This window comes from Butyricimonas sp. Marseille-P2440, assembly GCF_900091675.1.
Taxonomy (GTDB): Bacteria; Bacteroidota; Bacteroidia; order Bacteroidales; family Marinifilaceae; genus Butyricimonas; species Butyricimonas synergistica.
In genome coordinates, this window is record NZ_LT594610.1 from 1804823 (window position 1) to 1862493 (window position 57671).

The window sequence follows — 57671 nt, forward strand, 5'->3', positions numbered from 1 at the left end:
ACATCCAAAAACTTATCGCCACACTAGTCGCCACGGGGTATATTTGTGATAAACAGCCGTCAAAACCGGCTCCCCACCTCATGTTCATGAAAGGATACACGCCGCAAGGGTTCCGGGGGCAAGTCATCCACCTGCACGTGCGCTACCCGGGCGACTGGGACGAACTCTATTTCAGGGATTACCTGCTAACCCACCCGGCGGCAGCAAAAACCTACGGTGAATTGAAACAGCAACTCGCCGTCAAGTACAAACACGACCGAGATGCCTACACGAATGCCAAGACGGACTTTATCCGCCGCACCACCTCTTTGGCTCGCGACGAAATGGGGTAAAAGTACGGGAACAGGCTTTAAACGTGAAAAGAAAGAAAAGCCTTTATAGTTTTAATAAATTATATTACTTTTGGGACTGAAAATTACATCGTAATGAAAAGGCTGTTTTTGCTATACATACCTATCTTTCTCTTTTCTTTATTCTTCATTGTCACCGGACTGCGAGAGGCAATGACCGAGGGAGAAACTACCATGTACAGCCCGAACGAACAACTTTCCATCCCGGAAAACCACGCGGACCTTCACTCCCATCCCGGATTTTTTCATCAATTGGGAGCAGACGAGGGGATCACTACAACCCACGGGCGGCGTTTCGGGTTGAACAAAACTACGAAAACGAACGTGTATTTCCGGAACCACGCCAGCGAATTGAAAAACAAACCGCCCAAGTTGGCATCCCTTGCAAACACAAAACATTTTATTCAATATTTGACCATTCGTCATAGCCAAGGTTTCTATATCTACTCGCTAAAGGAACTCTTGTTATGACGGGAATTATACTTGCTGCAACGTATAATTAATTGAATATAAGATATTGTAAACTGAAATAATAATATGGTCGATTGGCTTCAATCCATTCTCGATTGGTATATGCATAACGTGAACTACTGGAGCGTTCTCGTCTGTATGACCATTGAGAGTTCCATCATCCCTTTTCCCGCGGAACTAATCGTGCCCCCGGCAGCCTGGAAAGCTGCAAACGGGGAGCTCAGTTTCATTCTGGTTGTTGTATTCAGCACCATCGGCTCGGTGCTCGGCGCACTAGCTAATTATGTGTTAGCCTACACGCTCGGGCGGAAATTTATTTACACTCTGGCGGAATCACGCTGGGGGAAGATATGCGGGCTAAGCAAAGAAAAAATAGAGAAATCCGAACAATATTTCTTGAAATACGGCAAAAGTTCCACCTTCATCGGGCGATTGACTCCCGGGGTAAGGAGTTTTATCTCCCTCCCGGCAGGGATTGTAAAAATGCCGTTAAACAGTTTTATATTTTACACGGCAGCGGGAAGTGGCATATGGAACTTGGTTCTCGCTACTGCCGGCTATTTTTTATACACCCGAAAAGAGCTACTGGAAAGGTATTTCACGGAAATATCTGTCGCAATGTTAATCGTAGGTTTTTGCTTTTTCGGGTATCTTATTTTGAAGAATATTCGTAAAAAAAACAAATCAAACACAAAATCATAAAATGGAATCACGCAAACACTACACGGGACTCTCCGATAAACAAGTACAGGAAAGTCGTGAAAAGCACGGGGCAAACGTGCTGACTCCCCCGAAAAGGGACTCCTTGTGGCAGGTATTTATCGGGAATTTCGAAGACCCGGTTATTCGTATATTAATGGTAGCGGTATTTCTCTCCGGGGGAATTGCCGCGGCAATGTATTTCTCGGAAGGCATTGTCGAGATAGCCGAAACCATCGGTATCGCCATAGCCATCCTGCTGGCAACGGGCGTTGCCACGTGGTTCGTGTGGGACGCCAACAAGAAATTCGACGTGCTGAACCAAGTCAATGACGACACGCTGATAAAAGTCATCCGCAACAGCAACGTGCACGAGGTGCCCAAGAAGGACATTGTGGTCGACGACATCGTGATCCTCGAGCAAGGCGAAGAGATTCCCGCTGACGGGGTACTGCTGGAAGCGCTCTCGTTGCAGGTCAACGAATCGAGCCTCACGGGAGAACCGATCGCCAACAAGACCACGATCGAATCGGAATTCAGCATGGAAGCCACCTACCCCTCCAACCACGTGATGCGGGGTACCACCGTGGCTGACGGTCACGGGGTGATGCAAGTGCTCGCCGTCGGTGACGCTACCGAATTCGGGCGGGTGGCGGAGAAATCGTCCGAGAAGAGCGAGGAACCTACCCCGCTTGACACGCAACTCGAATCACTTGCCAAGTTTATCGGGATCATCGGCTTCTGCGGAGCCGCCTTGATGTTCACGATACTGTTTATAAAAGGATTGTTCTTCAACCCGGTTTACCCCACCCCCGGGTTGGGGCAACTAGGGTTGATCGGTGCCGTTATCATTGCGGCTGTCATCATGCTGACCAAAGTATGGATGCCCGTGGTATATGACGTTTACGCGCTACAAGGGAAAGACAAACCTCTCCCCCGTGCTGTCGGGGAAGGAAACTGGGGACGCTGGATTCTCTACGGGTTGGTGGCGTTAGCCGTTATGCTCGCCATCGGTCTGGCATTCGGTGTAAAACCCTGGGACCCGCACGCGTGGATACCCCTCGGGTTGGGGAAAAAGATACTTTCAGCCTTTATGGCTTCCGTCACGCTGATCGTGGTGACCGTGCCGGAAGGTCTGCCCATGAGCGTTACCCTAAGCCTCGCGCTGAGTATGCGGAAGATGTTGAAATCGCACAACCTCGTGCGAAAAATGCACGCTTGCGAAACGATGGGCGCCACAACCGTGATCTGCACGGACAAAACAGGCACGCTGACTCAGAATCAAATGACCGTCTACCAGACCAATTTCTACGGGTTGCAGGACGGGCAATTATCCGATAATGAATATTCTAAGATTCTGGCGGAAGGTATCGCGATGAACACGACCGCCTTCTTGGACTTCAGTGACCCGGAAAGGGTGAAGACGCTCGGCAATCCTACCGAGGCGGCATTGTTACTGTGGCTGAACGACCAAGGGATCAGCTACGCGGAAGCGCGGGAAAGCGTCACGGTGGTAGAGCAACTGACCTTCTCCACCGAACGCAAATACATGGCGACCCTCGTGCAATCGCCCGCGCTGGGGAAAAAGGTACTATACGTCAAGGGTGCCTCTGAAATCCTGTTTGGTCACTGCAAGGATGTGATCGTGGACGGCACCCCCGTGCCCCTCGCCTCCCAGCAACCAACAATCGAAAAACAATTGCTGGAATACCAGAATCAAGCCATGCGTACCCTCGGGTTTGCTTACCAGATCATAGAGGACAACGAATCGCACTTCAAGGACGGGCGCTTGTATAACACGGAATTGACCTTCCTCGGCATCGTTGCCATATCCGACCCCATCCGCCCGGACGTGCCGGACGCCGTGCACCGCTGTTTCGACGCAGGTATCCAAGTCAAGATGGTAACGGGCGACACGCCCGGAACGGCTAAAGAGATCGGGCGGCAAATCGGGCTGTGGACGGAAAAAGACACGGAACGCAATTTGATTACCGGGGTGGAATTTGCCGCTCTGACTGACGAGGAAGCCCTCGACAGGGTGCTCGACCTGAAAATCATGTCACGAGCTCGCCCGCTAGACAAACAACGGTTAGTACAACTATTACAACAGAAGAAACAAATCGTGGCAGTCACCGGCGACGGGACAAACGACGCCCCCGCCCTTAACCACGCCCACGTGGGATTGTCCATGGGTAGCGGTACATCGGTAGCCAAGGAGGCGAGTGACATTACCCTGCTCGACGATTCGTTCAGCAGCATCACCTCTGCCGTCATGTGGGGACGTTCCGTGTACCAGAACATACAACGGTTCGTGCTGTTCCAGCTGACCATCAACGTGGCAGCCCTAATCATCGTGCTGGTAGGTTCCCTGTTCGGCTCCGAATTGCCGATCACGGTGACGCAAATGTTGTGGGTCAACCTGATCATGGATACCTTTGCCGCCGGGGCTCTCGCTTCCCTTCCGCCCAGCCCGGACGTGATGAAACGGAAACCAAGAGATTCGAACGCGTTTATCATCGTGCCCCAAATGAGGACGCTGATTCTCGCCACGGGTATCCTCTTCGTCGGCATCTTGCTGGGATTGCTCTACGTGCTTTCACACTACGCGGGAGGCATCGACGCTTCCACGCCGGAAGGGCTGGACAACCTGACGATATTCTTCACGGTGTTCGTGATGTTGCAGTTCTGGAATATGTTTAACGCTAAAACCTTCGGCACGAACGAATCTGCCTTCAAGAACCTCTTCAAGAGCGAAGGATTCCTCGCCGTCGGGCTTGCCATTGTCGTGGGACAAATCCTCGTGGTAAACTTCGGGGGCAGCGTGTTCCGGACAGTTCCCCTCTCGTGGACGGAATGGATATGGATCACGGCATCCACTTCACTCGTGCTCTGGGTAGGCGAAATATTCAGGGCAATAAAAAGGAGGAAAGATGGGAAATGAGGAAATATAAACTAATTAACCATGAAAAGAAACAGGACAAACTACTGGATATATCTCGGGATGATTACCGTGTTCGGGGTGTTGATCTACCTTGCCCTCTGTTCGGGCGAGCGGTTTGACCACCAGACAAGAAACGGCACGATGAACCCGAATATCGGGGCATTCGAGCTATTTGCCAACATCGTCGCCGACAACATGACAAATTCACTGACTATTTTGTTGCTACAAATTATCGTGATTTTGCTCACGGTCCGGTTATTTTCCTTTCTTTTCAAATACCTCGGGCAACCGGGCGTTATGGGTGAGATCGTGGCGGGTATAGTCCTCGGTCCTTCCCTGTTGGGATACTTCTTCCCGGAATTCTCGGCAAACCTGTTTCCCGCCGAGTCGTTGGACAACCTCAACCTGCTCAGCCAGATCGGGTTGATACTATTCATGTTCGTGATCGGTTTGGAACTGGACTTCAGTGTATTAAAGAACAAATTGAACGAAACGCTCGTCATCAGCCATGCCGGCATCGTCGTGCCCTTTTTCTTGGGTGTGGTGGCGGCTATCTGGGTATACGAGGATTACGCTTCCGGACAAACAGAATTCCTGCCCTTCGCCCTTTTCATCGGGATATGCATGAGTATCACTGCATTCCCCGTGCTGGCACGCATCGTGCAGGAACGCAACATGACGAAAACTTCCGTGGGGATGCTTTCCATCGCCTCGGCAGCCAACGACGACGTGACGGCATGGTGCCTGCTGGCTATTGTCATCGCCCTCGCCAAAGCCGGGTCTTTCATCAGCGCCCTCTACACCATCGGTTTAACGCTGGTCTATATCACCTTCATGTTCCTCGTGATGCGTCCTTTCCTGCGAAAGATCGGGGAAACCTACGCATATTCGGAAGTCATCAACAAAGCTTTCGTGGGGTTCATTTTCATCATCCTTGTTTTGTCGTCGGTAACGACAGAGATTATAGGCATTCACGCTCTTTTCGGTGCTTTTATCGCCGGGGTGGTGATGCCCACGAATATTGGGTTTCGCAAAGTGATGATGGAAAAAGTAGAAGACATCGCACTCGTGTTCTTCCTTCCGCTGTTCTTTGCCTTCTCGGGCTTGCACACGGAGATCGGTTTGATTAACACGCCCGAATTGTGGTACGTCTGCGGGCTGTTCATTGTAGTAGCCATAGCCGGGAAGTTCGGGGGATGTACACTTGCCGCCCGTGCCGTCGGTGAAAGTTGGAAAGACAGCCTTATCGTGGGAACGCTGATGAATACGCGGGGACTGATGCAACTCGTGGCACTCAACATCGGGTTCGAGATGGGTATCCTCACCTCGGAGATGTTTGTCGTGTTGCTGCTGATGTCGCTGCTAACCACGTTCATGGCAACCCCGATGCTATCGCTCGTCGAACGGGTATTCGCGAAAAAGAAGGAAAGCCGGGGACACCGGGAGAAAGTGTTGCTCTCTTTCGGTCGACCGGAAACGGGAAGAACCTTGTTGAATATAGCCGACTTGATGTTGGGACACCGCTTGCAATCCAGCGAGATCATCGGAAACCACTTCACGCTGGGCACAGACCTCAACCCGGCAAAAGCGGACGAGTACGAACAGGAGAGTTTCATTCCCTTGCGGGAAGAAGCGCAACAATTGCAACTACAAGTGCAGGAACGCTATCAGGTAACAGACCACCTTATCCCCGAAATGGTGAAAATAGCCCGGAAGGAAAATGTGGATTACCTTTTCCTGGGTGCCGGGCAACAATTTATGATGGGGAACGACGTTCCGGCGGGAACATTCGGGAAGAAGTTCACGACGGTTTCCCGCTGGCTGAAACAACTAAAAAACCACCCGCTGCATTTGCCGGGCACGCTGCTAAGACAGAAACTGGAATCTATCATGGAGCATGTGGATTGCTCCGTGGGTATCTTTGTCAACCGGGGATTCACGCATGCATCCTACATCCTGTTGCTGGTGGACAATGAAGCAGATCTTTTCCTCTTCACTTACGCACAAACCCGGCTAGGTGAAGAAAGTATGACTATCCGGATCTGCTTTATCAACGAGCACCCGAATGAATCTGTACTCACCCGGATTACAAAAGATTTTGTGCAACGGGATCCCGCTAAATTTATTCTGGACGAACCTTTGGCAACCAATCCCCTCGTCGGGGAAAAAGAAAGCCTGCTGGTTTTAAGCTACGCCACTTGCCAAAAATTATCGAAAGATCAGAACACGTTTGCCAAACTGCCTTCGCTTCTGATTATACGACCTCAAATTAATGTAGAAAACACAAACAATTAAATATGGAATTTTTCATTATCATAGGGCTTATCTTATTAAACGGAGTACTTGCCATGTCGGAAATCGCCATGGTATCGGCACGTAAATCCCGTCTGGAAACGGAAGCCAGAACGGGCAATAAATCCGCCCGGCGAGCATTGAAACTCGCCAATGAACCGGATCGTTTCTTGTCGACGATCCAGATCGGTATCACTCTGATCGGTATACTGACTGGTCTTTACTCGGGGCAGGCTCTCGCTGGCGACCTTGCCGTGTGGGTAGAAAAAATAGAGCCATTGCAACCCCACGCCCTGCTTATTTCCAAAACGATCATCGTGATCGTGGTGACTTATCTCACCCTTATTTTCGGGGAACTGGTGCCCAAGCGCATCGGTATGGTGGCAGCCGAGCGCATGGCAAAGATCATCGCCGCCCCCATGGATATACTCTCCCGGATAGCTTCTCCCTTCGTGTGGTTGCTTTCAGCAAGTACCTCGCTCATGATGCGGATTTTGGGTTTAAATAAAATGAATGACAACAAGATCACCGAGGAAGAAATCAAGGCTATCATTCAGGAGAGTACCGCGGAAGGTGAGATTCAAGAAGTAGAACAGGATATCGTGGAACGCGTCTTCAACCTCGGTGACAGGGATATTGCTTCTATCATGACCCACCGCAGCGATCTCGTGTGGCTTGACATCACGGACTCCAATGATAAAATTCGTGAAACCGTTCACACGCACTTGCACACAATTTACCCCGTGTCGGACACCAAACTGGATAACATTGTCGGGGTTGTCTTTTTGAAAGACCTTTTCGGCAAGATCGACGCCCCGAACTTCAACCTGAAAGCACTTGTACGTCCCCCGCAATACTTCCCACAGAACCAAAGCGTGTACAATGCCCTGGAACACTTGAAACAAGGACATCTCAAGTACGGGCTAGTGACGGATGAATTCGGGAGCATCGAGGGAATCGTCACGTTGAAAGACATCGTGAAAGCCTTGATTGGCGACGTACCCGAGATTGGCGAGGAGCCAGACATCATACGACGTGACAACGGCACTTATCTTGTTGACGGTCAATGCCCGTTCTACGATTTTCTTGCTTATTTCGACATGGAATTCCTCTACACGAACCATTATTACAACACGCTCAGCGGGTTGATCTTAAAAATTCTGGAACACATCCCTCGCACGGGAGAAAAACTGGTATGGTACAATTTTGAGCTGGAAATCGTCGATATGGACGGTGCCCGAATCGACAAGGTACTCGTTAAAATAAATAAAGAGTAAGGACTTGAATCAAGTTCCTTACTCTCACACCATCAACACCTTGCAACATTATTGGTCTTTATGGTATCTTTTGTATAAAAACGACTTGCTATTTAAAACTTTTCAAATATAGAATAATCTATAAATACTACAAAACGTTTTAACACTTAAATTTATTCCTTGTGCTCCCCGCACTCGTGATGGCAAGCAACCCCCGAATCGAGCAAGAATCCTTTGAGGTATCCTTCTGTGACTTTCCGCACGTCGCCTTTGCAGCCGCGAAGGACTTTTATGCCTTGCTCGCTCAATTTATTCAAAGCGCCGTCGCCCATGCTCCCGGCAAGCATAACGGAAACCCCTTTTTCACGCAACACGGCTGCAATATCTGATTTACAGCCACAACCTTGCGGGGATGGCAAAGTTTCTACCCCCGTGATGTTCTTCGCATCGTCGGTAGTAAATAAAGTATAATACTCGCAATGTCCGAAATGGTCGTCTACCATATTATCTCTCGTTGGTACAGCAATCTTCATGGTTTAATTCCTCTCTTTTTATAATTGTTCTACTGAAAAAAATCACCTTTTATCATATATGGAGCAAAGGTAGTGCTTTTTTATTTAAAACAAGGAAAAAGCATTTTCTTCCCTCCTAACCCGGAATTGTATCAATAATCGAAACTGTATATTTATTCTATTCGAATCAAGATACATTTTTTTATAAAAATAACACTGTATTCGCAACTATCTGATTACCAATTTTCTCATTCCATACAATGTATTGCGATATTCATTATTATTTATAACTTTGTATTGGGAAGATAATTACACCGCATAAATGCTTTCAAAAAGGCAGCTTCACGGGATGAATTTAAAAGAGAAAGAAATTAAAAAACGTGATGTTTTTACTTCGGAAAGGAGGGACAAAATGGAAGTAAAATACACACCAAAACATTAAAATGCAGTAGAGGTAAATTAATATTCAAATATAGCAAATTCATTTGAGAATAATTTAACGTACAGGATGGCTAAAAGACAAACAAGTAACAATTAACAGTTTTTGGAAATTACGCTTGTAGGATTTTAACAACAAATGTTCGTGAACAGGGATTGTTGTGCCAAAATTTTAAAGAAACAACAGATAATTATGACTGGTATGAACAAGGGAATAATAGAATATCCGAGTTGTCATACAATGAACAACTCGAATTCGCCACAGGTAGAGATGGTTCGTATTCCGAAAGGAGCGACAGGATGTCTTGAACTTCATCACAATGAAGTGGCATTCTTCATGGAAGGACGCCTGAAATTCATTTTTGGGGATTTCCACGAACACGAGAGCAAGAAAGGATACATCCTATTCCTGCCTGTCGGCGGACGTTACTTCTATCGGGCACCCGTGAATGCTATTGTTATGGTGTTCAGGTTACATGGTCCTTTGAAGTTATGTGACAATTATCCCGTGGAAAAACTATTTGATTTAAAAACTATCGCTTCAGGTAAAAATTGCAAATCCCGGATGAAGAAGCTAAATATGTTACAGATCAACTCGCACTTGTGGCATTTCCTGGATGGGATCAACAATTGCCTCAGGGACGGGATCGACGGTAATTACTATTTTGAGTTAAAGATCAAGGAATTCTTTTTACTCTTGCGTACCTACTACTCGAAAGAGGAAATTCACGATTTCTTTCAACAAATACTGACAAAAGACACGATATTCTCGGAATACGTGCGACTTAACAGTCAACGTTTCCGGACAGTAAAGGAAATAGCAGATGCCATGAACCTATCGACAAAACAATTTGCCAAAAAGTTCGTGGACATCTTCGGTGAAACGCCCTACCAGTGGATGAAAGCGGGAAGAGCCAAGATAATTCATGCCGAAATAACCTCTACTAGAAAGCCTTTCAAGCAGATCGCTTTCGAAAACGAGTTCAGCACCATTGCACAATTCACGAAATTTTGCAAAAAAGAATTAGGCAAAACCCCTAGTAACATTAGGGCTAGCATTATATAAATGGAGAAAATTGCAAACAAAAAGGGAAATATTGATAATCGTTAATTAATACTCATAGCGTATTTTTGACAAATTATTAAGGGTAAGGTTCCTTCCGGGAGTTTCCCGAAACCGGAAGCAAAAAGTCGAAGTACAACAAATAGCATGAAGCATTCGACAAAAAAGATCGGGAATTTGAAGTATTATGGAGGGACATTTTAGTAAAATGGGAAAGAATATATTAATAGGGATAACTGTATTCCTTGGAATCATTTGTTTTGCCTGTATCGACGAAACGGTAGCTCCCGAAAAAGAGCCCATCGTTGTCGATGATAAAGTGCAACTCGAATTGTTCACGAGGATCGACCCGTATAAGATTCCGGAGTCCCGCTCTTCTGCAAACGAAGACGGCGTGGATATGACCCCATGGGTGCTAGTGTTCAAGGGTAACGACATGAAATTCGTGGAAGCCGCTCAAGCGTTGACAATCAACAGTACCAACAAACGATATGTTATACTGACCAAACAGGCTGAAGCCTGCAAATTACTGATACTGGCTAATCCCCAGACAAGATTCTACATGAACGCAACACAGAGCTACACGTTTTCGTCCGGTACATTCGCAACAGCATTGCAGAATATGTCCCTGGATGCCGCCTGCCAAGCGTTGTGTACCGAACCGCTGAGTAACCCGCAAACCTCAATCCCGTTTGCTAATTTACAATTACTACCGATGAGTCACGTGGTTGACCTTCCCGGTGGAATAAATAAAAACACCAAAATCGGAAGTGATGCCCAACAACTGGAAATGCTTCGGGTTGTGGCTCGGGTGGAAGTGATAGACCAGGAAACCGGCTTTGACTTTAAAGGAATAACGATGGTGGCAAATGCAGCCAAACAAGGTTTACTACACAAGCAAAACGGAAATGCGATTACCCCGGCTAGCAATCGGGTGGAATACAGGTACAATAACTCATATTCGGACGATATTGCAAAAGCTGTCGTGAACGGCACGGAACAAACCACAACGGAAAATCCCGTATACCTTTACGAGGCAAGTACAACATACGATATGTACATCATTATCCGCGGGATATATGATGGTAAAGAATATTTTTATAAACTGGCGTTTATCGGCGAGAACGAGAATCATTTGGACATCGAGAGAAACCACCGATACATATTCACGATCACGAAGGTCAAGGGTCCGGGGTATTCCACGGTAGGTGACGCGAAAGTATCTCTGCCGTCGAACACGCAAGTGGATTACACGATCACCGTGCGGGACGAAGCCTCCTATGAAATCATCTCCAACAACGATTATTATATGGGAGTCAGCAATTCACACTACATCGTGTACGCCGATGCAGGTACGACCAAAGAATTTCACGCATTTACGTTAGCGACGGACTGCATACGCCCATTCCCGGATAAAAGAACCATCACGGCATCAACCGGGTTGCAAATCAGCAGTCCCGCGGCAGGCACCAGCGTGGCACTACCTATCGTGACGAACACCAGTCCGCTAAAGACAGAGGTCAAGATACAACTGGGAGCCGGGTTTTCCGCCGGTACCGTTCAACTGGAACTGGGTAACCTGGAAAAGACAGTGAGTGTCGAGCGACGGGATAGAATAAGCCGGTTAGAGAACACGCTCACCTTCCCGGAATTCTATTGCCTCTCCGCCTACGTGGAAGAAGATGATGCCAAAACTTGGTTGAAACTGATGTCTTCCTCGGGTATGCGGGATGTTACTGACGAAATTATCGTGGAAGACGGGGTTATAAACATACGCGTGGAAAGAAATGGCAGCGGACAAAGATACGGTACGGTTTACCTGACAACGATAAAAGACCCAGGATCGCCGACAAGCCAGATCATCCGGATCAAAATATATATAACGCAAAGAGAAGTAATCAACGTGTAAACAAGAATAAAGATGACGATATTAATGAAAAAGGTACTGATAGCAGCATTGTTCATAGTCGGGTGGATTCTACCCGAGGCAAACGCACAAAAAGTTGCCGTGAAAAGCAACCTGTTGTACGACGCCACGGCAACAATGAATTTGGGGGTGGAAATCGGTTTGGCACGCAAGTGGACGTTGGAAGTACCCTTCAATTACAACCCGTGGAAACCCGCTAACGGCAGGCGATTGGCACACTTCGGCGTTCAACCGGAAGTACGCTATTGGTTCTGCGAGCGCTTCACCCGCACGTTTATCGGGCTGCACGCGCATTACGCAGATTTCAACGTGGGCGGTTGGCCTAACTGGTCGTTCATCAGCAAGAATATGCAGAACAACCGCTACCAAGGCGAACTCTACGGGGCGGGATTCAGCTTCGGTCGGTCGTGGATTCTGAAGAAACGCTGGAGCATCGAAGCCGTCGTCGGGTTGGGATACGCGCATATAAAATATGACAAATACCCGTGCGCCGATTGTGGGCTTAAACTGAAAAAGGACAGCAAAAATTACTTTGGTCCCACGAAAGTAGGAATCACATTAGTGTATCTCATTAAATAATTAAGGAAGTGATGAACAGGATTATACTCTATATAGCAACGATACTGGTAATGTTCCAGTTGGACATAGCTCCCGCGGCAGCTCAAACCCGTTCCTACACGGGGACGGTCACCGTGAAAGCCCTGCGGATGGAACGAGAGGAGAACATACTCCACGTGGATTTGGATCTCATCTTCAACGAGATGAAAATCAAGTCGGCACATGGCATGGATATCATCCCGCAACTGGTAACCCCGGAACGGACGTACAACCTCCCGAAGGTGTCCTTCAAGGGACGGGACGAATACTTGTCCCACGAGCGCAAACTAGCCCTGATCGGCTACAACCCGCAAGTGGACACGGACAAGGCTTACGTGGTGGAAAAAGTGACGAAAAAGAAAAACGGCGTGCTCAACTACCGTTACTCGCTTCCCTACGAGGCGTGGATGGCTGACGCAGCACTCGACGTGCAATACGATGAATGCGGTTGCGGCGACACGGAACTGATGAGAGTGGAACGCCTTCTGAATCCCATCCCGCCCGTGGAAGAATACATCGTGACCCCTTACCTGGTATATATCCAACCGCCAAAGGAGGAGATCAAACGCCGGGAGATCGTGGCAGAATGTTTCCTTGACTTCGTGGTCAATCAAACCGTGATCCGCCCGGACTACATGAACAACCCGAAAGAACTGGCGAAAATCCATGACATGATCGACGATTTGAAAAACGATGCCAGTGTCACGGTAAACCGTCTGGACATCACGGGATACGCTTCCCCGGAAGGTTCCTACGCAGGCAACCAGCGCCTGTCGGAAGGACGCTCCAGAGCACTGGCAAACTACCTTGCCTCGCAGTACGATTTCCCGCACAATATATACCATATATTCTTCGGGGGCGAGAACTGGGCAGGTCTGACGAAAGCCGTGCAAGCAGGTCACATGGAATACAAAAACGAGATTCTCGATATACTGGAATACACTTCTTCCTCGGAGGATAGGAAAGTCAAGCTGAAACAATTAGCCGGGGGTATCCCCTACCGCACTATGCTGCGGACGATCTACCCGAGTTTGCGTGTCGCCATCTGCAAGGTGGACTACAACGTGAAGAACTTCGACGTGGAAGAAGCGAAAGCGGTCATCGGGACCAGCCCGCAAAACCTGAGCTTAAACGAGATGTTCCACGTGGCTAACACCTACGAGTACGGTTCTCGGGAATTCGTCGACGTGTTCGAGACGGCAGTCCGTATCTTCCCGAAGGACGAGATCGCCAACCTGAACGCCGCCGTCGCTGCCATCGCACGCGAAGACTTGGCACAGGCTGAACATTACCTGAACAGAATAACCCCGGAAGGCTATCCGGCAGAATATAACAACGTGATGGGCGTACTCGCCCTGTTGCAAGGTAATTACGAGAAAGCGGAAACCTATCTGCAAACGGCAGCCGCCCGAGGGCTGGAAGTCGCCAAGCAGAACCTAGAAGAATTGGCAAAGAAAAAAGCCAATGCTATTGAAATTAAAAAAAGAATAGATAACAAAATCAATTATTAATCACATCTTAAACAATTTGTAAAATGAAAAGAATGAACAAATTTTTTACATTAGTATTTGCAGCGTTAGCATTCACTGCATTTACAGCATGTAACGATGACAAGACCGGAAAGGACGGCGACGAAATCGCACCCGCCGGCGAAGCCTGGACTACACTTAGAATAATCAACCCCAATACCAATTTGGGACGTGCATTGAACACCCCAGACCAGTATCCTTCTACTAGTCCCGAGGAAACAGAGATAAAAGAAGTCAGAGCTATTTTCTTTAACGGATATGATGCGACAAGCGTGGTAACCGACGTGAAGAAAATCACACTCAACGCTTCTAATATCAGCGATGCATTCCTTGTTGCGGATAACTCTAAATCTATATTGATTGTTATAAACCCGCCCAGCAATTTCCCGGATTTCACCAAAGGTCAACCCTTTGCCACGGTAAATGCTGCTATTAAGACAATTCCGGACATTTACACGGACAAACAATTCATGATGACCAACGCCAAAGGTGGTTTGGAACCTTCATTACCTGACGGTTCTCCCGCTGCCGGCTTGCCATTGTTCACGTCTAAAAACGATGCAGAGTTACCGGGTAATGCTTTAAAAATCAATGTAGACCGTGTTGTGGCAAAAGTACGTGTATTCGTAACCTACGCTTCTACCGAGGCTGCCGTGATAGAGAACGCAAGTTGGGTTGTAAACCTCACGAACAAATGGTACTATCCCGTGTCCGAGAGAACTCAAACTTTCTTGGGTACAGCGACCCCATTCGACGAATACGGATTAGGTTCATACCGTAAAGACCCGAACTTCGATCACACGAACATTCCTTACCCGTCAGCAGATTTTGACGAGCAATACAATTTCTACACGCAAGCAGACGTGGATAATAACAGCATTGTCTGGATTGCCCCCTGCCACGCGACAGATCCTAATCAAGGTGGAAAACCCCAATACTGTGCGGAAAACACCCAGCGTAAGGAGGACAACACGTATGCTTACACGACCCAAGTATTGCTGAAAGCAACTTACTTGCCCAAGTACAAGAAGTTTGACGGCAGCATGACCGATGTACAAGAAGGTAACAAAGACTGGATGGACATCAATGGTGGTTTCTACACCTACGCCGTGATGATGGAATGGATTGAGGGAGAATTGACGAACAAATACATAGACCAAAACCCGGCAGGATACGTTACAAACGTGACGACCGCTTTCAACAGTTACCTGAAGTATCTCCAAGGCAAGGGAGCTGCCGTGCAGGAAGTAGTTATCCCGGATGTAGCCGGAGTTAGAACAGTTGCAGAAATTGTACAGGATTTTGAAAACCAAAAAGCAGGTGTTGTGGCTCACGGCGCGGACGTGAATAAGGACGTGAATGGTGACCCTATCGTGAAATACTACAAATCCGGTATCAGTTACTACGCGATCGCTATCAAACACGATAACGACACAGATAACTCTAACAATGAATTCGGAGAATTCGGTGTGGTTCGTAACTCCATGTACGACATCGCTGTAAAATCATTCAACAATCCGGGCTACCCGATCGTTATCGAGCCGGATCCGGACAAGAAAGATGAATTTGAAGCTTGGTTAGCTATCGAAATCGGTGTTAACCCGTGGACATGGTACGTTCAAGAAGAAAATCTATAAGCGTTCTATGCGTGATATTAAGTATGGGATTCGTCCCATACTTAATTTACCCAAACGTTTATTTCCTTTAATCATAATAGAAAGATAGAAAAATGAAACTTAGAAATCTAATCCGTCAAATAGCATTAGGTATTCTTGTACTAATCCCAGGAATATTTCATTCCTGCGACAGTATCCGGGAAGACCTCGACGAGTGTCGCTTACTTGTTCGGTTCAAGTACGACTACAATATGCTCTCCACCGATGCGTTCCACACGCAAGTCGATAAAGTAGATCTATACGTGTTTGACGGAGAGGGCAAGTTTCTATTCATGAAATCCGAGGAAGGCACTCCACTGACAACCGGCGACTACCGCATGGAATTGCTTCTCCCTATCGGGCAATACAAACTACTCGCGTGGGCGGGAGTACACGGATCATACGAGGTGACCGACCTCGAACCCGGCACGTCCACCTTCACCGAGCTGGAACTCAAGTTGAAACGCGAGTCATCGCTCGTCGTCGACAAACAAGTTGAACCCCTCTGGTACGGGGAACTGGCAGACGTGGACTTCACCGGAATAGAAAACACGACAACCACCATCAACCTGATCAAGAATACAAACACGATTCGTTTCGTGTTCGAGAACCAGGGCAGGAGCAATTTCAACGTGAACGACTACACCTACGAACTCACCGAATCGAACGGTTACATGGGGCACGACAACGCCTTGAAGCCTGACGACGTGCTGAGTTACCAACCTTACTACATGGCACAGTCCTCCGCCACCACGGGTGTTATCGAACTCAACACCATGCGGCTGATGACCGACCGTCTGAATCATTTCGCCGTGAAAGACAAAACTTCCGGCAATACCGTCTTCAAGGTAGACCTGACAGATTTCTTCCTTCTGCTCCGTCATGAAGAGCACAAAAACAAATGGGGAGACCAAGAGTATCTTGATCGTAAAGACTCTTACGACGTGGTATTCTACCTTTCCGGTTCCACCAATCCCTGGCTAAGCGTAAGCGTCATCCTCAACGGCTGGACGTGGTACTTACAGGAAGAAAATGATTAAATGATTAAGTGATTAAAAATCACCCAATCGTTAATCATTAAATCTAAAATTAATCGAATTTTTTCGTGTACCCGTGGCAATACGGCTGAGTCCCTTTTCGCTCGTAATAATTCTGGTGATAATCCTCGGCAACCCAAAAAGTAGACGCCGGGGCAAGCCTCGTAACCACTTTGTATCCCTTTTCTTTTAACTGCCGGATCAACTTCTCGGCAATAGCCTTTTGCTCCGGACTGTTATAGAATACCTCCGAACGATACTGCTCGCCGTAATCCGGTCCCTGCCGGTTCACCTGCGTCGGGTCGTGCAACTCGAAAAAGAGCTTTGCCAACGTTTCGTAATCCGTCTTCGACTTGTCGAACAACACCCGCACCGCTTCCACATGTCCCGTACCCCCCTCGCACACCTCCTCGTAGGAAGGGTCTTCCACCGTGCCGCCCGTGTAGCCGGACTCCACGGCAAGCACCCCGGGGGCTTTTTTCATGTAGTACTCCACACCCCAGAAGCATCCTCCCGCAAATATCGCCGTGTCCAGTTTCACATCTGCGGCGGGCACGAACTCCATCGAGATCGAATTTACGCAATGCCGGGTATTCTTCGCAGTGAAGCCCTCGCCCATGAACACGTGACCGAGGTGCGCCCGGCAACGAGCGCAAATGATCTCCGTACGCAACCCGTCGACATCTGGCACCCGCTTCACCGCCCCCTCGATCTCGTCGTCGAAACTCGGCCACCCGCAATGCGAATCAAATTTGTCCTCCGAGCGGTACAACGCCGCCCCGCATTGCTTGCAGACATACGTGCCTTTCGCCTTGAAATCATAATACTTACCCGTGAACGGGCGTTCTGTCCCTTTATGAAGTATCACCTGCTTCTCGTCTGCCGTCAATTCTTTCTTTTGTGCCATAATTGTGTAATTTACCAGAAACAACATCAATATCACCAATCCTCTTTTCATAACCTTGTTTTAAATCGTGAAACGTATCTCCTCCTGATAAAGTTATTCATTTTTCAAGACAATACAACAACTTTTCGAGGACAATTCACATATAAAGGATATAAACTAAACAAAAAATTAAGAGATATGACAACAAGAATTGCGACTACAACAGCTGGCCCCAGGGGTTTCAGATGGTTATACATCCTTCTGGCTATCGTACTATTCATTTTCGGCGTAGGCATCCTGCGCCACCCTGCCGCCTCCTACTTCGGGCTGGCACTATACTTTAGCATCGTTATCATCGTGATCGGTGTCTGCGAATTCATGAACGCTCTCGCAGGCGGAAGTTCCCGCCACTGGGGGTGGGGAGTCGTGGTCGGGATTATCGATTTCATCATCGGGTTCGTCCTGCTCATCCATCCCGCCATCGCCGAAGATATTCTTCCTTATATCGTCGGGTTCATCCTCATGTTCAAGAGCATCGATTTCATTTCCGAATCCCTCGAGATGTCCTCGCTACAGGTCAGAGGCTGGGGCTGGATACTCTTTGCAGGTATCGTCACCCTTGTCTTCTCCTTCATGATCGTGTTCTACCCCATATTTGGTATCTTGAACATCATCGTCTGGACAGGACTTAGCTTCATCTTCGCCGGAATATCCTCGTTCATCTACGCCTTCGTGAGATAGACAAGGATCAATTTTAGATTGCTGTCACCCTGAGCCTGCAAAAGATCTCCCGCCACAACACAAGATATTGGCGGGAGATTCTTCACTTCCGCCCAGAAGGACAGCGATTTAAAATTAGCAGGTCATAAAATCTAAAATTAGTAAGACCTTTCATCCCTTCCCTCCATCCAATTGATAAAGGCTGTGTTGACAACCTTGTTGCCCCCTGGAGTGGGATAATTGCCGGTAAAGTACCAGTCGCCGGTGTCGTTAGGACAAGCCCGGTGCAGGTTCTCGACAGTCTGGAAGACTACTTTTACCTCGGCACGCAGGCGTTCGTCACGCACCATCAGCGCCACCCGGTCGGAGATTTCCTCGTCAGTGAAGGGGGCGTATATACGTTTCACGTGGTTCACGATCCGCTCCTTAGGCAAACCCTGTTGCGCCTTGCAATCGCGGTACACCTCGTCAATCAGGCTTTCCATGCCTCGCTCGCGAAGCAACTCGATAGCGGCGTTGAAGGCTATAAACTCGTTCATGCGGGTCATGTCGATACCGTAGCAGTCGGGATAGCGAATTTGCGGGGCGGAAGAAACCACCACGATCCGCCGGGGTCCCAGCTGGTCGAGAATACGCAAAATACTCCGCCGAAGCGTGGTACCGCGCACGATAGAATCGTCGATCACCACGAGGTTGTCGTTTTCCCCGACTGCCCCGTAGGTAACATCATAGACGTGCCCCACTAACCCGTCACGCCCGGAATCAGAGGTGATGAAAGTGCGCAACTTGGCATCCTTAATCACGATCTTTTCTACACGAGGTTCCCGGCAAATAATAGCATCCAGTGTTTCCTCGCACCACGAAGCTTTGCCCTCGCGTATCAGCCGCTTCTTCTCTTCCACCATGTATTGCTGCACACCCGCCACCATGCCGTAGAAGGAGGTTTCGGCAGTATTGGGAATAAAAGAAAATACAGTGTTGTCAAGATCGTCGTCCACCGCCCGGATGATTTGCGGCGTGAGCAGTTCGCCTAGCTTTTTGCGTTCCCGGTAGATATTGCGGTCATTGCCGCGGGAGAAATAGATACGCTCGAAGGAACAACTGCTCCGTTTCAATGGGGGACGCACGAGTTCCTCTGTGACCGTGCCGTCTTTCTTGATAATCAAGGCGTAGCCCGGTTTGATCTCCTGAATATCCATGTTCATGCCTTGAAAAGCGGTCTGTATCACCGATCCCTCGGAAGCGACCACCACGACCTCGTCGTCCTTGTAATAATACGCCGGACGAATTCCCCACGGATCACGCACCACGAAAGCGTCGCCATGACCGAGCACGCCCGCCACGGCATAACCGCCGTCCCAGTCTGCACTACTCCGTGCCAACACCTTGGGGAGGTCGATCGCCTGCTCGATCAACGGGGTGATCTCCTGCTTGGAGAATCCCTTGTCCTTGAAGAAATGATAAAGGTCTTGTATCTCGTCGTCGAGGAAATAGCCTACCTTCTCGAGCAAAGTCACCGTGTCGGAATAATTCCGCGGGTGTTGCCCCGCCCGAATCAAGCTGTCGAATAACTCGTCGACGTTCGTCAGGTTGAAGTTCGCCGCAAGAGCCAGATTGTGGCTCCGCCAGTTGCTCGCCCGTTTCAGCGGATGAACGTAGTCTATATTGTTTTTGCCGAAGGTGGCGTAACGCAAGTGCCCGAGGTAAACTTCAGACACGAAAGGCAGGTTCTGCTTCGCCCAAGCGACATCCTTGCCTTGCACGAGGTCGGACTGAAAGTTCGCATGAATCCTATCGAACACTTCCTGAATGGGGTTGGCATCACACGATCGCATTCGATCCATGTACTTGTAGCCCGGCTCCATGTCGAGCTTCACTCCCACTACTCCCGCACCGTCTTGCCCACGGTTGCGTTGTTTTTCCATTAAAATATATAACCGATTTAAACCGTAAAGATATGAGCCGTATTTTTTCTGGTAATAATCCAACGGCTTCAACAAGCGAATCAGCGCAATGCCGCATTCATGATGGATGGTATCACTCATAAATATTGATTGTTAGTGGCTACAAAATTAATAAAAAACGACGGATATATCATATAGGGAAGCGTGAAAGTTTATGAAAATTTATTATCTTTACCGGAAAGGAAAAACGAATTTTAGATTGAACTCCCCCCGGCACTTCGTGCCACCTTCTCTATAAACAGAGGAGGAGCTGGAATACTAATCCGGCTTAGGGAGGCTTTTGATTTCAAATTATAAGATAGATCAAGATGAACAAAAAAATCGTTACTATTATAATCACAATAGGTATCCTGCTTGCCGGGGGAATTTATCTTTTTTGGGGGAAACGAGATATGTATAGCGAGGCGAACGCACCTCGCACGACGATAGAATTATCTACCGACAGCACGGACTTCGGCACGTTTCCTTACGCGGAATCGAAACACTGTGTGTTTCGGTTCCGCAACACGGGCGAACAACCGCTGATTATCAAAAATGTGGTGTCGTCGTGCGGGTGCGCAGAAGTGACGTGGAACAAAAGACCGATTGCACCGGGTAAGACGGACTCGCTCGCAGTCGATTTTAAGGCGAACTCGCTGGGACAGTTCAATAAAACCGTGGAGATGATCTGCAACACGGAACCCGAACGCCACCTGTTGCACCTGAAAGGATTCGTCGAAGAATAAGTATAAGTGTATCCGCTTGCTTTAACATGAAAGATTAACATTCTTTATCACGGGATATTCAGGCATGATTTAAAATTAGCTTATATTTGCGTGCCTTAAGTTAAGATATAGTATGCAGAACGTGTTGAAGAGTAGTATATTAATCCTGTTTTTAGCCGTCGTAGGTCTGTCCGGCAAGCCAGTCCAGGGGCAAGAACTATCCTTTCAGGAAATACAGACGGGAGGTTCATGCAGGAACGAGGTACTCAGCACGTCGTCGCTGATTCCGTTTATCGTGTTCCTCACGGAGGAGTGCGAGATCATACTCGGAAGCACGCATTTCACTCCCGACACGAAGACTTACCTCGTGTTGTTCTTCATACAGAAATACAATAAAGACAAGATAACCGTTTCCGATCATTCCAAACGGAACTGGTATTTTCACCCTTTCTCGACCTTGGGCAAAACCAAATACTACGTCTTCGCCCTGAGGAAAATCATTGTTTAGCTGACGCGAAACAAGTTACAAGCCGGAGCCTCCGGCTCTGTAAGTTGCAAGTTACAAGTTTGCAACTTGCGGGATAGATAGTTTGTAACCTTTTAACTTGTAATTTTTTAACTTGCAACCTGTAACTTTTTAATATTATGAATCTTACATTATTTGTGGTCGTATTGATCACGGCTATCGTGCTAGTAGTCGCCGCCATGAGTATTGCCAGGCTTATTTCTCCCCGCTCCTACAACAAACAAAAGGGAGAAGCCTACGAGTGTGGCGTGCCAACACGAGGAAAATCGTGGATGCAATTCAAGGCGGGGTATTACCTGTTCGCCATCTTGTTCCTGATGTTCGACGTGGAGACCGTGTTCCTCTACCCGTGGGCGGTCACCGTGCAGGATGCGGGGATTGACGGATTGCTGAATGTATTGTTTTTTATGCTGATTCTTATCCTGGGATTGGCTTACGCGTGGAAGAAAGGAGCTTTGGAATGGAAGTAAAAATCAAATCCATGAAATATGAGGAGTTCAACGATAATGAATATCTTGAACAATTGCGGGCATCCGGCACCAACGTGGTGGTGGGATGCCTCGACGAGGTTATCAACTGGGGACGCTCGAATTCCCTATGGCCGCTCACGTTCGCAACAAGCTGCTGCGGTATCGAATTTATGGCAGTGGGAGCGGCACGTTATGATTTTTCCCGATTCGGGTTCGAGGTAACACGAGCCAGCCCGCGGCAAGCCGATTTCATCATGGTTGCCGGGACGATCGTCCACAAGATGGCGCCCGTGCTAAAACGCCTCTACGACCAGATGGCAGAACCGAAATACGTGATTGCCGTGGGCGGTTGCGCCGTGTCGGGCGGTCCGTTCCGCAATTCCTACCACGTGGTGCAAGGCGTGGACACGATACTCCCGGTAGACGTTTACATCCCCGGATGCCCTCCCCGACCGGAAGCGTTACTGTACGGGATGATCCAGCTGCAACGGAAGGTGAAGGTAGAAAGGTTTTTGGGTGGTAAAAACAGGAAAGAAAAAAGAAGTGAAAACGAGAAGGGAGAAGAAGTATGATACTAGAGAATATTAAAAATAAATTCCCAGAGGCGTCGATCGAGGAAGGCGCACTCTTTACCATTACCGTGGAAACGGGGCGTTACAGGGAATTGGCTTTATACCTGAAGAACGACGGGGGGTTGGCTTTCGACTTCCTGATCTGCATGACGGGGATAGACTGGGGCGATTCACTGGGCGTAATCAGCCTACTGCAATCCACGAGGCATGAACACAAGTTGTTCCTGAAAACTTTCACGACCAACCGGGAGAATCCGGAATTACCCACGGTGTCGGACATCTGGGAAACGGCGAATCTAAACGAACGGGAAGTGTACGACTTCCTCGGCATACGGTTTATCAACCATCCCGATATGCGACGGTTATTCCTGCGCAACGACTGGGTGGGTTATCCCCTGCGCAAGGATTATGACGCAAACCCGGAGGTGAATCCGGTACGGTTGTACAGCGAGGAAACCTTCGACGTGACTCCCTCGTTCGAGGCGACGTCACACGGGGGCGAAGTGAGTGAAAAAGAAAACGTGCTTTTCGAGGAAGACGAGTACGTGGTAAATATAGGACCACAGCATCCCGCCACACACGGGGTTCTTCGTTTCCGCGTGTCGCTGGAAGGCGAGATCGTGAAGAAAGTGGACGTGAACTGCGGGTATATACACCGGGGTATCGAGAAGATGTGCGAGAGCCTGACTTACCCGCAAACACTAGCGCTGACCGACCGTCTGGATTACCTGGCGGCTCACCAGAACCGCCACGCGCTGTGTATGTGTATTGAGGAAGCCTTGGGGCTGGAAGTGCCCGAGCGGGTGAAGTATATCCGCACGATCATGGACGAGCTAAACCGCCTTTCATCCCACCTGTTGTTCTGGTCGACCCTCTGCATGGACATGGGGGCGCTGACAGCTTTCTTCTACGGTTTCCGCGACCGGGAAAAGGTGTTGGACATCATGGAAGAAACCACGGGCGGACGCCTGATACAGAACTACAACGTAATCGGCGGGGTGATGGCTGACATCCACCCGAACCTGATACACCGCGTAAAAGAGTTTCTCAAGTACCTGCCCCCGATGATTAAGGAATATCACGAGGTATTCACGGGTAACGTGATCGCACAACAACGCCTGAAAGGCGTGGGTATCCTTACTCGTGAAAACGCTATCGCTTACGGGGCTTCGGGACCGACGGGACGTGCCGCCGGATGGTCGTGCGACGTCCGCAAACACACGCCTTACGGGGTGTATGACAAGGTGGACTTCAAGGAGATCATCCATACCGAGGGTGACTCGTTTTCCCGTTACATCGTGCGCGTGGAGGAGATCATGGAATCCCTGCATATCCTGGAACAACTCGTGGATAACATTCCCGAGGGCGATTACGCCGTGAAGACGAAACCGCTAATCAAGCTGCCGGAAGGTCACTATTTCAAGAGTGTGGAAGCCAGCCGAGGCGAGTTCGGGGTGTACATTGAAAGCCGGGGCGACAAATTCCCCTACCGGGTGAAGTTCCGCTCCCCTTGCCTACCCCTCGTGTCTATCGTCGACCAGCTAGCAAGAGGCAACAAGATTGCCGACCTGATCGCCATCGGGGGAACGCTGGACTACGTGGTACCGGACTTGGACAGATAACAAACAATTGAGAATTGAAAATGTAAAAAGGTTTTAGGATTAGAAAGAACGTGGATTGTGCGGTGGGAATCTAAAATCTAAAATCACTAAATCATAAAACGGATAATGTTTGACTTTGCAACAATAACACATTGGGTTGATGAACTTCTGAGAAGTTTCCTTCCTCACGCCACAGCAACACTGGTGGAGTGTATACTCATCGGGTTGTGCCTGCTACTGGGATATGCCCTTATCGCACTGGTGCTGATTTACGCGGAGCGTAAAGTTTGTGCCTTTTTTCAATGCCGTATCGGACCGAACCGGGTGGGACCCTACGGGACAATACAGAGTGTAGCCGATATGATTAAGATGTTGACAAAGGAGTTGATCGATATTAACCATATCGACCGTTTCCTGTTCAACCTCGCTCCTTTCGTGGTAATCATCGCCTCGGTACTTGCCTTCGGGTGTATCCCGTTCGCGAAGGGACTGCACGTGATTGACTTCAACGTGGGAATCTTTTTCCTGATCGCCGTATCGTCCATCGGTATCGTGGGTATCCTCCTTGCCGGATGGGCTAGTAATAACAAATACTCGTTGATCGGTGCCATGCGAAGCGGGGCGCAGATGATCAGTTACGAGCTGTCGATCGGGTTGTCGATTCTTACCGTGGTTGTATTTACCGGAAGTATGCAGCTTTCGACCATCGTGGAAGGACAGGCTGACGGGTGGCTGCTTTTCAAGGGACATATCCCGGCGTGCATCGCCTTTATCGTTTACTTGATCGCCGGAACTGCCGAAACGAACCGGGGACCTTTCGACTTACCGGAAGCCGACTCGGAGCTGACAGCAGGATACCACACGGAATACTCAGGTATGCACTTCGGCTTCTTTTACCTTGCCGAGTACCTGAATATGTTCGTGGTAGCTTCCGTGGCAACCACGCTTTTCCTCGGCGGATGGATGCCGCTGCACGTTCCCGGCTGGGAGAGTTTCAACCAGATCATGGATTATATTCCTTCTATCTTCTGGTTCTTCGGTAAAACCGGAGTGGTGATATTCATTATCATGTGGTTTAAATGGACGTTCCCGCGGTTGCGTATCGACCAGTTACTCCGATTGGAGTGGCGCTACCTGCTGCCGCTCAACTTGCTCAATCTTTTCCTCATGGTGATCGTGGTCGTGTTTAAACTACATTTTTAAAGACGGAAGAATATGAATAGTAGTATAGCAAGATATTTTACCTCGTTCTTCAAGGGACTTTTCTCGTTACTGACAGGAATGAAGGAGACTCTCCGGGAGTTCTTTACCAAGAAGACGACCGAACAGTACCCGGAGAACCGGGCAACGTTGAAGATGTTCGACCGTTTCCGGGGCGAACTCGTGATGCCACACGACGAACAAGGCAACCACAAGTGTATCGCTTGCGGGATATGCGAGATGAATTGCCCGAACGGTACGATCAAGATCACTTCCGAGTTCGTCACCGACGAAGCCGGGAAAAAGAAAAAGGTGCTGGTGAAGTACCGCTACGATTTGGGTAGTTGTATGTTCTGCCAACTCTGCGTGAAGATGTGCCCGCAAGACGCCATCCACTTCGTGCCAACATTCGAGCACGCCGTGTTCACGAGAGATAAGCTGGTGAAGATGCTCCACGATAATAAAAAATAAGCGATTAAGTGATTGCCGATTAAGTGATTAATCACAAAATCCGAAATCACAGAATCACATAATCATTAAATCTAAAATGAATATATGAGTACAGCAGAATTACAAGAAACGGTCTTTTGCATCCTAGCAGCGGCTATCGCTGTCTTCTCGATACTGACCGTGACGACAAACCGAATCTTGAGATCGGCGACCTACCTGCTTTTCGTGCTTTTTGCCACTGCCGGAATATATTTCCAGCTGGAATACTCCTTCCTCGGGGCTGTCCAACTGACAATCTATGCCGGGGGTATCATCATCTTGTACGTCTTCTCGATCTTGTTGACCACGGTCGACAAGACGAAAGTCACGAAACTGAAAAACAGCAAGATGTTTGCCGGATTAATCACGGCGCTGGCAGGTGCGGCTATATGTGTTTACATCACGTTAACCCACTCGTTCGGACCATCCCGCTTCGTGGGTGGGGAAATAAACATGAAAGTCATCGGAACTGCCCTCATGGGTACGGAGAAATATCAATACCTTCTCCCCTTCGAGGTAATTAGTGTCCTGTTGCTAACGTGTATTATCGGCGGAATTATGATAGCGAGAAAAAGATGAAACAATTCAGTGATTGCCCATTTATGATTAAGAGATTAATCACGAACCTAAAATCACTAAATCACAGAATCATTAAATCTAAAATCAGAATATGGAACTACACATGGAATATTACTTGGTGATTAGCACGATTATGCTTTTCGCGGGAATCTACGGTTTTATTACCCGGAGGAACCTGCTGGCTGTGCTGATTTCCATAGAGTTGATACTAAACTCGGTAGATATTAACTTCGCCGTGTTCAACCGCTATCTCTTTCCCGAACAGATGGAAGGCTTTTTCTTCACCCTGTTCGCTATCGGGGTTTCCGCTTGCGAAACGGCTGTTGCCATAGCCATCATTATCAACATATACCGGAACATCCGGAATATACAAGTGAAGAACTTGAGTGAGATGAAACACTAAATAATTGAAAATGCACTCCTCCGTCGGCACGCCAACACCTCCTCCATAAACAGAGGAGGAACTAGTGACTCGACCCGGAGTCGGTGAATAAAAATTAAGAATGTAGAATGAAAGAAGCGTTGGCAAGCGGGGAGAAATCTAAAATCTACAATCGTTAAATTTAAAATTAAAACATGGAATACACAACACTCATATTAATACTACCACTGCTAACGTTTCTGGTGTTAGGACTGCTGGGGACAAAACTGAAGCCCTTCACAGCCGGATGTATCGGGACGCTTTCGTTAGCCGTAGTGGTTCTGCTGGCTTATAGCACGGCATGGCAATATTTCTCGATACCACGGGTAGACGGGGTACACGCACCCGTTATTCCGCTGAACTTTGAATGGTTGCGTTTCACGCAATACCTGCATATCGACCTGGGTATCCTGCTCGACCCGATCTCGGTCATGATGCTCGTCGTCATTACTACCGTGTCGTTTATGGTACACGTTTACAGTCTGGGATATATGCACGGGGAAAGAGGTTTCCAACGTTATTACGCATTCCTCTCCCTGTTTACCTTCTCCATGCTGGGGTTGGTGGTTGCCACGAACATCTTCCAGATGTATATCTTCTGGGAACTCGTGGGAGTTTCTTCCTATCTGCTGATTGGTTTCTATTACACGAAACCCGAGGCAGTGGCGGCTTCCAAGAAAGCCTTTATCGTCACCCGGTTCGCAGACCTCGGTTTCCTGATCGGAATACTATTATTATCTTATTACACGAAGACGTTCTCGTTCGAGATATTGACCTCGGGCGATGCTTCCATCTTCACCGGAGCAGCAGGAACTACGTTCATGGGTTGCTCCGTGATAAGCTGGGCAATGGCGCTGATCTTCATGGGAGGTGCCGGAAAATCGGCGATGTTCCCCTTGCACATCTGGTTACCTGACGCCATGGAAGGTCCTACCCCCGTATCGGCATTGATTCATGCCGCCACAATGGTGGTTGCCGGGGTATTCCTCGTGGCTCGGTTGTTCCCCGTCTATTACTTGGAAGCTCCGGATGTGCTGGTACTTATAGCCGTCGTCGGGGCGGTCACCTCGCTCTACGCCGCCGTTGTAGCCTGTGTACAGACAGACATCAAGCGGGTGCTGGCGTTCTCCACGATCTCGCAAATCGGGTTCATGATGGTAGCTCTCGGGGTTTCCGGCATGGACGGACACGCCGGGCTGGGATACATGGCTTCTATGTTCCATCTGTTCACGCATGCCATGTTCAAAGCACTATTGTTCCTCGGGGCGGGAGCTATTATCCACGCCGTGCACAGTAACGAGATGAGCCACATGGGAGGTCTGCGCAAATACCTGCCCGTGACGCACATCACCTTCCTCGTGGCTTGCCTTGCCATCTCGGGTATTCCGCCATTCTCCGGATTCTTTAGTAAAGACGAGATACTTGCCGCCGCATTCATGTTCAGTCCGGTAATGGGAGTCGTGATGAGTTTCATCGCCGCTCTTACCGCATTCTATATGTTCCGGTTATACTATAATATATTTTGGGGAAAAGAGAGCGCACACGAGCATACCCCGCACGAGGCACCGAAGTTCATGACTCTGCCGCTCGTGTTCCTTGCCGTAGTGACCCTTTTCGCCGGTTTTATACCTTTTGGTAAGTTCGTTAGCAGCAACGGTCAGGAGTACATCATCCACCTCGATTGGTCGGTAGCTATCACCAGCGTGATCGTGGCTTGTATCTCCATTGCTCTAGCTACTTATTTTTACAGAAAAGCGAACCCGATACCCGATAGGCTGGCTACGACATTCAGCGGATTGCACCGTGCGGCATACCGGCGGTTCTACATTGACGAAGTATATCTCTTTATCACGAAGCGGATTATTTTCAATTGTATTTCCCGTCCCATCGCTTGGTTCGACCGCCACGTGATCGACGCAAGCCTAAACGGACTTGCTTCCGTGTCACAATGGGTGTCCTACAATATCCGGGACCTGCAATCGGGTCAGGTGCAGCAATACGCTTACGTGATCTTGTTCGGAACGATATTGATTTTAATACTGGTATTGATTTAAATTGAAGAAATCTAAAATTAATAAATATGAACTTTTTATCCTATTTCGTTCTAATACCGATCCTCACGATGTGCGGGCTATTCTTCTCGAAAAACCTGCAACAGATTCGTGTAACGGTTGCCACGGGTGCTTCGCTATTGCTGGTTCTCGCCGTGGGATTGGTATTCGCCTATCTGGGGGAACGAGGTGCCGGCAACACTGCCGAGATGCTATTCACTGCCGACACAATGTGGTACGCACCTTTGAACATACACTACTCCGTCGGGGTAGACGGCATCTCGGTAGCCATGTTGCTACTCTCTGCCATCATCGTTTTCACCGGGACATTCGCCTCGTGGAAAATGGAGTTCCTGCAAAAAGAATACTTCCTTTGGTTCTATCTACTATCCATCGGGGTGTTCGGGTTCTTTATCTCGATAGACCTATTCACCATGTTTATGTTCTACGAGGTTGCGCTGATTCCCATGTACTTGCTGATCGGTGTCTGGGGCAGTGGCAAAAAGGAATACGCCGCCATGAAATTAACGCTGATGTTGATGGGTGGTTCTGCCTTCCTGCTCGTCGGGATACTCGGGATATACTTTAATTCCGCAGGTACCGGAATGCCGTCCATGAACTTGCTGGAAATAGCACACTCCCACGCCATGCCGTTAGCGTTGCAACGCTGGTTCTTCCCGTTGGTATTTATCGGTTTCGGGGTGCTGGGGGCCTTGTTCCCGTTTCACACGTGGTCGCCCGACGGTCATGCCTCCGCCCCTACCGCCGTTTCCATGCTCCACGCTGGGGTATTGATGAAATTGGGAGGATACGGGTGTTTCCGGGTAGCTATCTACCTCATGCCAGAAGCCGCAAAGGAGTTATCATGGATATTTATCATTCTTACGGGTATCAGTGTCGTTTACGGGGCTTATTCCGCCATCGTGCAGACAGACTTGAAATATATCAACGCTTATTCTTCCGTGAGCCACTGCGGGTTGGTGCTTTTCGCCATCCTTATGCTAAACCAGACCGCCATGACGGGTGCAGTGATGCAAATGCTCTCCCACGGGTTGATGACAGCGCTGTTCTTTGCGTTAATCGGCATGATCTACGGGCGTACCCACACGCGGAACATCCGGGAAATGGGCGGATTGATGCGTATCATGCCCTTCCTCGGTGTTTGTTACGTGATCGCCGGTCTGGCTTCCCTCGGGTTGCCGGGATTAAGCGGATTCGTGGCTGAAATGACCGTCTTCGTGGGGGCATTCCAAAACACGGACACATTCCACCGGGTATTTACTATCATTGCCTGCACCTCTATCGTCATCACGGCGGTATATATCCTGCGGGTAGTTGGCAAATTGCTTTACGGGAAAGTGGTTAACGATCACCACCTGGCTCTCACCGATGCCGTTTGGTACGAACGTTTTTCAACCATCGTGCTCATTCTCGCCATCACTGGCATAGGTCTAGCTCCCCTGTGGTTATCCGACATGATTAGCGGATCGTTGCAATCGCTCATCTCGATGTTACACTAAATCACAGAATCAATAAAATCGTTAAATCTAAAATAACAACATGGTTTACGCTAATTTCTTACTAATGAAAGAGGAAGTATCACTCGTTGCGGTGATTGTCATACTCCTTGTCTACGATATATTCGGTTCGCAGAAGAGCTTGAAGTATTTCCAGCCCATCGCCTGCGTGCTCGTGGGAATCCACACTTTGCTGAACCTCTCGCCCAACATCGAGATTACGGCATTCGGGGGGATGTACCACAACGTGCCCATGGGTAGCGTCATGAAGACCATTCTCAATATCGGGACGCTGCTCGTCTTCATGCAGGCGAACAACTGGCTTGCCAGTGAACGTACCATCATCCGCCGGGGCGAATTTTACATGATTACCCTTGCGACCTTGCTTGGTATGTATTTCATGATCTCTGCCGGAAACTTCCTGATGTTCTTTATCGGGTTGGAAACAGCCTCTATCCCAATGGCAACCCTTGCCGCATTCGACAAGTACAAGCAAAAATCAGCCGAAGCGGGAGCGAAATATATCCTTACAGCCGTTTTCGCATCCGGGTTATCGCTGTACGGTATATCCTTGATCTACGGCACCACGGGAACCCTTTATTTCGAGGATATTCCCGCCGGCATCACCGGTAGTCCCATACAACTGATGGCGTTCGTGTTCTTCTTCGTGGGACTAGGCTTCAAACTATCGCTTGTTCCCTTCCACCAGTGGACACCCGACGTTTACGAGGGAGCCCCGACAAGCGTAACGGCATACCTTTCCGTGATTTCCAAAGGTTCGGCAGCCTTCGTGCTTATGGCAATCCTTTACAAGGTATTTGCCCCGCTCGTGTACGAATGGCAAAGCATCCTCTATTGGGTAATCATTGCCACCATCACTTTGGCAAACCTTTTCGCACTACGCCAACAGAACTTGAAGCGGTTCTTCGCCTATTCCTCCATCTCGCAAGCCGGATACATCATGCTAGGTGTCATCAGCGGCACGGCGATGGGTATGACAGGACTGGTGTACTACGTGCTGGTGTATATGCTTTCCAACCTCGCAGCTTTCGGCGTGATCGCTATCGTGGAACACCGTTCCGGCAAGATCACGATCGACGACTATAACGGACTTTACTGTACCAATCCCCGCCTTAGCTTCGTGATGATGATTGCCCTTTTCTCGTTGGCAGGTATCCCCCCGTTCGCCGGGTTCTTCAGCAAGTTCTTTATCTTCGCAGCTGCCGCCCAACAAGGATACTACGTGCTGGTATTCATCGCCCTGGTGAACACGATCGTTTCGCTATACTACTATCTCCGGGTTGTAAAAGCCATGTTTATCAACAAAAGCGAAATACCCATCGAATCCTTCCGTTCCGACGGCTACACCCGCATCAGCCTCTTGGCGTGCAGTGCCGGTATCCTCGGCGTGGGCGTTCTAAGCATCGTCTACGAGAGCATCGGGACGTTCAGCTTTGGGATGTAAGAATTAATACATTTGTTGATTGCCGATTTAGTGATTCATTCATGAGAATTACAAAATCGGCAATTATTAAATCAGGAAAATACATCTAAAATATTAATACCTTTGCGACAAGGTTAATATGTGATGTTACAATGAATAAAATCAACACTTCTTTCCACACCCCGTGGCAATATTCCACGATTCCCCGATTTACGATTATAGAGAATTTTCAAGAAAAATGACAAAACATCTATTGGCTATCAACCAAATAACCTATTTTTACATTTTCACGTACAATGTAGCATACAATTTTCAATAGAATACACAAAATGAAAAATACAAGAAACATGAAGATAAAACGTGCAACAATAGTTCTTGCGGTAATAGTAGTCATCGGGGCTTGTAAAGACAAACAGACTCCCGTGCGGCAAATCGTGACGGTAGAGAAAGCGGGAACGGACAATGTAGAGATTTATGGTGAATACGTGGGGCAGATCCGTGCCAAGAGTTCGGTAGAAATCCGGGCACGCGTGGAAGGATATCTCGAGGGGATGCTTTTCGAGGAAGGAAAACGCGTGAAGCGGGGACAGCCTCTTTTTAAAATAAACAGCGACTTGTATCGGGCACGGGTGGACAAGGCAAAGGCGCAGCTGGCGAAAGACCGGGCGCAAGCTGCTAAGTCGGCACGTGATGAGGAACGCTTGCGTCCGCTATACGAGCAGAAAGCCGCAAGCCAGCTTGACCTGGACAACGCCGTTGCCGCTCACGAGAGTGCCAAAGCAAACGTGGCGATGAGCGAAGCAGACTTGAAGCAGGCGGAAATGGAACTGGACTACACCACCGTGCGTTCCCCCATCGACGGGTATATCAGTGAACGGAACGCCGACATCGGTTCGCTCGTCGGTCCCGGCGGGAAATCACAATTGGCAACCGTCGTGGAGAGCGACGAAGTGCTGGTGGATTTCAGCCTCCCCGCACTCGACTACCTGAAAAGCCAAAAACGTAACGTGACGCTCGGCGAAAAAGACGCCAACCGTTCTTGGCAGCCCAACGTGACCATCACGCTTGCCGACAACTCGGTCTACCCGCTCACGGGTATCGTCGACTTTGCCGACCCGCAGGTAAACCCCAAGACGGGAACCTTCGGCGTGCGAGCCGAATTGCCGAATCCCGACCGGAAACTGCTTCCCGGTCAGTTCACGAAAGTGAAACTATTGCTTGACGTGCGGGAAAGTGCTATCGTCGTGCCTACGAAAGCGGTTATTATCGAGAAAGGCGGCGCATATATATATGTTGTGCGAAGAGATAGCACGGCGGAAAAACGCTTTATCGAGATCGGACCCGAGGTAAATAATACCACCGTCGTTGAACGAGGGCTGGGAGCGGACGAACTTGTCGTCGTGGAAGGATACCACAAGCTGACACCGGGTGCGCTGGTAGACCCGATCATGGCTACTATCAAGAAAGAAGAGGAGGTACAACCATGAAACCGAGCTTCTTTATAGACCGACCGATTTTCTCGGCGGTACTTTCCATACTGATTGTCATTGTCGGCGTAATCGGCTTGTTTCAGCTCCCCGTCGACCAATACCCGCAGATCACGCCTCCCGTGGTCAAGATCTCGGCATCATACCCCGGCGCAAGCGCCGTCACCGTGTCGCAAGCCGTGGCTACCCCCATCGAGCAGGAATTAAACGGTACGCCGGGTATGCTATACATGGAATCGAGCAGTTCCAACTCGGGAGGGCTATCCATCACAATCACTTTCGACATCTCCACCGACGCCGAACTGGCAGCAGTGGACGTGCAAAACCGGGTAAAACTAGCTGAATCGCGCCTGCCCGCCGAGGTTGTACAGAACGGTATCAAGGTGGAGAAACAATCCGCCAGCCAATTGATGACCCTTGCGCTAACCTCCGAAGACCCCCGTTTCGACGAGATATACCTCAGTAACTTCGCCACGATGAACGTGCTCGACGTGTTGAAACGTATCCCCGGCGTGGGACGGGTTTCCAACATCGGTAGCCGCTATTACGCCATGCAGATATGGATTCTTCCCGATCGTATGGCGAACTTCGGGTTAACCATCAAAGACCTGCAAAGCGTGCTCAAAGACCAAAACCGCGAGTCGGCAGCGGGTGTGCTGGGGCAACAACCCATGACCGGCGTCGACATCACCATTCCCATCACCGCACCGGGACGTTTGTCCTCGGTGGAAGAATTTGAAGATATTGTCGTGCGTGCCAACCCGGACGGCTCCATCATCCGCCTGCGGGACATCGCCCGGGTATCGCTTGAGGCGAGTTCCTACAACACGGAGAGCGGTTTGAACGGTGAGAATGCCGCCATCCTCGGTATTTTCATGCTACCCGGGGCAAACGCTATGGAAGTTGCCAACAACGTGAAAAAAGCGATGGAAGAGATCAGCCGCGACTTCCCCGAGGGCGTGGAATACAATATCCCGTTCGACATCACCACTTATATAGCCGAATCCATTCATGAGGTGTACAAAACTTTGTTCGAGGCATTGTTCCTCGTGATCCTCGTCGTGTTCCTCTCGTTGCAAAGCTGGCGGGCATCGTTGATCCCGCTCGTGGCAGTGCCCGTGTCGCTGGTCGGTACCTTCGGTTTTATGCTGGCGTTCGGATTCTCGATCAATATGCTCACCCTGCTCGGGTTGGTACTGGCTATCGGTATCGTCGTCGATGACGCAATTGTCGTCGTCGAGGGAGTGGAACGCATCATGGAAGAAGAAGGATTATCCCCCCGTGAAGCAACGGGTAAAGCTATGAAGGAATTGACGGGTGCGCTTGTCGCCACCTCGCTCGTGCTGGGTGCCGTGTTCGTGCCCGTGAGTTTCCTGCCCGGTATCACGGGAATGCTCTACCGCCAGTTCGCCATCACGATCGTCGTATCCGTGCTGATCTCGCTGGTCGTGGCACTAACCTTAAGCCCTGCCATGTGTGCCCTATTATTGCGCCCTTCGACAGGTAAAAAAGGCTACGTTTTCCGCAAGATCAACGAATGGCTGGCACTCGGGAATAACAAATACATACACCTTCTGCAAAGGGCACTCTCCCACCCCCGCCGCATCGTCGCCGGATTCGGGATAGCCATGGTGTTTATCTTCGTGCTCAACCGGGTGATCCCGAGCAGTTTCCTTCCCGAGGAAGATCAGGGATACTTTAAAGTAGAACTTGCTTTGCCGGAAGGAGCCACGCTCGAACGCACACGTAAGGTGACTGACCGAGCCATAGAATATATCAAACAACATCCCGCCGTCGCCCACGTGCAGAACGTGACGGGGAGCAGCCCCCGCGTGGGGACGGCACAATCGCGCGCCGAGCTGACCGTGATTCTCAAACCGTGGGAAGACCGGAAAAAAGGTGATATGTCTATCGAGGACGTGATGGACGACATCCGCGCCGAGTTCTTCAAGTACCCGGAAGCACAGGTCTTCCTCTCCACGCCGCCCATCATCCCTGGTCTGGGATCGTCCGGTGGTTTCGAGCTGCAAGTGGAAGCCCGTAACGGAGCCACCTTCGAGAACCTTGTTTCCGCCGTAGACACGCTGGTGAAATATGCAGCACAAGACAAGGCACTTGCCGGGGTATCCTCGTCGTTGCAGGCGGAAATCCCGCAACTTTACTTCGACGTCGACCGCGACAAGGCACAACTGCTTGGCATCCCGCTGGCGGATATTTTCTCGACAATGAAAGCATACACCGGTTCGGTATATGTCAATGACTTCAATATGTTCAACCGGGTATACAAAGTGTACCTGCAAGCGGAAGCACCCTACCGGATGCAGAAGGAAAACCTGAACATGTTTTTCGTCAAGACCTCGGCAGGCGACATGGTACCCCTCACTGCGCTCGGAGCCCCGCAATACACCACAGGTCCTGGCTCCATCCGCCGTTTCAATATGTTCTCGACCGCCGTCGTTAACGGTGAAGCCGCCCCCGGGTACAGTTCCGGCGATGCCATGCGGGCGATAGAAAAGATAGCCCGTCAACACCTGCCCGACAATATCGGACTTGAATGGAGCGGCTTGTCCTTCCAGGAGAAAAAAGCCGAGGGACAAACCGGAATGGTCATGGCACTTGTGTTTATATTCGTGTTCCTTTTCCTTGCCGCCCTCTATGAGAGTTGGCTGGTACCCGTTGCCGTGTTGCTCTCCCTGCCGATTGCCGCCTTAGGCGCATACCTCGGCGTGTGGGTGTTCGGGTTGGAGAACGACGTTTATTTTCAGATCGGGTTAGTTACCCTGATCGGTCTTGCGGCGAAGAATGCCATCTTGATTGTAGAATTCGCCAAAGTTGAGGTAGACAAAGGAATTGATGCAGTCACCGCCGCAATCACCGCCGCACGTGCCCGTTTCCGTCCTATTTTGATGACATCCCTCGCCTTCGTGCTGGGTATGCTTCCGATGGTACTTGCCAGCGGTCCCGGTTCTGCCAGCCGCCATTCCATCGGTACCGGAATCTTCTTCGGTATGCTCGTCGCCATCACCGTGGGCATCGTCCTCGTACCCTTCTTCTTCGTGCAAATAGAGAAAGTAGTTCACAAAATGAAAAAGTCATGAAAAGATATACCACCATCATACTCTTATTCCTTGCCGGAGTCACCTTTTTTTCCTCCTGCAAGCTAGGCAAAGAGTACACCCGCCCGGAACTCGAATTGCCGGAGAAAATCTCCGACAAGCCTATCACCGACACGCTGACGGTCGCCGACATCCAATGGTCGGAAATCTACACAGACACCGTGCTACAAGGTTTGATTCGCACCACGCTCGCCTATAACAAAGATTTGCTGGTAGCAGCGGCACGGGTAAAAGAAAGCCAATTTGCCCACCGTGTGGAGAAGTCAAAATTGTTTCCCCAGTTGAGTGCCGACGCCTTGGGAGAGCGGGAATATGACCGTTCGCCGGGCAATACCTACAACGTGGAAGCCGTTCTCTCGTGGGAACTCGACCTCTGGGGGAAACTCCGCTGGGGTTCACAAGCCAGCCTTGCCGCCTATCTTCAGACTGTGGAAGGACAACGGGCAATGCGAATGACTCTCGTGGCACAAGTGGCACAAGCCTACTTCGAGTTGCAGGCTCTCGATATGGAACTCTCCATCGTGCGGCAAACTTATGACGCCCGAGCCGAGAGCGTACGCCTCGCCAAACTCCGTTTCGAGGGCGGGTTGACTTCCGAGACAGCATACCGCCAGGCAGAAGTGGAGCTTGCCAAGACCCGCACCCTCATCCCTGACCTCGAGCGAAAAATACGCCTTAAGGAAAACGATATATCCCTGCTCACGGGGCACTATCCCGGTAGCATTCCCCGCGGCAAGAACATCGACGAACAAACCCTGCCGACCGAACTACCCGTGGGACTGCCCTCGTCCCTGCTGGAACGCCGTCCCGACTTACGGCAAGCGGAATACAAACTAAAAGCCGCCAACGCCAAAGTGGGCGTTGCCTACACGAGTATGTTCCCACAACTGACACTCACCGCCCGCTACGGACGAGAGGATAGCCAACTGAGCGACTTTCTCTCCGCCCCTTACTTCTACGTCGGTGGCAAATTGCTCGCTCCCCTGCTGAATGCAGGCAACAACCGAGCAAAACTCCGGGCATCCCGTGCCGCCCTCGAAGCCGCCACCTACGACTATCAACAAACTGTCCTCACAGCATTCAAGGAAGTGGATAATGCCCTAACCACTTTCTACAAGATACGTGAAATCCGAGAATCGCGCTCACGACTGGAACAAGCCGCCCGCTCGTACATGGAACTTGCCAACCTGCAATACATCAACGGTGTTATCAGTTACCTCGATGTTCTCGACGCCCAACGTGGTTACTTCGACGCCCAAATCAGCCTTAACAATGCTGTCCGTGATGAACTGATTTCCGTTGTCAACCTGTACTCTACCCTTGGAGGGGGATGGAAATGAGTGAGATCTAAAATGAATCGGGGTTATAGCAGTCTTTGCCCGTTAATAATTAACTCGAAACGTATCTTCAGGTATTCGGCGGCTTTACGGCTCAATAGCATACGTCCCAAGAATATCTCGAAATAATCCATCACGGCAGAGATCGAGGTATCAATTTTCAAGTCCAGAATAATAGACGTGTTATCCTCGTTAAAGTAAATGCGGGATTCCTCCACGGCATAATTCACGCGGTCGTGAATGTCGAAACTGGCAAAATCCTGATTGCGCACCCGGGTACGGCGTACATCCGTCTTGTCTGCCAAGATCAGTGCCGCAGCGATCGGATTGACAGCGGCCGCCGTTCCCTCGTCGTGATTACCGATTGCACTAATGACCTGGGCGATCTCTGCCGGATCCATTCCCATGCGGTCAAGCAAACGAAATGCCATCACCGCTCCACTTTGGGCGTGGTCGATGCGGTTCACGATATTGCCAATGTCATGCATATACCCTGCGATCTTGGCTAACTCCGCCGTGCGCTGCGGGTAATTCAACGTCAACAGAATCATCTCCGCCATCTTCGCCGCTTTCACCACGTGTGGGAAAGAATGTTCCGTGTACCCCATGGCGAGCAACACCTTGTCCGCCTCATCTATATATGTTTTGATACTCTCGTCGTTCCGAATATCCTCGTATGTAACTAACATTTTTTCTTTATTTTAACCGTTCTATCCATTCCTCGGGCTTAAAACCGACGAGTACCACACCATCACCGATCACCAGAGGACGTTTTACCAGCTTCCCGTCGGAAGCTAACAAGCAGAGTTGCTCGTCTTCACTCATCCCGTCTAACTTGTCTTTCAGTTGCATGGACTTGTATAACAAACCGCTCGTGTTGAAAAACTTCTTCAATGGCATACCACTCCGCACCTGCCACTCTTTCAATTCTTCCACCGAGGGGCGTTGCTCCACGATGTGGCGATCCGTATACCCGATACCTTGTTCGTCCAACCATTTTTTAGCCTTGCGGCAAGTCCCACACGCCGGATACTCTATAAACAAATACGCTTTCATTTTTCCAATCTCAACATTTTCAAACATAAATCTATTTCATCCGGATCGCCCGTGTGTTTGCCTGCCACGTCCGACAATTTCACCGTGGGCAGGAACACGTCGCTTCCCTTCGGGCGGCACTCGAACAATTTAATCACGATGTTCAAGGGCGTCACGCCCACATCATTCGTGAGATACGTGCCAATACCGTACACGTCGTGCAGCCGCCCGGCGACATACTCCTTGATCTTCTTGACGCCTTCCAGGTCGAGGGCATCGCTGTACACGACGGTCTTGCTCGTCGGGTCGACCCGATGCCGGCAGTAATGACGCAACGCTTTCTCCGTGAACTCGAAAGGATCACCGCTATCCCACCGCAAACCGTCAAAGAGCTTGGCGTACTTCGTGTCAAAACTATTGAAGAAATTATCCGAGGTGTACGTGTCCGACAAGGCGATTCCGAGAGATCCGTCGTACACATCCACCCAGTTCGCCAGTGCCATAGCGTTCGCCGAACGATAACCGAAATGCGCCCCGTGATACATGAACCACTCGTGCGGGTGGGTTCCCATCGGGGTCAGGTTGTATTTCATGGCAAAGTAGACGTTACTCGTGCCGTTCAATAATTCTTTCATATTTTCCTTCAGTATGCCAATCACCCGATCCTGCACCTCGAAAGAAAAGCGGCGACGGGTGCCGAACTCGGAAATCTCCGCGCGCAGTTCCGCGAAAGCCCGGGCTTTCATCGCAGCTCGTTCCTCCATGCCTCGCGCTTCCTGTCCTGTCAGCCGAAAATACAATTCCGAGATAATTGCCAGCAAAGGCACTTCCCATAATACCGTCCGGTACCATAATCCCCGGATTTCTACATCCAGAACACCTCCTTGCTGACTTACTTTCACCTCTTCCGGATTGAAACGGAAGCCCTTCAATAAATCGAAGAACACAGAATCAAAATAATAGCACTTCCCACGCAGGAAACGTTCGTTCTCACGGGATAACGCCAAATTCTCCATTGCGTCCACTTCCTTTTTCACCGCCTCAGCAAAACCGGGAGGAAATAGTGTGTTTCCCCTGTTCACGAACCGATAGACCACTTCCGCATCCGGGAATTTCTTCTGGATGGCGTTCATCGTCGTGAACTTGTACAAATCATTATCTAAAAAGTCATGTATTATCATCTTTCTATTTTATTCCAACAACAAGGCATCGGACTTCACGAAACGTGCCCCGAGGCGTGCTGCCGTCCCGTATATCGGAACAGCCAGTTCATCGCATCCCGGGATATTACTCATGCAATCCTCAAGGATGACCATCCGGCGGATGATTTCCGGGAAATCGAACAACTGTTTCAACGTGTTCGCCACGCAATGTGTCCGGGCTTCCCCTGCCAGCCAGATCGTGTCGTACTGCTCCATTTCCTCTTTCAACTTCATGTTAAACGTGGTTTCCGGTGCAGACGTTACAGGCACGTTTGCCCGGAATGCACCGAAGAACTCCGTGCCCGGGTGAAGCCCTTTTTCCATGGTCTCGTAATAACGTCCCCCGCGAGCCCAACGGACAACAGCCTCAAACAACTCCGGAATGATGGCTGCCCCCTCGCTTCCTTTCAGGCAATGTTCTGACCAGATCATGTGTTGATACTCCCCCGTCTCTTTCAGTTGCCGCAAATATTCCACGACATACGTTTTGTCACCAAAGGGTATCCATGCTCCGGACAACACGTCCCACCACGATATGGTCGTGAAAGGCGCAGGGTGTTCACCCTTGGCATTCTGCCAATACGCAGGATGGGCTATATCCATCACGTGATGCTGATCCAAAGTAAGAATAATCTTGTCGATTTCCTCTCCCTTCCGGTCGATCAACCTTCCCAACCGCTCTGCGTCCTTTTCCGCACCCGGCACATAAAGAGAACCGCCGGGCGAGCAAAAGTCGTTTTGCATATCCACGATAAACAACAGTGTTTTCATATCCCTACAACATTTCTAAATCATGAAACATCACGCGGTAATCCGCCGCTTTCTCCTCCAACGGTTTCGGGTAAGCCCGAGAGGACGAGGGCATCCGGTAAAGACGCATCGGGCGACCGTCATACATGAACTCGCTATACCCTCCCACCCGCGGTGAAACCGCCTCAATCTGCTCTAACAGAGTATCCGTGGCTTTCTGCCCGGTGGTCACGATGGCACAACACCCGGGAATCCGATCCAACACCCGTTTCAGATCGATCGGGGTCACTACTTCCAGAAACTGGTCGGAAGCATTCCCCTTGTGCCGAATGATCTCCATTGCCGTGTCGAACAAGGCGATACCTTTTTCACTCAGGAAAGCGATAAGCCGTTCCTTATCAAAAGACTTTTTCCCCTCTTTCAGAAAATAGTCCTTATCCCCGAAAAACAACAACCCGTAAAGCCTCCACATATCATTCTGCAAGTTCGGGTAGTAAAAATCCATTGACCAACGTGCCTGCGGCGGGGGAAAACTCCCAAGCATCAACAATCGGGCATTAGCAGGCAGGAAGGGTTCCAAAGGGTGTCTTTCTATTGTATCTATCATTCACTTCAAGTTATATCGTTCATCGTTTCTTTTTCTTCTCCACTGACCAACCAAATTTACCAATTTTCTTTCCCAATTCAAAATAACCGCCATGCAGATATACCAAGGGCTCCGCATCGGCGAGTTCGAATTTGCCGGTTTCCGGGTTCAGATAACGGTCGTCCGCCTGCACGTTGACGACGTCAGCAATGAACATATGGTGCGACCCCAGCGGTACAATCTCTTTCACGCGACACTCGATCGAAACGGGCGCTTCCTCGATGATGGGAGCCTTCACAACCTTTCCCGGCACGGGTGTCAACTTCATCTCCTCGAATTTGTTGTAATCCCTCCCGGAACGCACCCCGCACCAGTCCGTGGCATACGCCATATCCTTGGTCGTGAGATTAATCACAAATTCCATATCTTTCTGAATGATCGGGTAAGAATTCCGTTCTGGTCGCACGGAAATATAACACATCGGCGGATTGGTACATATCGTTCCCACCCACGCTACTGTCAATACGGCATATTCCCCCGGTTCGCTTCCGCAGCTTACCAACACTGCCGGCAAGGGATAGATCATGTTCCCCGGTTTCCAATTATGCTTCATATAGATTAATTTTCACCACAAATATACGAATTAATTACTTGACGACACATCCCTGTTTGGCATATTTTTTGCTTTCCCCTCCCCGTGAATAGAACAGCTATTTCCGAATAACCGATTTCTACTCATTTTAAATTTATAGTTTTAATTTTTAAATTATTAGGAGGATTTATTATGGGTGCTGCTGGTAACAAAAAACCGAAAAAAAGCAAAGACAAAAAACATGTACCATCTTACGTGGCAGAAGAAGCGACGCATGAAACACCGCTAAAAAACAAAAAAAGCAAATAGGCACATGAATTATAAAAAGGTCTGGAATTAATTTTCCTCTCCTTTTTATATCTGCACGATCACACTAAAATGTTGCGTTCAAACTAAACGTGTAAGAAGGACGCACCGGAACATTAATATTAGAAGACGTGCCGGTCTGTGTACCCGGATCTTGTCCTTTCAACGCCCGGTGACACCATGTCGCTAAATGAAGTGTCGTGAAGGAAAGTTGCAAGGAATCCATTTGCATTGCCTTGCACCAACGTTCCGGCAGGGCATAACGCAAACTCACTTGTTGCAATTTCAAATAATTCCCGCTAACAACCCGAATATCCGAGTCATTATACATCTGCCAAATATTCTCTGCAAACTTGAACGATTCGTTTCTCCACCATGGGGCATTCACCGTCTCGGAAAACTCGGCATTCGGCAAAATCCCGGGTATATTCGTGTACTTCTCGTCACCCGGTCGTTTCCAGCGATTCAACATTTCCCGTCTCAGGTTCTCTGCCGGTTGAGGTACAACACTTTTTATATTATTGTACAATTTCAGCAACCGAACTTTCGATCCCACGCTATACGTGAAATTACAACTTAATGCCAGATTCCGATAAGTAAACGTATTCCCGATACCCCCTTGAATATAAGGCATCCGGCAACCGGAAAAACTCATCACGGTTTGAAAAACATCTTCATGGGTCATTTCTGCATATTTCTCCCAATTCTCTTCCCCGATATTAGCAAATGTAGGTCTACCATCTTTAGAACTCAACCCGGTAAATTCATAAGAAAAGAACGAGTTCAACGGGCGTCCCACGATCTGAACATTCCCATCGATATAGTCTTGATAACCGTAACTGTTGTGCATCACTTGATCTCGCCCTTTATCCTCATTCACCAACCTATTCAACACTTTGCTCAACTGGGGATCCACCCGCCACGAGAAAGTTCCTTTTCCTTTCGAGGCAACCAAATAACAACTTAACCCGAGCTCTACCCCTTGATTCTCTATCGTTCCCTGGTTCACGACATATTCCCGAACTCCGTTGATAACAGATATTTTCTTTTTCAGGAAGGCATCCCGAGTCTTTTTATAGAAATAGGAAACCGTTCCCCGCAACCGCCCCTCGAAAAACGAAAAGTCTGTTCCCAAGTTTAAAGAAGAAGTTCTTTCCCAAGCCAAGTTAGGATTCGGGAACTTATAAATATAAGACTTATCCGATTCCATCCGATCATCCCACTCGCCTTTTTCAATGACCATCTCCGAAGTTTCCAACTCCAACATATTTCCCTGGTAACCGAAAGACAAGCGAAGCGAAAAATCATCTACCCATTTCAAGTTACGCAATACCCCGTCTTTCATATTCCAACGCCCGGATACAGACCAGATAGGCAAAAGCCTCTTGTTGGCATCCTTCCCGAATTTATTGGAAGCATCGATACGTGCATTCATATTAAAAATATATATATTTCGTATCGAGTAGGTTAGCGAACCGTACAAAGAAGCCATATTCGTCACCTGATGTTTTGCTATTCCTTGTGCTTCCGGGGTTTCCGACGACCATTTGCCAAATGCCGGATATTCCTCCACATCCACGGGTTCAATCAATTTCCCATCCCCAGACAGTCCTCCCCGATATATTTGTTTCCTTCCCGTGTATTTTGAGGAAACTACCTCTCCCCCGATAACAACCGAGAAAGAATGATTCCCGGCTTTATCCAAATAGGGACTATAATTCAATTGTCCCCGCAGGGTATAACTATAACTTTTCGTGTCATCCTTCCTTAACTCTCCCCCGAAAGGAAGTACACCCCGCACCTGTCCCCCGTCGTACAAATTCCCCCGCAAATCAGCCGCATAAGCCGTTTGCTCCCCGAAATAAATATCCTGATCCGTGTTATTCCAATGATAAGCCAACACTGTTTCCGCTTTCAATGTATTCGTTAACCGGTAATCCAGACTCATGTTCAACGATATTCCTTTCCCTTCCACAATCTGCCCGCTATGATCCCGTTCATTCAACACGTTATAATTCACCATATACGTTGTTCCCTGCCGGGGATAATACCACAGTGATCCGTCTTCATTGTAAACAGGGACGGCACGACTCGTGTTATAAGCATAATTCAGCAATCCCACCTCCAATGGCGTGTAATGCCTTTTCTGCACGTTACCGGTCATCCCGAACGAAAAACCGAAACGCTTATAATTTCCGGACAAACATACACTTGTCGTATAACGATCCCCATGCTCCTTTTTCAACACCCCATTCTCCCGGTTATACCCCAACGACACGTAGTACTTTATTAAAGACGTTCCACCCGACAAGGACAAATTATGATTATGCGAAAAAGCATCCCGACAAATCACGTCAAACCAATCCGTGTTATTTTTCTCGTAATATCCCACCTTCTCCTGAAACTCCGTAAAAGAAATCTCACCCCGGTAAAACTCCATCAATGCCCCTTCATACCCTACCCACGAACTGATATTCGAGAGTACAATCCCTTTTTCTATGATCTCCCGCGAATAATCAATACGCTCCAAGGCATCCATCACGTCAACAGAAGCATCCGTATACCTGGAACGTGTAGTTAATGAGCCCGTGAAATTGTAATTTACTTTCAACGGACCTTCCTGCCCCTTTTTCGTCGTGATCACGATCACGCCGTTTGCTGCCCTCACCCCGTACAAAGCGGTTGCCGAAGCATCTTTCAACACGTCGATCCGTTCCACGTCGTTCGGGTTCAACCCGGAAATGGCATTCCCCAACAGATTCACGAAATCCAGATCATTAATCTGTCCGGCATCCACGTTTACCGGATCGTTTTGCACAATGCCGTCAATCACCCACAAAGGCTCCTGCGTTCCCAATATCGTGGAACTTCCCCGGATACGCAATCTCGGGGCAACTCCTATCTGCCCGGAATTCTGCATGAAAATCATTCCCGGCACCTGTCCTTCCAGCATCCGGTCTATCGTCGTCACTCCCGGCAACATGATCTCGCTCGCCTTCATCGAAGTCACGGCACTCGTCAGGTGGCGTTTGGAAACATTCTGGAACCCCGTGATAACCACCTCCTCCACTTCCTGGTTCTCATCCTCCATAACGATATTCAAATCTCCCTTGCCCAAATACATCACCTGTTTCATTCGCTTCCCGATAAAAGAAAAAAGCAATATTACACTTTTTACTTTCGGCAATAAAATCCGGTATTCGCCGTTAGCATCAGTAATCACACCCCGGCTCGAACCCTTGACCACGATACTTACTCCCGGCAACGGTTCGCCCCTTTCATCCGATACTTTTCCTTTTATTTCCAGCATTTTCCCGTCCTCATTCTTCCGGCGGACAGGACGGATGACCACGTAGTGATTCAATATTTCGAATTCCAGACCAGTGCCTTTCAACAAGTATTCGTACAACTCTTTTAGCGTGTATTCCCGGGATTCCAGTTTCACCTCCCGGTACATATCCAACTCGTTATTGCTGAACAGCGTGAGCATACCTGTCTGCTGCTCGACTTCGTCGAACACCATTCGTAAGGTCTGCACCGAATCTGTCATTTTTACCGTCTGCGCAGTTCCCTTTCCTAATACTCCAAAAACGAGCACGATGACCCACACCCATGTCCATCTCATAATACTCCCGCTTTACTGTAAAGTATTTTATTATTCACTCCTGCAAGCGAACATTTTGATTACAAATATAGCTATAAACAGGGACTATTCAATATTTTTAATTTCCTTATTTTTCTTTTATAACAATATTATCCCCGTCAATCTCGAATTTCACATTCGTGGTTGTTTCCACCAATTGAATAAATTCGTTAAAATCAACGTCCTTTCGCACGGCACCCGAGAATCGATAGGCTTTACAAGCCTCATTTTCAAAGACAAAATTCACATCATACCACCGCTTCAATTTCACGGTCAATTCATCCAAAGGCATATCCAAGAAACGGAACATCCCGTCTTTCCAAGAAGTGTACAACCGGACATCAACCTTTCTGATCTCCGGTTCCCCGCCTTCTTCCCGAACTTCCAATTGCTCTCCCGGAGTCAACCGATACTGTTTTCCCCGGTAATCCACTTCTACCGAACCCGATACCAATGTGGTTTGCTGGTACCCGTCTTCGACGTAACCGCATATATTGAATGATGTCCCTAACACACGTATCGCTGTTTCTCCAGTCTTCACGATAAACGGATGTCCGGCATCCTTAACCACATCAAAATAAGCCTCCCCCTTCAATTCCACGACACGATCTTTTCCTTCAAAAGCCGAAGGAAAGCTCAACTCGCTCTCCGAATTAATCCAAACCTTGGTTCCATCGGCTAACACCACTCCATACTCACCTCCTTGCGGAACCCGGATCACGCTTTGTTCCACCTCTCCTTTTCTACCTTTCCCGACAATTAATGTATTTGCAGAATCCCGCCCCAGTACACTCCCGTCTTCTCCCGTGAGCAAGCGAACCCCATCTTCTTCCAACTCGATCAGTTTTCCTCCCGGCAATTCCCACGTGGCTTTCTGTGACCCCGGTTTAAAACCCGCCGAGGAAGCTATCAACGTAGTACTCACGGGCTCTTTCGGACGATTCATAAAGAGAACTCCCGCGATAACCAACACAACAATCGCCGCCGCACTCCACCAGTAAGGAGCCATACGCCTGCGCTTCCATCCCGGAGCCTTTTCTGTTCGCCGATCTATCCGCTTCCAGGCATCATCTATATTAATCTGTCTAAAAATCCGGATATCACGCCCCGCTGCCGCATACCGCTTCAATTGTCGCATTTCCTCCACCCTTCCGGGGTTAGCCTGCAACCATTCGTCTATATGTTTCTGTTCGTCCTCCGTCAGGCACTCTTCTAAAGATTTCAAAACCAAACGGACTATATCTTCCGGCATCTCGCTCATAACAATATATTTCTTCTCACCCCTACGACAGGAAAAATCCTAAAATGGGTGACAACAAATATAGATATTTTTTTGGAAAAGCAACCGGGTAACCCGTGCAATTCCCCATCTCCTCCCGCGAACCCAATGAAAAGCCAACTCGTAAAATTAAAAAAAAGATTGTTGGGATTCGATCGATAATTACACTTGTTACCCGGCGCTATGTCGTTTTTTCTTGAAATTACTGTTTGTATTTAGCTATCAAGTCATTCAAATTCTTTTTCAATCTCACATCCAATTCCGGTACCATTTTTTCTCCCGCGGCTACCAACTTTTGGGCTTGCTCCTGACTTTGGTCCGCCATATACTCCAACACTTTCATGACAACCCGTACATTATCCCCATTCATGCAAAACTTTTTATCTTTCAGTGCGGACATAACGCTTTCTACATTTTTATTTACATACCCGTTTACCAAAGCATAGTGGGATTTCGACAACTCCAGTTGATCCGCTTTGACAGATTTCATACTCTTGCCGATTTCTTTAAGATCGCTTATTCCTTCCGGAGTCTTAAACTTTTCTGACGAGAAATAAGGTCTTATCGCCCCTTGGTAAACATAGAACAGCCAAGAATCAACTTCTTCCGGGTTTTCCATATTTTTCCGCAAGGTGGATATATTCTTTACTGCGAAATTGAACCTCTCCGTGCCGTACCCGTTTTCTTTCAACAAAAAGAAAAAGTCATTCTGCAACCACTCCTTGTCTGTCAGTTTTCCAGCCAATTCTTTTTTAATCTCCGCATCTTTTTCCTTAAATCCGCCATAGACCAACGCCACATGGTAATTTGCCATTTGCTTTTTCGTCATCTTCCCGGAGGCATACACTTGGGACAAAGGATACAAGGCAGTTTCCTCGTTCAATCCCATCTCTACCCAGGCGATAAAATCCTCCGCCCTGGGTGTCCCCCCATTAATCCGGTGCTGCACGGTTCCATCCGGTCGAATAATCAAAAAAGTAGGATACGATTTTATATTGAATTTCTTTGCCAATTCAATACCCTCTCCCGCTTCCATATCATATTTCACGCAAACAAACCGGGGATTAAAGAAATCACCCACTTTCTTCAACGGGAAAATCGCCCGAGCCATTCCCTTGCAAGGTCCGCACCATTGCGTGTAACCATCCAGGAATACCAACTTGTTCTCTTTTTTTGCCTTTTCCAAAGCCTCTTTATAGGTCAAATCCTCGAAAACGACCCCACCTTCCTGAGAAAATCCCACGAAAGTAAACAACGTGAAAATCAAACAACATACAATACTTCTCATACTCTTAAAATTTAATATTAAACTATTTTGCTTTTCGAAAATTCCAAATCGCCCATCCGTTAAACACAACTATAAACACGCACAACATTCCGATCTGAGGCAACACGTGACGCAATTCACTGCCATAGGCAAAAAAAAGTCGCATCATTTGGACATAATATCGCAATGGATTGATATCAGCAATCACCCGTGCCCATGCCGGCATACTGTCTATCGGCGTCCACATACCACATAACAAACAGATAATCAACAAAAAGAAGAAACAGAGCAACATCGCCTGTTGCTGATTCCGGCAAGCCGTGGAGATCAATATCCCGAATCCCACCATGGCAACCAGAAACAAGAAAGAAACAAGGTATATACTCCCGTAACTCCCTCGCGGTACAATCCCGTACACCAGCCACACGATAATCAGGCCGATCGTCAAAATCACCATCCCGATCACCCAAAAAGGAATGATCTTAGAGAAGATAAAAGCGCTCCGCTTCACCGGGCTCACGTTCATCTGTTCTATCGTTCCGTTTTCTTTTTCCGTCACGATATTCAAGGCCGACAACACCGTCCCAATCAGACACACCAGAATCGCCAATATCGAGGGGATCTGGTACAGGCTCGACTCTCCGTCCGGGTTATACCGGTTGTTGACAATCATTCTTACCTGCTCGAAATTAGCTTCCGCGGGTTTCTCGATAAGCGGTATATTGACATCCGGCACGCTCGTGTTCATCGCGAATCCCGGCACGGCAACCGCTTCCGCCCCCATCCCCTCGTTCACCTTCCTTGTCATCGCTGTTTCTATTGACGCCGGCATCTTTTGCTGACTTGCCTCTACCTCCATCTGTGCCTGCTCGGCTTCAGCCCGGGCTATCATCAAGGATTGATCCCGGGCCATACGAGCCTGCGATTCGGCCTCCGCACGGGCCCGTTTCATCATCTCCGCCTGGGCTTCCGCCTCCACCCGTGCCAATATCTCTTCTTGCGACTCCAACCGGAATCCCGGTTGGAATCCAAAACCATCGATATACTCCCAAATGTACCGTTCCATGATCTGAAGGAAATAAAATGACGAAAGTCCTGCCGTCACCCCGTTCACGGCATCAATCTCCAACAGGATCGGAGCTGCGGTTCGTTCCATGATATTTTTCTCGAACCCCTTCGGGATTTCCAGAATACCGGAAGTTTTGTTTTCTTCCATCACCGCCAATCCCTCGTCATAAGAATTCACGTAAGCCCCGATCACGAATTGGTTCGAGCTGGTCAGCTTGCGCAAGAAACTTGCCGATGTGGTTGAACGGTCATGATCCACCACGCTTAAAGCAATCTTCGACGTTTTCACTTTCGCCGCCGGGGGAAGGATAAACAACAGGATCACCGTGATCAGGAACAAAAGCAATAAAATCATTTTATCTCTCGATATCTGAATAAATTCCTTCTGCAACAAAAAGCCCAACATTCTCATGATAACCGATTTTTAAAACATTTGATACTAATAACAATCAAAACAATCGTTATCACTGCCATCCAGATCAATTCCCGGTAAACGGCAACCATCCCCAACCCCTTGATCATTATATTTCTTGCCGCCGAGATAAACAAAGTTACCGGCATGCAATGCACGATGACCCGCATCACGGGCGACAACACATCCAGCGGGAATATAAACCCGGACATCACGATTGCCGGGAGCATCAATCCCGCGATGGAAACGATAATGGCACTCCGCTGCGTTTTGGTCAACACCGACACCATGATACCCAATGCCAAGGACGACAACGTGAATATCGTGCCGATAAAGAAAAGCAGGATAATATTCCCCGCGATCGGCACTTTCAATATGAATACCGATATCAACAGGATGATCACGATATTGAACATTCCCACGATCAAATAAGGTACCAGTTTCGCCAGAATAATCACGGGCGGACGTATCGGCGACACGAGCAACACTTCCATCGTCCCCGACTCTTTCTCTTTCACGATGGCAAGGGAAGCCATCATCGAACACACCAGCATCAACACGATGCCGATCACTCCCGGCACGAAATGGAAGGCGCTGCTCAACTCCGGGTTATACCGCATCTTTACTTCCGGAATGATCTGTATCGGGATCTCCCGGTCGGCATTCATCCGCTGTTGGAACTTCAGTAAAATCACTAATATATGCGATTCCAAGGTAGAAGAATTGATCCCCAGACTGGCATCCATGATCACCTGCATATTTCCCGTCCCGGTCTGCTTGATACTTTTCTCGAACCCCGGCATAAACACGAATGCCTGCGACAATTTGCCCGCCTTGAACAACTCGTCCACCTCTTCCATCGAATTCACCCGCCCAATCACGTGAAACGTGGTACTGGCATCCAATTCCGCCACCACTTGCCGACTCAACGGGTCATTGGACAAATCCAGTACAGCCGTGGGCATCTCCGTCAAATTACTATTCAGCGCGAACCCGAAGATCAACAGTTGCGTGATGGGCAACACGATCAACACCAACAACGTCTTCCGGTCACGCAATATATGGAAAAACTCTTTCTGCGTGAAAGCAAAAAACTGATCTATAAATGTCTTTATCTTCATATCATCCGTCTTTTCTCTGTGCCTTCCGAGCTAACAAGTAAAATACCTCCTGCATACCCGGAACCTCATATCGCTGTTTCAATGCAGACGGTGTATCCAACGCCTCAATACGCCCGTCCACCATGATCGACACCCGGTCGCAATACTCCGCCTCGTCCATATAATGAGTCGTCACGAACACGGTAATCCCGTTCGCGGCCGCCTGATAAATCAATTCCCAGAACATCCTCCGCACGGCAGGATCCACTCCGCCAGTCGGTTCGTCCAAGAAAACGATCTGAGGTTCATGAAAAGTTGCCACGGAAAACGCCAACCGTTGTTTCACCCCTTGCGGCAACAAGCGCACCAGCGTACTCCGTTCCTCCGACAACCCGAGATCACTTAAAACCAAATCCATTTTCTTCCGGATATCCGTACGGCTCATACCGTAAATTCCCCCGTAAAGACGTATATTTTCCCTCACCGTCAACGTTTCGTACAAAGAGAATTTCTGACTCATGTATCCGATTCGACTTTTTATTTTTTCCGCTTCCCGGCTAATATCAAAACCCACGACCCTTCCCGTTCCGAAACTCGGTTTACTCAACCCGCACAACATCCTCATCGCCGTCGTCTTCCCTGCCCCGTTTGCCCCGAGAAAACCGAAGATTTCTCCCCGGTACACCTCGAACGAGATATGGTCGACAGCCGTAAAGCTTCCAAATTTCTTCGCCAAGCGTTCCACCTCAATCACCTTTTCCATCGCACCTGTCATTAGTTAGTTTCATAAAATAATCCTCTATGCCCGCTTCTATCGGCCACCATTCCACACCTTCATGCCCCCGCACCTCCAAACGCCGGACCATCTCATCGACAGCATACTCCCGCTCATGAAATGTCACGTGCAATGTATCACCAAACGTGAAACAGGAATACACCGCCGCCTCTTTCCGAATATCCTGCAACAACGTGTACATATTCCGTCCCCGGAAAGCCACCAATTTCTTGTCATGCCTTTTCACCAGCTTGTCCGGTTCATCCACGGCAAGAATCTCCCCTTTGAATATCAACCCGATTCGATCACACAAACGAGCCTCATCCATGTAAGGAGTCGACACGAACACCGAAATTCCATCCCCGCTCAGGCGCTTCAACACATCCCAAAACTCCTTCCTCGAGATCGGGTCTACCCCCGTTGTCGGTTCATCGAGGAACAACACCTCCGGTTTATGAATCAACGCGCAACACAACCCCAGCTTCTGTTTCATCCCTCCCGACAAGGCTCCCGCCCTCCGGTTCTTAAAAGGTGCCAATTGCTCGTATATATCCTTAATCTGCCCGTAATTCGCCTGCACCGTGGTATCAAATACCCGGGCAAAAAAACGCAGGTTCTCTTCCACCGACAAATCCTGGTACAGAGAAAACTTTCCCGGCATATATCCCACGATATTCCGCACTTCCCGAAATTGGTCCTCCACGTCATACCCACCCACGAAAGCCCGCCCCGTGGTGGGCAACAACAAGGTCGTCAATATCCGGAACAACGAACTTTTTCCCGCGCCGTCGGGACCGATCAGACCGAACACTTCCCCTTTTTTCACCTCCAGGGAAACATTTTTCAAGGCAACCACCTCTTTCAGCATCTGCCGGTAAATCATCCCGATATTCTCCGCTACAATCATACACCGTTTATAACGTATTAAACTTCACGTCAGCATACATACCTACCCGAAGGAAACCGTCATTCTCCACGTGTACCCTCACGGCATACACCAGATTATCCCGGTCATCTTCCGTCTGTACGGTTTTCGGTACAAACTCCGCTTCCGAGGCAATCCAGGCTATCTTTCCCCGGTACTCCCGCTCCAGACCGCCCCCCAATTTGGCAAACACCCGTACCGGATCCCCCACTTTCAAACCCATCATGCGTTTCCCTTCCAAATAAACCTGAAGGTGCATGTTCTTCAAATCCCCTATTTTATACAACGCCTTCACCGGGGCTACCAATTCCTTCTCTTGCGAATATTTGGCAAGCACCGTGCCGTCTATCGGATTCACCACCAGACAACGCCGGATCTGGTCATTCACCTGATCGATTTTCAAGGCGATTGCCTCACTTTCCGCTTGGGCTCCGGCAATCATGACTTCCGCCTGATGGGTCTGTCCCTTCAACATCGAACGTCCCTCGTCCACCATTGCCTTAGCGTCATCGTACTGTTTTTGTGTCGCCGCCTTTCCTTGTAGCAGACGCTCCACCCGCTTCAACTCTCTCTCCCCCTTCGCCAATTTCAACCGGTACACTTCCAGCACCTTATTCAAATCCGGAATTCGCTCGTCTACTGCCTTCACCGCCTGTTGCGCCTGCACCTTCAACCAATGCAACTGCATCGTATCAACAAGACCGACCACCTTGCCCGCCTCGATATAATCCCCCTCCATGACATCCAGCCGTTCAAGCCTTCCGCTAATCTCCGACGACACGATGATCTCCCTCGCCTCGAACATTCCCGAACCATCCCGTTCTTCCGCCTGATCCTTGCAACCAACTCCCAGAACAACCAAAACCACTATACTCAAAATCTTATTCTTCATCTCCCCAAATATTTAGCTCTAAATTCGTAAATCGTCAATCACAACACCCCCATCGTAACCCTCTTGGAATACACCATCATCTCCAGCTCCACTTCCCGCAGCACTTTCTCTTGCTGCGCGATCAATGCCTGGTTCACATCCATGATCAATTCCGATATCGTGTACACCCCGTTCTCGTACTTCACCTCGGACGCTTTCCGGATATTTTCTCGCAAACGCACGGCTTCCTCGTCACTTTTCACCATCTCCTGCAACTTCCGGATCTCCGCATCTTGCATCAACACCTCCATCCGCGTGTTAAACACAAAACTCTCTTTCATGATCTCCACGCTTTCCTGCTGCACTTTCACCAGCCTCCGGTCATTCCTCAACGTGTTCAACTTTCCGAAATTCCAACTCAGCAATACACCGCCGACAAAATAAGGTTTAAAATCACTGTCGAACGTGTTCAATCCCGATTTCCCGTATCCTCCCAGGGCGAACAGCCCCAGCTTCGGCATATTCTCGGCATTCACCATTTTCAGGTCGGCATCCAGGCGTTTGATCTTCCGGTCCATATACTCCAGCTCCGGACGCTTGATCTCTTCCTTCCTCAAAGAAGCCGTTCCCTTGGGCATCTCCAGCAAGGTCTCTTTCGTCAGGGGGCGATGGATCAAACTCGACAACACGCCCAGGCAAGCCTCCCGCTTGGCATTCAACTCCATCCGCAACTGCCTGTATTTAATGCGCTCCACGTCGATCACGTCCAAGTCCGTTTCATAAATGATACCCTCTTTCAACGCGATCTCGGCACGCCTCCGCAAACTGTCCAGGATCTCGTCCGCCCGGTTCAATTGCTTTTCCCGCCCGTCTATCGTCAACAACCCGAAATACAATTGTTTCACCTTATCTTTGATCTCGTACAATTGCACATCCAGCCCGGCATGCATCATCTCAATTTCCGCCGTTGCCATCTCTTTGCCGGCTTTCACTCTTCCTCCCGCCCATAACGCCTGCTTCAACGACAGCGACACGCTGTAACGGTCCTGGTCACTCACGGGAATCGTCATATTCGGGATCGACACCGGCACATTCACGGTCGGCAACGTCGTCACATTACCGGGCAACATCGTATTATTATCAGAAGCCACTTGATTCAAATCCACTGCGATATTCACCTTCTCCGGCAATTTCAACTTCAGTTCCGTCTTCTCCGACTGCCACGATGCTACCCCCGTCAGGCTGAACTCCGGCATATACGCCCGCGAAATATTCGACAACGTGTATTCCCGCGCCCGCTCCAACAACCCGTGCTGCCGGATGGCAGGGTAATTCTCCAGGGCCCATTGCTGGCATTGTTCTATCGTGATCCGCTCCTGCGCAACCACCCGTCCGGGTACACCACTGACTAAAATCCCGAAAAAAAGGCCAAGGGCTTTGCTAAGGCATCCCGCCAAAGGATGCCTTAACCGATTTATGCTCTTCATCATTTCTCCAATATACCCGCATTCACCATCATCTCCCGCACCACCTCGTACCTGGCGATCACGGCAGGATACTTTTTGTACCTCTCCCGGATCTCCGCATCCGTGCAACTCAATATCAACCCGATATAACTTGCCTTATCTTGCTGATCCGAAGGAGCATATATCCGATTTACTGTCCGATAAGAATAAAACAGGAATCCGAACAGCTCCGGCTCCGGCACTTTTCTAACCGTACTTGTCCCTTTGCTCGTGATCCCCTTGTACCAGTTAACCGGACTATAGTCATTCGACAATTGCACCCTATACCTGATCGAATCATACTCGACAGACAAATCCGTATTCAACTCACATCCTTTCAAGTCGTCCACGTATTCCAAACCGGCCAACTCCGCCATAAAACTCTTCTGCGCGCTATCGCTCATCTGCCGGGCTTCCTCGATTCTCCCGACACAAACCGTGGTCAGGAATTTCAAATACCGCTCCGGGGGAGTTGTCGCGGAAGAAGAATTTTGCCGCAACGTATCCACCAAGAAATAAACCAGCGGACGTTTATCTTTGCGCAAATAATCAAACAGATACTTATCCATCATCTCCGCCATAGCCAGCACATCCGCCCGGTCATCTGGCAAAACGTACTTTGGAACACTATTACTGGATATAGCATATCCCGGCCGCCACACCTCATAATACGTGTACAGGTTTCCCTGCGAGTCATACCGTTCCTCGCTTCCCAAGGTGTCATTGTATAATATATTCACCCCCTGCTCCGTGTAAACCCGGTACCGCAGATGAGTCAACGGGTCATTCGAGTCGTCTTCTACCGTCAACCAGTTCCGGTCCTTGTAAGAAGGCGCCAAAGCATCATCCTCCTCGCAGCCGGCGAACCCCAGCAGGCATAACAGGCTAATCACTAATATTCTTGTTTTCATAAGCGTTCGTTTTAGTAAAGGATACTTCTATTTCGTTCATTCTGTTCCAATCTGCCTTGATTCTCCTCGACATCAAAGGCTGGAATAGGCAACACCCAGTTTTTGGCAGGGTAAGCGTCCAGCAAATAATACCCCTCGTTCATTCCCTGTTGATATTGAGACCCGCTCGTGTGCACGTAGGATATATGGCGTATTTCCTTGCTCTCCGGGTAATTCGGGCAAACGGCATATCTTCTCAAATCGAACCAACGATGCCCCTCGAAGCAAAGTTCCCTCCTCCGCTCTTCCCGAATAAATTGGATCAACTGTTTCCCGCTCTCCGTCACGGTACCCACGTTTCCTACCGCGATCCGTTTTTCTCTCAACTGTTGAATCAATGCCCGCGCTCCGGCTTCATCCCCCGTCATGGCAAGAGCCTCCGCCTGGTTCAAATACGCCTCCGAAATACGCAACGTGAACATATCTGAAACATTTTCGTCCATGCCTTTCGGGGCAACTCTTCCGGTCTGCGAATCCGTACTGCTACGAACCGCTAAACGCGCATCTCCAGTTTTATACAATTGTTGCAATTCACTCGACATAGCAAAAGACGAAACCCCGAAATTCATATTATTGAAAACTGCTCCCCGACAACATTTTCCCATGGTAAATATCAATTCCGGACTCGTGATCGAGATATAAGGCGCTTCTCTATCGGCTACAATATCCGCCAATGCATATTTTCTAAACAACTTCTCGTACAATTCAGGCACCAGCTCCCACTTGCCCATGTAGCAATACACCCGTCCCAATAGCAAACGGGCGGCATCCTCATTCGCCCAATAGCGGTTTTTCATCTCTATGCCCTCCAAACAAGCCACCGCTCCTTGCAAATCCCGCACGATCTGGTGATACACGCTGTCCACCGAAGCCCGACTCCAGTAACGGTCATCCACGTAAGCAAACGTCTTCAAGGGAACTCCCGGGTCCGTATCCGCCGTGATGGCTGAATAAGGTTTCGCGTACAAATTCACCAGAAAATAGTAATAATACGCCCGCAAAAAGAGGGCTTGACCTTTTACCCGATTCCGGTCCGCCTCCGGCTCCTCCGTGAACTCATCCACTTTTGTCAACACGGCATTCGTCACACCGATATGCGTGTACAATCGGATCCAGTTCGGGTCGTCATACTCCGAGCTGCCGTCGTGGTTCGTGTTCTCATCCCACCGGTAATATGCGCCCAAAAGCGAATAAGGTTCCGTTGAAACTTTCGGTTCCTGACCGTACACTGACGCCACAACATCATCGTCCATCACATGAAGGCCCGGGAAATAAAACCCACCGGACTTCGGGTCCGTACTTTTCAAAGTTCCACTTGATAATCTTATCATATCCGGCAAACCGTACGCGTAAGCGTTCCCGACTAACAATTCCTCCAGGTCGGTGCAGTTTACGGCATAAGTCAAATCTTGTGACTGCTCCTCCAAAAAATCCCCGCACCCGCTCAACAGGAACCAAAAACACCATATATAAATCGTATATTTTTTCATAATTCCCTATTTAAAATGATACATTCAGGTTTAACGTGTAACTAGGAAGCACCGGAACCGAAAT

General features: G+C 49.0%; 47 protein-coding genes and 1 pseudogene (2 of these 48 running past the window's edge). 28 read left to right on the forward strand and 20 right to left on the reverse strand.

The genetic code is table 11. The features are described 5' to 3' along the window. From BN8899_RS18645 to BN8899_RS18670, 6 genes are all read left to right on the forward strand, one after another. On the forward strand, positions 1-332 hold the 3' portion of the coding sequence (locus BN8899_RS18645) for a GrpB family protein (RefSeq protein ID WP_065220495.1). Its footprint begins 235 nt before the window's first position; only the last 332 of its 567 coding nucleotides appear in the window; its start codon lies off the left edge, out of view; the stop codon is at positions 330-332. A 93-nt stretch (positions 333-425) separates the two neighbouring features. Beyond that, positions 426-821 (forward strand): hypothetical protein, encoded by a 396-nt coding sequence (locus BN8899_RS18650; RefSeq protein WP_018335995.1) that lies wholly within the window; start codon positions 426-428, stop codon positions 819-821. 66 nt (positions 822-887) lie between these two features. After that, entirely contained in the window at positions 888-1523 is a 636-nt protein-coding gene (locus BN8899_RS18655; RefSeq protein ID WP_065220496.1) for a DedA family protein, read from the forward strand. 1 nt (position 1524) lies between these two features. Further along, positions 1525-4461, forward strand: coding sequence for a calcium-translocating P-type ATPase, PMCA-type (locus BN8899_RS18660; RefSeq protein ID WP_065220497.1), 2937 nt, complete (start codon positions 1525-1527; stop codon positions 4459-4461). A 21-nt stretch (positions 4462-4482) separates the two neighbouring features. Further along, positions 4483-6756 (forward strand): cation:proton antiporter, encoded by a 2274-nt coding sequence (locus BN8899_RS18665; protein WP_065220498.1) that lies wholly within the window; start codon positions 4483-4485, stop codon positions 6754-6756. A gap of 2 nt (positions 6757-6758) precedes the next feature. Next, the gene (locus tag BN8899_RS18670) at positions 6759-8030 is read left to right on the forward strand and encodes a hemolysin family protein (RefSeq protein ID WP_065220499.1); all 1272 of its coding nucleotides are present in this window, start codon (positions 6759-6761) and stop codon (positions 8028-8030) included. 152 nt (positions 8031-8182) lie between these two features. Here BN8899_RS18670 and BN8899_RS18675 read toward each other — a convergent pair whose 3' ends face one another. Then, the gene (locus BN8899_RS18675; RefSeq protein ID WP_018335990.1) at positions 8183-8542 is read right to left on the reverse strand and encodes a NifB/NifX family molybdenum-iron cluster-binding protein; all 360 of its coding nucleotides are present in this window, start codon (positions 8540-8542) and stop codon (positions 8183-8185) included. Positions 8543-9161: 619 nt separating this feature from the next. On the opposite strand from BN8899_RS18675, the gene BN8899_RS18680 reads away from it, so the two are divergent. From BN8899_RS18680 to BN8899_RS18705, 6 genes are all read left to right on the forward strand, one after another. After that, positions 9162-10025, forward strand: coding sequence for a helix-turn-helix domain-containing protein (locus tag BN8899_RS18680; protein ID WP_169503544.1), 864 nt, complete (start codon positions 9162-9164; stop codon positions 10023-10025). Between the two features lie 205 nt (positions 10026-10230). Continuing rightward, positions 10231-11931 carry a hypothetical protein gene (locus tag BN8899_RS18685; protein WP_065220813.1) on the forward strand — a complete coding sequence of 567 codons (1701 nt, stop codon included), beginning with the start codon at positions 10231-10233 and terminating at the stop codon, positions 11929-11931. A gap of 24 nt (positions 11932-11955) precedes the next feature. Next, a complete protein-coding gene (locus BN8899_RS18690; protein ID WP_026207162.1) occupies positions 11956-12528 on the forward strand; it encodes a DUF3575 domain-containing protein in 573 nt (190 codons plus the stop codon). A gap of 11 nt (positions 12529-12539) precedes the next feature. After that, positions 12540-14057 (forward strand): DUF3868 domain-containing protein, encoded by a 1518-nt coding sequence (locus tag BN8899_RS18695; protein ID WP_040371221.1) that lies wholly within the window; start codon positions 12540-12542, stop codon positions 14055-14057. Positions 14058-14089: 32 nt separating this feature from the next. Then, entirely contained in the window at positions 14090-15712 is a 1623-nt protein-coding gene (locus tag BN8899_RS18700) for an Mfa1 family fimbria major subunit (RefSeq protein WP_018335985.1), read from the forward strand. Positions 15713-15804: 92 nt separating this feature from the next. Next, positions 15805-16770 carry a FimB/Mfa2 family fimbrial subunit gene (locus tag BN8899_RS18705; RefSeq protein ID WP_065220500.1) on the forward strand — a complete coding sequence of 322 codons (966 nt, stop codon included), beginning with the start codon at positions 15805-15807 and terminating at the stop codon, positions 16768-16770. Between the two features lie 49 nt (positions 16771-16819). Here BN8899_RS18705 and BN8899_RS18710 read toward each other — a convergent pair whose 3' ends face one another. Continuing rightward, positions 16820-17725: a bifunctional methionine sulfoxide reductase B/A protein gene (locus BN8899_RS18710; RefSeq protein ID WP_231932426.1), complete on the reverse strand. Its 906-nt coding sequence runs from the start codon at positions 17723-17725 to the stop codon at positions 16820-16822. Positions 17726-17851: 126 nt separating this feature from the next. On the opposite strand from BN8899_RS18710, the gene BN8899_RS18715 reads away from it, so the two are divergent. Then, a complete protein-coding gene (locus tag BN8899_RS18715) occupies positions 17852-18394 on the forward strand; it encodes an HdeD family acid-resistance protein (protein ID WP_018335982.1) in 543 nt (180 codons plus the stop codon). 137 nt (positions 18395-18531) lie between these two features. Here the strand turns inward: BN8899_RS18715 and BN8899_RS18720 are convergent, their stop codons facing one another. Next, entirely contained in the window at positions 18532-20418 is a 1887-nt protein-coding gene (locus BN8899_RS18720) for an amidophosphoribosyltransferase (RefSeq protein ID WP_018335981.1), read from the reverse strand. Between the two features lie 227 nt (positions 20419-20645). Between BN8899_RS18720 and BN8899_RS18725 the strand changes: the two genes are divergently transcribed. From BN8899_RS18725 to BN8899_RS18795, 15 genes are all read left to right on the forward strand, one after another. Continuing rightward, on the forward strand, positions 20646-21062 hold the full coding sequence (locus BN8899_RS18725; RefSeq protein ID WP_065220501.1) for a DUF1573 domain-containing protein: 417 nt from the start codon (positions 20646-20648) through the stop codon (positions 21060-21062). A gap of 112 nt (positions 21063-21174) precedes the next feature. Further along, on the forward strand, positions 21175-21549 hold the full coding sequence (locus BN8899_RS18730; protein ID WP_018335979.1) for a hypothetical protein: 375 nt from the start codon (positions 21175-21177) through the stop codon (positions 21547-21549). Positions 21550-21686: 137 nt separating this feature from the next. After that, positions 21687-22037 (forward strand): NADH-quinone oxidoreductase subunit A, encoded by a 351-nt coding sequence (locus tag BN8899_RS18735; protein ID WP_026207157.1) that lies wholly within the window; start codon positions 21687-21689, stop codon positions 22035-22037. Continuing rightward, the gene (locus BN8899_RS18740) at positions 22028-22609 is read left to right on the forward strand and encodes an NADH-quinone oxidoreductase subunit B (protein WP_065220502.1); all 582 of its coding nucleotides are present in this window, start codon (positions 22028-22030) and stop codon (positions 22607-22609) included. Before BN8899_RS18735 ends, BN8899_RS18740 begins: the two co-directional genes overlap by 10 nt. Then, on the forward strand, positions 22606-24231 hold the full coding sequence (locus tag BN8899_RS18745; RefSeq protein WP_082987130.1) for an NADH-quinone oxidoreductase subunit D-related protein: 1626 nt from the start codon (positions 22606-22608) through the stop codon (positions 24229-24231). Before BN8899_RS18740 ends, BN8899_RS18745 begins: the two co-directional genes overlap by 4 nt. Positions 24232-24336: 105 nt before the next feature. Beyond that, positions 24337-25413, forward strand: coding sequence for an NADH-quinone oxidoreductase subunit NuoH (nuoH, locus tag BN8899_RS18750; RefSeq protein ID WP_018335975.1), 1077 nt, complete (start codon positions 24337-24339; stop codon positions 25411-25413). A 12-nt stretch (positions 25414-25425) separates the two neighbouring features. Beyond that, positions 25426-25881, forward strand: coding sequence for a 4Fe-4S binding protein (locus BN8899_RS18755; RefSeq protein ID WP_065220503.1), 456 nt, complete (start codon positions 25426-25428; stop codon positions 25879-25881). An 84-nt stretch (positions 25882-25965) separates the two neighbouring features. Then, on the forward strand, positions 25966-26478 hold the full coding sequence (locus BN8899_RS18760) for an NADH-quinone oxidoreductase subunit J family protein (RefSeq protein ID WP_065220504.1): 513 nt from the start codon (positions 25966-25968) through the stop codon (positions 26476-26478). Positions 26479-26581: 103 nt separating this feature from the next. Then, positions 26582-26881, forward strand: a complete 300-nt coding sequence (gene nuoK / locus BN8899_RS18765; protein WP_018335972.1) for an NADH-quinone oxidoreductase subunit NuoK — start codon at positions 26582-26584, stop codon at positions 26879-26881. 173 nt (positions 26882-27054) lie between these two features. Continuing rightward, positions 27055-28953 (forward strand): NADH-quinone oxidoreductase subunit L, encoded by a 1899-nt coding sequence (gene nuoL / locus BN8899_RS18770; protein ID WP_065220505.1) that lies wholly within the window; start codon positions 27055-27057, stop codon positions 28951-28953. 26 nt (positions 28954-28979) lie between these two features. Beyond that, positions 28980-30470, forward strand: a complete 1491-nt coding sequence (locus BN8899_RS18775) for a complex I subunit 4 family protein (RefSeq protein WP_065220506.1) — start codon at positions 28980-28982, stop codon at positions 30468-30470. A gap of 40 nt (positions 30471-30510) precedes the next feature. Further along, complete coding sequence (locus BN8899_RS18780) at positions 30511-31932, forward strand: NADH-quinone oxidoreductase subunit N (protein ID WP_065220507.1); 1422 nt, start codon at positions 30511-30513, stop codon at positions 31930-31932. A gap of 326 nt (positions 31933-32258) precedes the next feature. Beyond that, positions 32259-33398 (forward strand): efflux RND transporter periplasmic adaptor subunit, encoded by a 1140-nt coding sequence (locus BN8899_RS18785; protein ID WP_148375536.1) that lies wholly within the window; start codon positions 32259-32261, stop codon positions 33396-33398. Beyond that, the gene (locus BN8899_RS18790) at positions 33395-36496 is read left to right on the forward strand and encodes an efflux RND transporter permease subunit (RefSeq protein WP_065220509.1); all 3102 of its coding nucleotides are present in this window, start codon (positions 33395-33397) and stop codon (positions 36494-36496) included. Before BN8899_RS18785 ends, BN8899_RS18790 begins: the two co-directional genes overlap by 4 nt. Beyond that, positions 36493-37854, forward strand: a complete 1362-nt coding sequence (locus BN8899_RS18795) for an efflux transporter outer membrane subunit (protein ID WP_065220510.1) — start codon at positions 36493-36495, stop codon at positions 37852-37854. Before BN8899_RS18790 ends, BN8899_RS18795 begins: the two co-directional genes overlap by 4 nt. 23 nt (positions 37855-37877) lie before the next feature. On the opposite strand, the gene BN8899_RS18800 is transcribed toward BN8899_RS18795, so the two are convergent. The 17 genes and pseudogenes from BN8899_RS18800 to BN8899_RS18890 form a co-directional block, all read right to left on the reverse strand. Next, the gene (locus tag BN8899_RS18800; protein ID WP_065220511.1) at positions 37878-38540 is read right to left on the reverse strand and encodes an HD domain-containing protein; all 663 of its coding nucleotides are present in this window, start codon (positions 38538-38540) and stop codon (positions 37878-37880) included. 7 nt (positions 38541-38547) lie between these two features. Beyond that, a complete protein-coding gene (locus tag BN8899_RS18805; protein ID WP_026207154.1) occupies positions 38548-38907 on the reverse strand; it encodes an arsenate reductase family protein in 360 nt (119 codons plus the stop codon). Next, a complete protein-coding gene (gene pncB / locus BN8899_RS18810; RefSeq protein WP_018335963.1) occupies positions 38904-40067 on the reverse strand; it encodes a nicotinate phosphoribosyltransferase in 1164 nt (387 codons plus the stop codon). Before pncB ends, BN8899_RS18805 begins: the two co-directional genes overlap by 4 nt. Before the next feature lie 9 nt (positions 40068-40076). Then, positions 40077-40859 carry a cysteine hydrolase family protein gene (locus tag BN8899_RS18815; protein ID WP_065220512.1) on the reverse strand — a complete coding sequence of 261 codons (783 nt, stop codon included), beginning with the start codon at positions 40857-40859 and terminating at the stop codon, positions 40077-40079. A 4-nt stretch (positions 40860-40863) separates the two neighbouring features. Then, positions 40864-41445 (reverse strand): uracil-DNA glycosylase family protein, encoded by a 582-nt coding sequence (locus BN8899_RS18820; protein WP_018335961.1) that lies wholly within the window; start codon positions 41443-41445, stop codon positions 40864-40866. A 19-nt stretch (positions 41446-41464) separates the two neighbouring features. Next, positions 41465-42037: a flavin reductase family protein gene (locus BN8899_RS18825; protein WP_018335960.1), complete on the reverse strand. Its 573-nt coding sequence runs from the start codon at positions 42035-42037 to the stop codon at positions 41465-41467. A 352-nt stretch (positions 42038-42389) separates the two neighbouring features. After that, a complete protein-coding gene (locus tag BN8899_RS18835; protein ID WP_065220513.1) occupies positions 42390-45947 on the reverse strand; it encodes a SusC/RagA family TonB-linked outer membrane protein in 3558 nt (1185 codons plus the stop codon). A gap of 106 nt (positions 45948-46053) precedes the next feature. Beyond that, positions 46054-47226, reverse strand: coding sequence for a FecR domain-containing protein (locus BN8899_RS18840; protein ID WP_065220514.1), 1173 nt, complete (start codon positions 47224-47226; stop codon positions 46054-46056). A gap of 220 nt (positions 47227-47446) precedes the next feature. After that, positions 47447-48532, reverse strand: a complete 1086-nt coding sequence (locus tag BN8899_RS18845) for a thioredoxin family protein (RefSeq protein WP_065220515.1) — start codon at positions 48530-48532, stop codon at positions 47447-47449. Between the two features lie 22 nt (positions 48533-48554). Then, positions 48555-49991, reverse strand: coding sequence for an ABC transporter permease (locus tag BN8899_RS18850; RefSeq protein WP_065220516.1), 1437 nt, complete (start codon positions 49989-49991; stop codon positions 48555-48557). Next, positions 49988-51112, reverse strand: a complete 1125-nt coding sequence (locus BN8899_RS18855) for an ABC transporter permease (protein ID WP_082987131.1) — start codon at positions 51110-51112, stop codon at positions 49988-49990. Before BN8899_RS18855 ends, BN8899_RS18850 begins: the two co-directional genes overlap by 4 nt. 1 nt (position 51113) lies before the next feature. Beyond that, positions 51114-52773: pseudogene (locus BN8899_RS21395) on the reverse strand (ATP-binding cassette domain-containing protein). A 7-nt stretch (positions 52774-52780) separates the two neighbouring features. Beyond that, entirely contained in the window at positions 52781-53683 is a 903-nt protein-coding gene (locus BN8899_RS18870; RefSeq protein WP_065220518.1) for an HlyD family secretion protein, read from the reverse strand. A 38-nt stretch (positions 53684-53721) separates the two neighbouring features. Then, on the reverse strand, positions 53722-55152 hold the full coding sequence (locus tag BN8899_RS18875; RefSeq protein WP_082987133.1) for a TolC family protein: 1431 nt from the start codon (positions 55150-55152) through the stop codon (positions 53722-53724). Then, a complete protein-coding gene (locus BN8899_RS18880) occupies positions 55149-56078 on the reverse strand; it encodes a hypothetical protein (RefSeq protein ID WP_065220520.1) in 930 nt (309 codons plus the stop codon). The genes BN8899_RS18875 and BN8899_RS18880 overlap by 4 nt, the downstream gene beginning before the upstream one ends. Positions 56079-56089: 11 nt before the next feature. Beyond that, positions 56090-57607 (reverse strand): RagB/SusD family nutrient uptake outer membrane protein, encoded by a 1518-nt coding sequence (locus tag BN8899_RS18885; RefSeq protein WP_065220521.1) that lies wholly within the window; start codon positions 57605-57607, stop codon positions 56090-56092. Between the two features lie 10 nt (positions 57608-57617). After that, on the reverse strand, positions 57618-57671 hold the 3' end of the coding sequence (locus tag BN8899_RS18890; RefSeq protein ID WP_231932428.1) for a SusC/RagA family TonB-linked outer membrane protein. It continues 3417 nt past the right edge of the window; only the last 54 of its 3471 coding nucleotides appear in the window; its start codon lies beyond the right edge, outside the window; it ends in the stop codon at positions 57618-57620.

Excerpts from the sequence above, each read along its gene's own strand:
- BN8899_RS18800 (WP_065220511.1), bottom strand. The coding sequence starts at position 38,540 with ATGTTAGTTACATACGAGGATATTCGGAACGACGAGAGTATCAAAACA.
- BN8899_RS18790 (WP_065220509.1), top strand. The coding sequence starts at position 33,395 with ATGAAACCGAGCTTCTTTATAGACCGACCGATTTTCTCGGCGGTACTT.
- BN8899_RS18715 (WP_018335982.1), top strand. The coding sequence starts at position 17,852 with ATGACAACAAGAATTGCGACTACAACAGCTGGCCCCAGGGGTTTCAGA.
- BN8899_RS18720 (WP_018335981.1), bottom strand. The coding sequence starts at position 20,418 with ATGAGTGATACCATCCATCATGAATGCGGCATTGCGCTGATTCGCTTG.
- BN8899_RS18655 (WP_065220496.1), top strand. The coding sequence starts at position 888 with ATGGTCGATTGGCTTCAATCCATTCTCGATTGGTATATGCATAACGTG.
- BN8899_RS18775 (WP_065220506.1), top strand. The coding sequence starts at position 28,980 with ATGAACTTTTTATCCTATTTCGTTCTAATACCGATCCTCACGATGTGC.
- BN8899_RS18825 (WP_018335960.1), bottom strand. The coding sequence starts at position 42,037 with ATGAAGCATAATTGGAAACCGGGGAACATGATCTATCCCTTGCCGGCA.
- BN8899_RS18805 (WP_026207154.1), bottom strand. The coding sequence starts at position 38,907 with ATGAAAGCGTATTTGTTTATAGAGTATCCGGCGTGTGGGACTTGCCGC.
- BN8899_RS18855 (WP_082987131.1), bottom strand. The coding sequence starts at position 51,112 with ATGAAGATAAAGACATTTATAGATCAGTTTTTTGCTTTCACGCAGAAA.
- BN8899_RS18850 (WP_065220516.1), bottom strand. The coding sequence starts at position 49,991 with ATGAGAATGTTGGGCTTTTTGTTGCAGAAGGAATTTATTCAGATATCG.
- BN8899_RS18680 (WP_169503544.1), top strand. The coding sequence starts at position 9,162 with ATGAACAAGGGAATAATAGAATATCCGAGTTGTCATACAATGAACAAC.
- BN8899_RS18745 (WP_082987130.1), top strand. The coding sequence starts at position 22,606 with ATGATACTAGAGAATATTAAAAATAAATTCCCAGAGGCGTCGATCGAG.
- nuoL (WP_065220505.1), top strand. The coding sequence starts at position 27,055 with ATGGAATACACAACACTCATATTAATACTACCACTGCTAACGTTTCTG.
- nuoK (WP_018335972.1), top strand. The coding sequence starts at position 26,582 with ATGGAATATTACTTGGTGATTAGCACGATTATGCTTTTCGCGGGAATC.
- BN8899_RS18710 (WP_231932426.1), bottom strand. The coding sequence starts at position 17,725 with ATGAAAAGAGGATTGGTGATATTGATGTTGTTTCTGGTAAATTACACA.
- BN8899_RS18675 (WP_018335990.1), bottom strand. The coding sequence starts at position 8,542 with ATGAAGATTGCTGTACCAACGAGAGATAATATGGTAGACGACCATTTC.
- BN8899_RS18685 (WP_065220813.1), top strand. The coding sequence starts at position 10,231 with ATGGGAAAGAATATATTAATAGGGATAACTGTATTCCTTGGAATCATT.
- BN8899_RS18780 (WP_065220507.1), top strand. The coding sequence starts at position 30,511 with ATGGTTTACGCTAATTTCTTACTAATGAAAGAGGAAGTATCACTCGTT.
- nuoH (WP_018335975.1), top strand. The coding sequence starts at position 24,337 with ATGTTTGACTTTGCAACAATAACACATTGGGTTGATGAACTTCTGAGA.
- BN8899_RS18815 (WP_065220512.1), bottom strand. The coding sequence starts at position 40,859 with ATGAAAACACTGTTGTTTATCGTGGATATGCAAAACGACTTTTGCTCG.
- BN8899_RS18740 (WP_065220502.1), top strand. The coding sequence starts at position 22,028 with ATGGAAGTAAAAATCAAATCCATGAAATATGAGGAGTTCAACGATAAT.
- BN8899_RS18795 (WP_065220510.1), top strand. The coding sequence starts at position 36,493 with ATGAAAAGATATACCACCATCATACTCTTATTCCTTGCCGGAGTCACC.
- BN8899_RS18650 (WP_018335995.1), top strand. The coding sequence starts at position 426 with ATGAAAAGGCTGTTTTTGCTATACATACCTATCTTTCTCTTTTCTTTA.
- BN8899_RS18725 (WP_065220501.1), top strand. The coding sequence starts at position 20,646 with ATGAACAAAAAAATCGTTACTATTATAATCACAATAGGTATCCTGCTT.
- BN8899_RS18840 (WP_065220514.1), bottom strand. The coding sequence starts at position 47,226 with ATGAGCGAGATGCCGGAAGATATAGTCCGTTTGGTTTTGAAATCTTTA.
- BN8899_RS18690 (WP_026207162.1), top strand. The coding sequence starts at position 11,956 with ATGAAAAAGGTACTGATAGCAGCATTGTTCATAGTCGGGTGGATTCTA.
- BN8899_RS18885 (WP_065220521.1), bottom strand. The coding sequence starts at position 57,607 with ATGAAAAAATATACGATTTATATATGGTGTTTTTGGTTCCTGTTGAGC.
- BN8899_RS18670 (WP_065220499.1), top strand. The coding sequence starts at position 6,759 with ATGGAATTTTTCATTATCATAGGGCTTATCTTATTAAACGGAGTACTT.
- BN8899_RS18700 (WP_018335985.1), top strand. The coding sequence starts at position 14,090 with ATGAACAAATTTTTTACATTAGTATTTGCAGCGTTAGCATTCACTGCA.
- BN8899_RS18755 (WP_065220503.1), top strand. The coding sequence starts at position 25,426 with ATGAATAGTAGTATAGCAAGATATTTTACCTCGTTCTTCAAGGGACTT.
- BN8899_RS18705 (WP_065220500.1), top strand. The coding sequence starts at position 15,805 with ATGAAACTTAGAAATCTAATCCGTCAAATAGCATTAGGTATTCTTGTA.
- BN8899_RS18785 (WP_148375536.1), top strand. The coding sequence starts at position 32,259 with ATGAAGATAAAACGTGCAACAATAGTTCTTGCGGTAATAGTAGTCATC.
- pncB (WP_018335963.1), bottom strand. The coding sequence starts at position 40,067 with ATGATAATACATGACTTTTTAGATAATGATTTGTACAAGTTCACGACG.
- BN8899_RS18870 (WP_065220518.1), bottom strand. The coding sequence starts at position 53,683 with ATGAAGAATAAGATTTTGAGTATAGTGGTTTTGGTTGTTCTGGGAGTT.
- BN8899_RS18730 (WP_018335979.1), top strand. The coding sequence starts at position 21,175 with ATGCAGAACGTGTTGAAGAGTAGTATATTAATCCTGTTTTTAGCCGTC.
- BN8899_RS18660 (WP_065220497.1), top strand. The coding sequence starts at position 1,525 with ATGGAATCACGCAAACACTACACGGGACTCTCCGATAAACAAGTACAG.
- BN8899_RS18760 (WP_065220504.1), top strand. The coding sequence starts at position 25,966 with ATGAGTACAGCAGAATTACAAGAAACGGTCTTTTGCATCCTAGCAGCG.
- BN8899_RS18820 (WP_018335961.1), bottom strand. The coding sequence starts at position 41,445 with ATGATAGATACAATAGAAAGACACCCTTTGGAACCCTTCCTGCCTGCT.
- BN8899_RS18875 (WP_082987133.1), bottom strand. The coding sequence starts at position 55,152 with ATGATGAAGAGCATAAATCGGTTAAGGCATCCTTTGGCGGGATGCCTT.
- BN8899_RS18845 (WP_065220515.1), bottom strand. The coding sequence starts at position 48,532 with ATGAGAAGTATTGTATGTTGTTTGATTTTCACGTTGTTTACTTTCGTG.
- BN8899_RS18835 (WP_065220513.1), bottom strand. The coding sequence starts at position 45,947 with ATGAGATGGACATGGGTGTGGGTCATCGTGCTCGTTTTTGGAGTATTA.
- BN8899_RS18665 (WP_065220498.1), top strand. The coding sequence starts at position 4,483 with ATGAAAAGAAACAGGACAAACTACTGGATATATCTCGGGATGATTACC.
- BN8899_RS18735 (WP_026207157.1), top strand. The coding sequence starts at position 21,687 with ATGAATCTTACATTATTTGTGGTCGTATTGATCACGGCTATCGTGCTA.
- BN8899_RS18695 (WP_040371221.1), top strand. The coding sequence starts at position 12,540 with ATGAACAGGATTATACTCTATATAGCAACGATACTGGTAATGTTCCAG.
- BN8899_RS18880 (WP_065220520.1), bottom strand. The coding sequence starts at position 56,078 with ATGAAAACAAGAATATTAGTGATTAGCCTGTTATGCCTGCTGGGGTTC.